Here is a 57,671-nt window from a genome sequence, read left to right as displayed (position 1 = left end):
GATCATCGGGACCCCGGTGCGCGCCGCGGCCTCCGCCGTGGCCAGGTCCCCGTGCCCGTCCTGGGAACAGAGGCCGACCACCCCGACCGGGGCCATCATGAGCGGCGAGGGCAGGCGGATCCCGCACAGTTCGACGCTGGTGTCGCGCTCCTTGGCGCCCACGAACATGCGGGGGTACAGGCCCCACCTCCGGAACGCGGCGGTGTTGGCGTCCTGGGTGTACTCGTCGCCCGCGCCGCCCGCCACGTAGGACCACACCCACGGTGGGAGCGCCTCGGCCGCCCTGCGCTCCAGTTCGGCGAAGGCCACGGGGTGGGAGGGAACGACACCGGTGAGGCCGTTGAGGTAGATCTCCAGCTGGTAGTCGCCGTAGTGCGAAGCCATGGTCGCCTCCGGAAGGGGGTGGGGTGGGACCCGCATCATTCAGACGGGCACGCGCGCGTGTCAAGTGCCGCGGGGGACGGGAGAGCACCGTGGAATGACGGGTCCCACCCACCCTTAGCTGGGTGTTGGTCTCCCGATGAGCTGGTGCGGGGTAGGGGGCGGGCGTGGAACCGATGCTCGCGAGCGCCGTCGATCATTTCCCCATGGGTGAGAGCCTGCTCTACGAGCCGAAGTGGGACGGCTTCCGGTGCCTGGCCGAGACCGGGCCCGTGCGCATGGACAGCAGGCAGGGGAGGTCGCTGTCACAGCGCTTCCCCGAGATCGTGGAGGCCCTGGACAGCCAGCTCCCCGAGGGCGTCCTGCTGGACGGGGAGATCATCCGGTGGGCGGACGACGGGCGGCTGGACTTCGGGGCCCTGCTGAGGCGGAACGGTGCCTCGGTCCGCCACGCCCGCGCCCTGGCGCGCACCGACCCGTGCCACCTCGTGGTATTCGACCTGCTGAGGGCCGGTGGCCGGGACCTCACGCACCGGGCGCTCTCCCACCGGCGCGGGGAACTGGAACGTCTCATGGAGCTGGTCGAGCAGCCCTCGCCGCTCACGCTCGGCTGGCAGACCGACAACCCCGAGGTCGCCATGCAGTGGTGGGACGAGATGCCCGCCGTGGGAGTGGAGGGCGTGATGATCAAGGACGCGCGCCGCTCCTACCGTCCGGGCCGCAGGGACTGGCGCAAGTGGAAGCACCGCGTCACCACCGAGGCGATCGTGGGCGGGATCGTCGGGCACGCGCGGGCCCCCCGCGCGCTCATCCTGGGCCGCGTGGACTCCGCGACCGGCGAGCTGCGGGTGGCGGGGCGGACCTCGGACCTCTCCCCGGACGAGTCCGAGGAGGTCGCGGGGCACGTGGTCAAGACCGACGACCACCCCTGGCCCCGGCTCCTCGCCGCGACATGGGGCGGGGACGCCTCCCGCCAGACCTACACACGGGTCGTACCGGACCTGGTGGTGGAGGTGTGCCCGGACTCGGCCGAGGTGTCCGGCCGGTGGCGGCACGTCGTCCAGTTCCTCCGCGCGCGCACCGACCTGGTGCCCGAGGACGTGCCCCGGGACCTGGACACGGAGTAGTCAGCCGGCGTCCGCGACCGCGTCGGCCAGTTCGTCCCTGGTCATGCGTGAACGACCGGGGATGTCGAGCTTCCTGGCCTGCTCCATGAGCTCGCCCTTGGTGGGCCGGTGGTCTTCGGAGGAGCGCGGCGCCGGAGCGCGGCCGCGGCGTCCGGACTTCGCGGCCCGCTTCTCGCGCCTCTGCTTCAACGACGCGCGGAGAGCGTCGTCGAGCGCGACGACCTTGCCCTCGCCCTTCTCCTCGGGCTCCCTGCCCTCGTAGCTGACGGTGCCGCCCCGCGCCTTCGTGGCGATCAGGTCCTCCAGCCGCCGCTCGTACTCGTCGGAGTACTGTGAGGGCTCCCAGTCGGCGGTCATCGCGTCGATCAGCTGGGAGGCGAGCCTGAGCTCTCCCTGGTCGACCTCGCCCGTCGGAGGGCGCATGACGTCCTCGGGGTCGCGGATCTCGTCCGGCCAGTAGAGGGTGCTTGCCGTCAGGACGCCCTGCTGCGGAGCGATCAGGGCCAGGTGCTGCCGGTTGCGCATGACCAGCGTTCCGAGACCCGCCCGGCCGGACTCCTCCAGCGCGGCCAGGAGCAACCGGTACGGCTTCGACGAACTCTTGTCCGGTCCCAGGTAGTAGGTGGACGAGAACCACAGCGGATCGACGTCCTCGGCGGAGATGAACCCGGTGATCTCCAGCGTCCTGCTCCGCCCGGGCTGGATCTGCTCCAGGTCCGCGGGTTCCAGGAGCACGTAGGAGTCGGAGTCGTCGACCTCGGCTCCCTTGACGATGTCCTCGTTGGCCACGCGTTCGCCGGTGTCCTCGTTGACCCGCTGGTAACGCACGCGCGCGTTGGTGCCGCGCACGAACTGGTGGACGGTCGGTCCGTGCCTCTCGCGTGCGGAGTACATGCGCACGCCGACCGACACCAGTCCGAAGCTGATCGTTCCGGTCCACACGGTTCCAGGCACTGCTCACACCCCCTCCCTCCAGTGTGGTAGCGGGGCGGCAAACACCGGACAGGTGTGTGTCAGGACTCTTCCCCGTTCCGCGTGGGAGCGCGTCGTTGTGCCTGTCCAGACTGACTGTTACCGTTGGTAGCACTTCATGGTCGCCCCTCCGTCCCCCGGAGGATCCAACAAAGGACGCAATCGCATGAGTGAGGCCACCGCTCCCGCCTTCAGCCTGGAACTGAGCGAGGACGTTCGCGACGTCCGGGACTGGGCCCACGGGTTCGCCGCCGACGTCATCCGCCCCGCCGCCGCCGAGTGGGACGAGCGGGAGGAGACCCCCTGGCCGATCATCCAGGAGGCCGCCAAGATCGGCCTGTACTCGCTGGACTTCTTCGCCAACCAGTGGTTGGAGCCCACCGGACTCGGTATCCCCGTCGCCTTCGAGGAGCTGTACTGGGGTGACCCGGGTATCGCCCTGGCGATCACCGGAACCGGTCTGGCCGCCGTCTCCGTCGCCTCCAACGGCACCCAGGAACAGCTCTTCGAATGGGTGCCGCAGATGTTCGGTAGCGCCGACGACGTCAAACTCGGCGCCTTCTGTTCCTCCGAGCCCGACGCGGGTTCGGACGTCTCCGCCATCCGCACCCGCGCGGTCTACGACCAGGCCAAGGACGAGTGGGTGATCAACGGCGTCAAGACCTGGGCCACCAACGGCGGCATCGCCCACGTCCACGTCGTCGTGGCCTCCGTGGAACCCGAGCTGGGCTCGCGCGGGCAGGCGTCCTTCGTCATCCCGCCGAACACCCCCGGCCTGTCCCAGGGCCAGAAGTTCGCCAAGCACGGCATCCGCGCCTCACACACCGCCGAGGTCGTCCTGGACGACGTGCGCGTCCCCGGCTCCTGCCTCCTGGGCGGCAAGGAGAAACTGGACGAGCGGATCGCCCGCGCCAGGGAGGGCAGGCGCTCCAAGGGCCAGGCCGCCATGAAGACCTTCGAGGCCTCCCGTCCGAGCGTCGGTGTCATGGCGGTGGGCTGCGCGCGGGCGGCGTACGAGTACGCGCGGGACTACTCCGTCCAGCGCGAGCAGTTCGGCAGGCCGATCGGGGACAACCAGGGCGTGGCCTTCCTCCTGGCCGACATGGCCACCCGGATCGACGCCGCCCGGTTGCTGGTGTGGCGAGCCGCCTGGATGGCGCGCAACGGCAAGGACTTCACCAACGCCGAGGGCTCCATGAGCAAGCTCTACGCCTCCGAGACCGCCACCTACGTCACCCAGAACTCCCTGCGCATCCTCGGCGGCAACGGCTACACCCGGGACTACCCCGTGGAACGCTGGCACCGCGACGCCTCCATCTTCACCATCTTCGAGGGCGCCAGCGAGATCCAGAAACTCATCATCGGCCGCACCATCACCGGCCTGCCGATCCGTTAGGAACGGCGGCGGCCGGACGTCCCGGGCCGGCGGGCCTGGCGGGCGCGGGGTGAGGACACCCCGCGCCCGCGCACCGCCTACTCGGGGAAGTGGCAGGCCACCGGGTGCCCCGCCCCCCGGTCCACCAGCTCCGGCACCTCCTCGGCGCACAGGTCCCGTGCCTTCCAACAGCGGGTGCGGAACCGGCAGCCGCTGGGCGGGTCCACCGGGCTCGGCACGTCGCCCGTGAGGACGATCCGCTCCCGTACCCGCTCCGTACGCGGGTCGGCCCAGGGCGCCGCCGACAGCAGGGCGATCGTGTACGGGTGCGAGGCCCGGTCGTAGACGTCCTCACGGGTGCCGGTCTCCACCACCCCGCCCAGGTACATCACCGCCACCCGGTCCGAGATGTGCCGCACCACCGACAGGTCGTGCGCGATGAACACGTACGACAACCCCAGCCGCTCCTGGAGCTCCGCCAGCAGGTTCACCACTCCGGCCTGCACCGAGACGTCCAGCGCGGAGACGGGCTCGTCGAGCACCAGGAGGCTGGGTTCCAGCGCCAGGGCCCGGGCGATTCCCACCCTCTGCCGCTGGCCTCCGGAGAACTCGTGCGGGTAGCGGTTCCCGTGCTCGGGGCTCAGACCCACCATCCGCAGGAGCTCGGCCACCCGCTCGGGGCCGCCGTCACTCCAGCGGCGGTGCACCTTCAACGGTTCCGCGATGATGTCGTTCACCGGGAGTCGGGGGTTGAGCGAGGCGTAGGGGTCCTGGAAGACCATGCCCACCTCGCGCCTGACCCGCTGCATCCTCGCCGGGGACATCGTGGTGAGCTCCTCCCCCCGGAAGCGCACCGACCCCGCGGTGGGCGCGACCAGTTGGAGGATGGCCCGGCCCGTGGTGGACTTCCCGCAGCCGGACTCCCCGACCACGCCGAGGGTCTCCCGCTCGGCCAGTCGCAGACTGACCCCGTTGACCGCGTGGACCTGGCCGATCACGCGGCGCAGGAACCCGGAGCCGTGCACGGGGAAGCGCACCTCCAGATCCCGGACCTCGAGCAGTGGGGCGTCGGGGGCGCCCAGGGCGCCGCGTTCCCCTGCGACGGTCGTCATCGTTCCGTCCCCCCGTCACGGAAGAAGGCCGTCGGGTCCGCCACGTCCACCAGCCGGTCACCGTGGTGACAGGAGGCCAGGTGCCCGCTGTCGGGCCCGTCCACCCTGACCAGCGCGGGCTCGGCCGACCGGCACGTGGCGTCGGCCAGCGGACAGCGCGGGGAGAACGGACAGCCCGGGGGCAGGCGGATCAGGGACGGCGGGGTGCCGCGGATCGGCCGGAGGCGTTCGCCGCGCACCGAGGTCATGGACGGTGTCGAGCCCAGCAGCCCCGCCGTGTACGGCATCCGGGTCCGGTAGAACACCTCGTCGGTGTCCCCGATCTCCACCGGTCGGCCCGCGTACATGACCAGGACCCGGTGGGCCAGACCCGCCACCACCCCCAGGTCGTGCGTGATCAGCAGGATCGCGGCGTTGACGGTGTCCTTGACCTCCAGCAGCTTCTCCAGGATCTGGGCCTGGACGGTGACGTCCAGCGCCGTGGTCGGTTCGTCGGCGATGATCACGTCGGGGTCGTTGATGATCGCCATGGCGATCATGACCCGCTGGCGCATGCCCCCGGAGAACTCGTGCGGGTAACTGCGCAGACGTTGCGCGGCCTGGGGGATGCCCACCAGGTCGAGCATCTCCCGGGCGCGTTCGAGCGCCTGCCTGGGCGGTACCAGCGCGTGCGCCAGGACCGCCTCGGCCAGCTGGTCCCCGACGGTGTGCACCGGGTTGAGCGCGGTCATGGGGTCCTGGAAGACCATCGAGATCCGTCGGCCGCGCAGGGAGCGCAGCTCCTTCCGGCGCATCGCCAGCAGGTCCCGTCCCCGGTAGAGCACACGGCCGGTGACGCGCGCGCTTCGGGGGAGCAGGCCCAGCAGCGCCATGGAGGAGACCGACTTCCCCGAGCCGGACTCCCCGACGATGGACAGGACCTCGCGCTCGCACAGCGTGTACGAGACGTCGCGCACGGCCCTGACCACGCCGTCGTCGGTGGGGAACTCCACGCTGAGGTTCTCCACCCGCAGCACCTCGTGTTCGGTGGGCTCGCGCGCGTCGGCCAGGGTGCGCGCGGTGTGGACCTCACCGGCGGCGTCGGTGAGCGGGGCGTCGAGAGCCGGGTCCGCGGCGGCGCCCGGCGGTGGCATGGGGGGTGTCCGGGTCATCAGTCACGCACCCTGTTCTGTCGTGGGTCGAAGGCGTCGCGCAGGCCGTCTCCGATGAAGTTGACGGAGAGCGCGATGAGGATGATGAAGAGGCCGGGCCAGTAGAACAGCCAGGGGCGGGTGCCCATCGCGCTCCGGTAGTCGGTGATCAGACGGCCCAGGGAGGTGTCCGGCGGTTGCACGCCCATGCCCAGGAAGGACAGGGCGGACTCCAGCAGGACCGCCGCCGCGATCGCGAGCGTCACGCTGACGATGATCACGCCCACCGTGTTCGGCAGGATGTGCTTGAAGATGATGCGGCCCGAGGAGGTGCCCACCGAGCGGGCCGCCTCCACGAACTCCTTCTCCCGCAGGGACAGCACCGAACCGCGCACCAGGCGGGCGGTCTGGGTCCAGGTCACCAGCCCCAGGACGACGCCCAGATAGAGGATCCCCGCCTGACCGGCGATCTTCGCGGCCGCGGCGGCGATGGCCAGGAGCGGGATCGCGATGAGGACGTCGGTGACCCGCATCAGCACCGTCTCGGTCCAGCCCCGGAAGTAGCCCGCGCAGGCGCCGACGACCGTCCCCACGACGGTGGCCACGACCCCGACGAGGAAGGCCACGGTGAGGGAGACCTGGGTGCCGCGCATGGTGAGCGCGAAGTAGTCCTTGCCGACGTTGTCCTGCCCGAAGGGGTGTTCACCCAGGGACAGGCCCGCCCCGCCGAGGAACCCCGGCACGAGGCTGAGCGTGGGGTCGCCCCCGTCGGTGAGGGGGCCGGTCGCTGAGGGGGACTTGTCCCACCAGCCCGGGACGGGACCGAACCCGATCGAGCTGAAGGACAGCAGGACCACCCCGGCCAGCAGCACCATGCCGAGCAGGGCGGCGCGGTGACGGAGGAAGCGGGAGCGGACCAGCTGCCACTGGGTGCGGGCCGCGATGTCCAGGCCCTGGGCGGCGTCGGAGTCCGGGTGTCCGGGCCCCGGCGGACCGTCCTCGGGGTGCGGTGGCGGAGCGTCGTGGTGCGTCGTCATCGAGTGTCTCCCTCGGTCATGACAGCCGGATCCGGGGGTCGAGATAGGCGTAGGTGATGTCGGCGACCATGTTGAACAGGACGATCGCGCCGCCCGCCACCACGAAGAACGCCATGACGGGTGCCGGGTCGGCCTCGTTGAGCCCGGTGAGCAGCAGGTGCCCCATCGCGCGCCAGCCGAAGACCGTCTCCGTGACCACCGCCCCGCCGATCACGGTCCCGAAGTCGTAGGCGGCCAGGGTCGTGATGGGGATGAGCCCGTTGCGGAAGGCGTGCCGGGTCATCACCGTGCGTTCGGGCAGGCCCTTGGCCCGCGCCGTGCGCACGTAGTCCTGGTTCATCACCTCCAGCATGCTGGCGCGGCTGTAGCGGGTGTAGGTCGCCAGGGAGACCAGGATCAGGGCCAGGGTGGGCAGGGCCAGGTGGCCCGCCGAGTCCAGTGACAGCTCCCAGAACGTTCCCTGGTAGTTGGGGGTGCGGGCGCCCACCGTGGAGATCGGGCGGCCCTGCATGGAGGCGCTGTAGGAGGCGAAGGAGCGCAGCATCCGGTCGACGAAGATGACGCCGCCGGTGAACAGGCCCGTCCACAGCGCCGTCGCGACGGCCTCGCGCCGGTACAGCACACCGCCGATCCCGTGGCCGAGCGCCACGCACACGACCACGGTGGCCAGGGCCAGGCCGCCGATGACGGCCAGGTCGGGGTCGGCCAGGACCGGCGACAGCGCGAAGTACAGGAACGTGCCCAACGCCGCCGACGCCAACGCGGCGTACATCGGCCGGTTCGGACGCGGCCCCGAGATCAGCACGCTGAAGCCGACGGCGGCGCCGAAGGCGCTGACCGCGACCACCACCGGGCCCAGCCCGGGGTCGGTGAACCACCGGGTCACCGAGACGAACGTGAGGATCCCCGCCGTGGCGGCCGAGGCTCCGGCGAAGGCGATGATCCGTGTACGGCGGTCGCCCACGACCAAGGAGCTCCAGGCCAGCCCGGCGAGCAGGGACACCACGGCGATGACCGGGGGAGGGATGACCGGTTGCGCCAGCCAGTCGTTGAACTCGATGGCTCCGTACTGCTTGAGCAGCACCCCGACCCAGAAGATGGGCAGGGAGAAGGCGACGAAGGCGCCGAAGGTCACCGAGTGGTCGAACCCGCTGTACTGGCGCAGCGCGGACACGACACCGATGGCGATGCCGATGATGATGGCGAGGAGGGTGGCGGCCACCACCAGCTGCATCGTGGCCGAGACGGCGTCGGTGAGCAGGACGTTGACGTCCTGGCCCTGCCGGTTCACTCCGAAGTCACCGGTGAGGGCGCCAACGAGCCAGAGGAAGTAACGGGAGTAGACGGGGAGGTCGAGGCGCATCCGCTCGATCCGCTCCGCCATGGCGGCCTCGCGGGCGTTCTCCGGTAGTTCCCGGAGGTCGGCGAGCGGGTCACCGGTGTTGGTCGCGAGGACGAACATCACGAAGGTCGCGGCGAAGAGCACGAAGACCGAGACGACGAGTCTTCGCGCGATGAAGACGAGCACGGGTGCTGACTCCTGGAGGCTGGGGGACGTTCGCGCGCGGGTGGCGGGTCGGCCCTTCCGGCCAGGGGCCGGGGCCGTGCCGTCCGGGTGGGTCCGGACGGCACGGGTGTCCGCGCGCGTTGGGGTGCGGTGCGGCCTACTGGACCGACCAGTCCCACACGTTCCAGACGATGTCGGTCTGCGCCGGGTTGGGGACGACGTTCTCCACGTTGTCGCTCCACGCGGCGGTGCCGGGGTGGCTGAACAGCGGGATCGTCACCAGGTCGTCCCAGAGGATCGTCTCGATCTCGTTGATGATCTCCAGCTGGGCGTCCGGGTCGGCCTCCTGGAGGACGTCGGCCAGCAGACCGTCCAGTTCGTCGTTGGCGTAGCAGCCGTTGTTGTTGCCCTTGGCCTCGCCGGTGCACTCGTCGGGGGAGCGGAAGGTGGAGTTCCAGCTGCTCACCTCGGCGGAGCCGGACCAGGCGTACATGGCCACGTCATAGGTGTTCTGCGACAGCCCGCCGTCGGTGTCGAAGAAGGTGTCCTCGCCGTTGATCTGGACGTCGAACCCGGCCTGGTCACAGGAGTCCTTGATCAGCTCCGCGGTCTGCTGGCGGCGGGGGTTGCCACCGATGAAGCCGAGCCGCACCTCCTGGCCGACCATGTCGAGCTCTTCGAGCAGTTCCCGCGAGCGGTCGAGGTCCACCTCGCCCCACTGGTCGCCGCCGCTGGCCGCGACGGCCTCCGCGTAGCCCGGGTCGAAGGGGGCGATGTTGCGCACGTCCATGGTCTCGGCCTCGGGCTGGACCGGCTTGATGAGGTTGTCCACGATCAACTGGCGGGGCACGCACTGCGCGAAGGCCTCGCGCAGGTCGTACTCCTCGAAGGGGCTGGAGTCGAAGTTGAAGTCGAGGTGCTCGTAGATGTACTCGTCGTAGACCTGGACCTCGACGCCCTCCAGGGCCTCGACCTGGTTGATCAGGTCGACCGTGGGCTGGGGCCGCATGATGTTGATCTCGCGGTTCTCCAGGGCCTGGGTCTGCTCGTCGGAGGCGATCCAGCGCACGACGATGTTGGAGGTGGCCGGAGCCGCACCCCACCAGCTCTCGTTCGGTTCCAGGGTCAGCGACTGCCCGGCCTCGTAACCGGCGAGCTGGTAGGGGCCGGAGGAGGGGGTGAGGGAGGAGTCCGGCAGGGCGCCGCTGACGGTCCAGCCCTCGTTGAAGAACTCGACTGACCCGGCGAGGGCGTCGTGATCCTCGTCGCGGATGGCCTCCACGAGCTCCTCGACGGTGAGCCCGCCCTGTTCCGCGACCACGTGGGCGGGCATGAGCGTGTTGTTGCCGTTGCCCGGGCCGTTGCTGGACCAGTCGGAGAAGGGGACCTCGTACTCCAGCGCGAAGTCCTTGTCACCGATCTCGCAGTCGGGCATCACCGTGTCCTCGACACCCGCCGTGCCGTTGGAGGAGAACTCGAAGCGTCCGCTCTGCTGCGCCCACCAGAGCAGCGCGTCGGAGCAGTCGATGACCTCCCCGTCGGACCACACGGCATCCGGGTGGATCGAGTACTCGACGACCTGCGGATCCTCGGAGACCTGTTCGTAGGTCCCGAAGTCGGTGTTGGCGGTGACCGCGCCGCCCTCACCGAAGTACCAGAAGCCGCTGGTCAGCTGGTGGTTGACGATCGCGTTCTTGCTGGAGTTGGCCCCGGCCGTGGTGTTGTTGAAGCTGTCGTACTCCTGGTCCCACGCCAGGGTGATCGTGGAGGAGTCGGAGGAGGCGGCGCCGCCTCCTCCGTCCGACGTCGAGCACGCGGAGAGCGCGAGCGCTCCCGCCGCGACCACGGCCGTGGCCTTGGTGATGTTCCCGGTGATTCTCACGCAGTGGTTCCTCTGCCGTTGGGGGATGAATCCAGGATCGAAGTAGAACGGATTCTGGGCAGCGCGTGGGCGCGTGGCAATAGTCCGCGACCGGCTGTTATCCAGCTGAGGCGCATTTGGCCCCAAAGCTAGCCAAAAATGGAACTTAAGGGAGGAAATCGGGCTGAGATTGATCCCCTGACCCGCTGATCATCCCTGCCATATCCAGGGCTCCGACCTGCCATGTCATGGAAAAGGCCCATGGCCATCTCATCCCATGAAGGGACTCGACGCTCCGGTGGGCGGCGTCCTCCATTCCCTCGTGTTCCGAGGTGCGTGTGTGGTCAGCGTGGGAAAGGGTGCGAAGAAAAGGGGCCTCCGTGTTTCCTGTGCATTGGCCCCGGGGTGCCCTTTCACGGAGTGCGAGACCCGTTTCCCCTCCGGGCCGCCCTCACGTCCTCACCACGGGACCCCGGGCGGCTCCGCGCCCGCCGGGGCGGGACGTTCCGCCCACGCCACCCCCGTTACCCTGTGGCCCATGACACCAGGCAACGGCGCCCCCACCCTCACCATCCCGGCGGCCTTCAACGGCCCCGACGGCTCCGGCAACGGCGGCTACAGCGCGGGCCTGCTCGCCGCGCGACTGACCGCTCCGGGCGGCCCGGCCGTCCAGGTCACGCTGCGCAACCCGCCGCCGCTGGACCGCCCGTTGACGGTGGAGGGCTCCCCGGAGGAGGGCCTGCGCCTGGTCGACCCCGTGGCAGAGGACCGAGCCCGCCTGGTGGCCGAGGCCGTGACCGCCGACCCCCTCGACCCCGGACTGATCCCCGGCGGACCGGTCGGCATCGCCGAGGCCGAGGAGGCCCGGAAGCGGTACGGCGGGTGGGAGTCGCACCCCTTCCCCCGCTGCTACAGCTGCGGCCCCGAACGCGCCGAGGGTGACGGCCTGCGCCTGTTCGCGGGACGGGTCCGCCCGGGGGAGGGGCCCGACGGGGTCGGCAACACCGTCGCCTGCACCTGGGAGGTCCGCCCGGAGGTGGACGGCGGCGACGGCACGGCCGCCCTCGCCCAGGTCTGGGCGGCGCTGGACTGCCCCGGCGGCTGGTCCAGCGACGTCTCCGGCCGCCCCATCGTCCTCGGCCGGTTCACCGTCCAGGTCCTGGCGCTCCCGCCGGTCGGCTCCACCCAGGTCGTCATGGGCCACCTGGAGTCCGTCGACGGCCGCAAAGTCCACACCGGCAGCACCCTCCACGACGGAGAGGGCCGCCTGTTCGCCCTGGCCCGCGCGACCTGGATCGCGATCCGGACCTGAGGGGCGCGCCGGGACCGCCGAGCTCCGCCCTCCAGTACGGTGAACCCTTGTGGCCTTCGAAAACTCACAGCAGACCGCGCCCGACGACGACACCCCCGCGCCGGCGCCCCGGCGGGGACGGAGCGGGCGCGGCCGCGACCCCGAGCGGCGGCGGGCCATCCTGGACGCCGCCGACCGGGTGATCCAGCGCGACGGTCCCGACGCCTCCATGCTCGCCATCGCCACCGAGGCGGGGATCAGCAAACCCATCCTCTACCGGCACTTCGGTGACAAGGGCGGCCTCTACCAGGCGCTGGCCCGGCGCCACGTGGACCCGCTCATCGAGGCCATCCGCTCCGAGCTGTACCAGCACACCGACTTCGACGTGCGCGCACGGGCCACGGTCGGCGCCTACCTGTCGATGATCTCGCAGAACCTCAACCTCTACCGGTTCCTGATGGACCGGGCCACCTCGGAGGACGTGCGTACCCGCAGCGACCTCGGGCTGATGGTGCGCCGCCTGGGCGAGGAGCTCGCGGACCTGCTGATCACCGAGGGACGGATCAGCGGCCGTCTGAGGGCCCAGATCGCCGCGCACGCCGTCGTGGGCATGGTCCAGGCGGCGGGGGAGTGGTGGCTCGAACACCCCGAGGTGAGCGAGCGGGAGATCATCGACGACCTCACCGACGCCGTGGTCGGCGCCATCCGGGGCAGCGGCGGCTGACCCCCGGGGGGATCGCCGCCTCGGACTTGACCTGGAGTGCGGTCCAGGTCGCATGCTTACGGGATGACGGACTACCACACCCCCGGCGAGGTGGCCGAGCGCTTCGGGGTCACGCTCGACACCCTGCGGTACTACGAGAGGGCGGGCCTGCTCCGGAGGGTGGACCGCGCCCCCAACGGCCACCGCCGCTACCGCACCGACGACGTCGAACTCCTGGACATGCTCCGCTGCCTGCGCGAGACCGACATGCCCATCGCCCAGCTGCGCGACTTCGCCGAGCTGGTCCGCGACGGCGACCACACGGTCCCCGACCGCCTCGAGGTGTTGCAGGGCCACCAGCGGCTCCTCGACACCCGTGTCGCGGAGCTGCGGGCACGCCAGATCACCATCCAGCACAAGATCGACCACTACCTGGGCGTACTCTCCGACGGCGCCCCGGAGGCGGCCTCCCCGGAGAACGCCTGACCCGGCCCGGTTGCCCCCGCTGATCACAGAACCGACAAAGCTCGTATATGCCCGCATAACTCCGCTTTCGCGGTTTCCTGACGCTTCGGGCGGATACCTTCCCTAGGAAGGCGCTCGGCGGGGCCGAGCGCACCGGAGATCCGCGAACCACGGGGAGGGGCTCAGTTGCCCGAGAGCACGACGGCGTTGGAAGCGGACTCCGGTGCCTACCACCAGATCCACTTCGCCTGGGCCGAACCCACCCTCCTCGGCCGCGTCGGACCGGGGCCGTCGGCCACCTCCCTCCCCGACCGGGACCAGCCCGTACTGCGCTCCTGGCGCGACCGCCTCATCCCCGCCCTCACCGCCGACTACCGGTCGGCGCTGCCCGGCACCGACCCGGCCGCCTACCCGGAGACCCTCTGGGCCCACCACTACCCCGACGGACAGAGCGCCCTCGTGTACCGGTGGCCCGGCGACGTCCGCGAGGCCCACGCCTGGGCGATCGTCGGGCCCACCCGCGGTCTGGACTTCCCCCGGGTCCTCGCCCTGCACGAGAACCCCAACACCCGGCCCGCCGCGAGCAGGCCCCCCAAACCGGGCTGGGCCGCGATGCGGACCCTGCCCGCCCCCGAGCCCTGGGAACTCACCGCCGCACCCGGCGCCCTGCGCACCCGCGACCGGCGCGCCGCCGAGACCCGGATCGAGGGCGAGCCCATCCTCGTCGGGGCCGTGGCCCACGCGCTCGCGCACCCCGACCGCCCCCTCCGCCTGACCCTCGACCCGGACCGCGCCGACCTGTGGCAGGCCACCCAGCTGCGCTTCCTGTGGGGCATGCACCGCGTGCTGCACGACGTTCTCACCCCGCGTGCCGCCCTGCCCGCGGCCGGATGGAGCTGGTCCTTCTCCACCTACGAGCCGGTCCCGGACCCGGAGGACGGCCCCCACCTGGCCTTCGCCCCACCCGCCGCAGCGGGATCGCCCTTCCTCTCACCGGTCCCGGAGGAGCACCTCAGAATCGCGGAGGGCCTGGTCACCGTCCTGAGGGAGGAGGGCGGCGACGCCTTGGCCGATCACCTCAGGGAGCGGGGCGTACCGGAGGCCGCCACCTTCGGTGAGCGCCGCGACCTCCTCCGCGACTGGCTGGATCCCGCCCCTCGCCCCGCGCCGCAGGAGGAGCCCGACCAGCCCGCCACGGCGGGGATCCCCGAGGGCGGACCGGTCGCGGAGCAGATCAGCGCCCCGCCCCCCGCTCCCTCGCCGCCGACCTGGATCGACCCCACCCCCGCCCCGCTGGCGGACGAACCGGTGCCCGATCCCACCCCCGCCCCGTTGGCGGACGAACCGGTGCCCGATCCCGAGGACGACCTGGAGGAGGCCCCCGACCCCTTCGCCGACGACGACTCCCAGGACACCGCCGAGCAGGAGACCTGGGCCGGAGGCAGGCGGGGGCCCACCTTCCTGGGGGTGGCACGGCGCCAACCCGCCCCGGAACCGGAGCACGACCCCCTCTCGATCTTCGGGCGGCCCGCACGCCCCGCGTCCTCGGAGGACACGAGCACCGAACCCGAGCCATCCGGGTTCCGGGACGAGCCCCCACGGGCCCCGGTGGCCGACGAGGGGCCCCGCGAGATCTGGACCATCTCCGCCTCCGCCGACCGTCCCGAGCCAAAGACCCCGGAGGACGCCCCGCCCCTCGCCGTCCGCCCCCTCGAAGAGGAGCCCGTCGACTACGCGGCCGAGACCGAGCCCGAGACCGACGAGAACTTCGACGACCCCGACGACAACTGGCCCACCCAGTACGCCGACCTGCCCCTCGCGCGCCTGGAGCGGTGGCACTCCAAACGCGGGCCCGAGGGCGCCCATGTCGACGTCGTCGACGCCCGCGCCGCCGTGCGGGCCGAACGCGCCGAACTCCAACGGGTCCGCGACGAGCGCGACCGCTACCACACCGAGGTCCAGGACCTCCGCCGGGAGATCGCCCGCCTGGACCAGTCCTGGATCGACGCGGAACCCTTCTCCGAGACCCCGGAACGGACCCGGCGCTGGCCGCTGGTCCTGCTCGTCTCGGCCCTCGCCGTGACCGCCCTCGTGATCGGCCTGGAGGTCGGCTCCGGCACCCAGCTGGGAGTCCTCGACCTCCTGGGCCGCGTCACCCCGTGGGGCTGACGGCCCGTGTGACGGGCAGCACCCACCGGACACGCCCTAACCTGGAAGGATGACCGACACTTCCCCGGCCCCCACGGCGGTCCCGCAACCGCTGTGGGACGCGATCCGCGACCTGGACCTGCCCAAGCGACACCTCAGGGACCTCACCGCCCACCCCGAGGAGGCCGGTGAGATCCTCCTCGAAGCGGTGGACGTCCTGCGCGGACGGGACGAACGCGCGGCGCGCGCACTCGCCCAGGCGCTGCGTGAGCACGCGCCGAAGGCCGGGCACCGCCAGTTCGCGACCAACCAGATCGTCACGATGCTCCGTGCCGAGGGCCGGACCGACGAGGCCGACGCCCTGCTCGACGAACTCATGGACTCCGGTCCGGACCGCGGCGTCGCCGTGCTCCTGGCCGAGGACCTGGCGTCGCGAGGCGACTACGCCAAGGCCCTGCACTGCTACAACGTCGTCTGCCGGGGCATGCTCGCCCAGCCCCCGGAGACCGTGGCCGAGCTCAACCGGCTCGGCCTGATGCCGCTGCTCGGTCGCGCCCGGATGCGCGAGGCGCTCGGCATGGCCCCGGACGCCCACGACCTGGCCACCCGCTCCACCGACGCCTACCTGCCGCCGCTGGACGCCCGCACCGACCTCGGGGGCGCGCCGAACCGGTCCGTCGACACCACCCCGCGGCCCGGCCGCAACGATCCCTGTTCCTGCGGTTCGGGCCGCAAGTTCAAGAAGTGCTGCGATTCGCCACTGGCCCGCTGAATCTGTGCGAACCGGACACCGCTTTCGGGAGTCACATCCCGCGTCGGTGCGCGCTCGGCGCACCGGGAGAAGAGGTGGCGGTTCGTGTTCGGAATCCTGCGGCCCTGTCGGCACACGTTGTCCGAGGACCTGGCTCGGGAGTGGATGTCCCACATGTGCGGACTGTGTCTCGCCCTGAGGGACGACCACGGCCAGGCCTCCAGGGTCGCCACCAACTACGACGGCCTGGTCGTGTCGGTCCTGACCGCCGCCCAGTCCCGTGACCAGGCAGGAACCCGTGCGGCCGGCCGCTGCCTCCTGCGCGGCATGCGCGGTGCCGACGTGGCCGACGGGTCCGGCGCCCACCTGGCCGCGGCGGTCTCCCTGATGCTCGCGTCGGCCAAGATCAGCGACCACATCGAGGACGGCGACGGAGCCTACGCCCGCCCCGGGGTGCGCGCCGTGGCCGGTCGCGTGGCCACCCGATGGCGGAACGGAGCCCAGCGCACCGGAAGCGGACTCGGCTTCGAGGGCACCGCCCTGGCCACGGTGGTCGACCGCCAGCGCGAGGCCGAGCTCTCCGCCACCGAGGGCACCGACGTCCTCACCGTCACCCGTCCGACCGAGGAGGCCACCGGAGAGGCCTTCGCGCACACCGCCGCCCTGGCGGGGATCCCGGGGAACGCCGCCCCGCTCCAGGAGGCGGGACGCCTCTTCGGCCGGGTGGCGCACCTGCTGGACGCGGTCGAGGACCGCGAGGAGGACCTCGCCAACGGTTCATGGAACCCGCTCACCGCCACCGGGACCCCGGTCGGCCGCGCGCGGGAACTCTGCGACGACGCCGTCCTCGGTGTGGACCTGGCCCTGAGGGAAGCCGAGTTCACCGACGACCGCCTGGTCCGCGTGCTCCTCGTCCAGGAACTCAACCGCGCCGTCGCCCGTACCTTCGCCCACGGCGGCCACCCCGGCCACGGTCAGCACCCCGGCCAGGGCCCGCACCCGGGCCACGGTCCGCACCCGGGTCATGTCGGGCATCCGGGTCACCCGGGCCACGGTGCGCACCCGGGCCACGGCGGACACAGCGGCCATCCCGGTCATGGCGGCCACGTCGACTACCCCGGCGACGGCGGCCAGCCCCACGACCCCGGCCACGGGGACCACTCCGGTCACGGCGGGAAGGGCTCGAAGCGCTCCGGCAAGGGCGGCTGCTGCGGCGCCTGCTCCTGCGACACCCCCGGGTTCCGGGAACCGCAGCGCGGCCGGGGCCTCCTCGCAGGCTGCGCCGCGGCGCTGTTCATGTGCTGCACCTGCCAGTTCTGCTGCCGCGACCCCCACCCCGGCCCGTGGTCGGGCGAACCCCGGGACTCCTGGTGCGAGGCCTGCGCCTGCGTGTCCGACACCTGCGGCACCTGCTGCCAGGCGTGCAACTGCTGTAGTAACTGTTCCTGCTGTGAGGGGTGCGACTGCAACTGCGGCTGACCCGGTCCCGGGACGGCTTCACGGAACCCGTCCCGGTGTCCGTCAGTGGTCGCAGCTCCGGCACCGCCGGGTGGCCGCGCGCTTGGTGTTGCCCCCGGTGGCGCGGAGCGGCGAGGCCTCACTGATCCGCTGCCACAGCCCCGGGTCCGGGTAGTTGATCCAGCCCCACAACGGGGCCCTGACGTCCGAGCCGGACTGGTGGGAGCAGCCCAGCCGGTGGGCCACTCCCCGAAGGGAGATGAGGATGGCGTCGCCGGACGGGTACGGTCTCACGGTCGAGAACGGCGTCCCGGTCCCACAGCTACCGATGTAGTCCCGTGGCAGCGCACAGGCGCAGCCCTCCCCGACAGGGAGCTCACAGAAATCGCAGCGCTTCATTCTCTTACAGTGCACCCACGTGGTGACGATCAGGCAACTTTCGGTGCCCAACCCGCCACCAGTTCCAAGAACCTGTCTCAGAGCCAACTGACAGCCGACACTCGCCCCGGCATCGTGGCCTCGCCTGATCGTTCGATGAGGAGGGCCGAAACCGCCTCCCCTCGCGAGGACCAACCAACGGAAACCGGTCTCAAACAGAAGGCGCCCGCAGAGATTTCCCATCGAGGCGATCCGAGGTGTCGGTGCTTGGGTAGCCACGGCGCATGACCACGACACAGACCGAGCAGAGCACGGAACCCGTCACGACCCGGATCGTCGACTACTACGACGGTCGCAAACGGGCCTGGGTGAAGGAAGCCGTGCGCCTGTTGCACGCGGACGCCACCCGCTCGGCGGACACGCACGTGTTCCGCTTCCCCCTCCCCACAGAGTGGGGCATCGACCTCTACGTCAAGGACGAGTCGGTGCACCCCTCCGGAAGTCTGAAGCACCGCATGGCGCGGGCGCTCTACCTGCACGCCCTGTGCACCGGCTGGATCGAGGCCGACACGCACGTGTTCGAGGCCTCCAGCGGGTCCACGGCGGTCTCCGAGGCCTACTTCGCCCAGCTTCTAGGGCTGAAGTTCACGGCCGTGGTGCCCAAGAACACCAGCGTGGAGAAGGTGGAGCTCATCAAGGCCTACGGGGGCGAGGTGAAGAACCCCGGACCCGACGGCGACATCGAGAAGGAAGCCGCACGGCTGGCCAAGGAGACCCCGAAGGGGCACTTCATGGACCAGTTCACCTACGCGGAGCGCGCCTACGACTACCGGGACGACCACAACGTCGCGGCGACCGTCTTCCAGCAGATCTCCGAGGAGCGCCACCCCGACCCCAAGTGGTTCGTCGTGGGAGCGGGCACCGGCGGCACCGGTGCGACCATCGGCCGACACATCCGCTTCAGTCGTCGCGATGCCCGCGTGTGCGTCGTGGACCCGCAGAACTCAGCGTTCTTCCCCAACTGGGTGGCCAACCAGGGCCACCCCAAGAGCCAGTGGCCGGAGGACCCCTCGACGTGGATCAAGGGGAGCCCATCGCACATTGAGGGGATCGGGCGCCCGACGGTCGAACCCTCGTTCCTGCCCGCCGTCGTCGACCGGATGATCTCGGTCCCCGACGCCGCCTCGATCGCCGCCATGCGCCTGCTTCTGTCACGCCTGCGCCACCGAGCCGGCCCCTCCACCGGAACCAATCTGTGGGGAGCCCTGCGGATCGTCGCCGAGATGCTCTCCGACGGTGAGCAGGGCAGCGTGGTCATGCTCATGTGCGACCAGGGCGAGCGGTACATGAAGAGCTACTACGACGACAAATGGGTCGAGCAGACCCTCAAGCTGGATCTCGTGCCCTACACGAAGGCGCTGGAGGACTTCCTCGCGACCGGTCGCTGGAACGAGCCGGTGGTCGCCGCCGTGCCCGCCGCGAGGGACGCCTGAGCGGGGTCACACCGGCCGTGGGCGGGCCCTCGCGAGTTGCGAGACCCGCCCGCGGCCAACGGGATCGGTACAGGAGGACATCCGAGGAGAAGGGCGAACCCTGCTCCGCTCAGGCCGGTCAGACCGTTCTGTTGACGAGCGAGGTGAGGAACCCCTGGGTCTCGGGATCGGTCGAGTACAGGAGGGTGCCGCGCATGCCCCGGGTCAACAGGACCTTGTAGGTGTTGCGGATCAGCGCCTCGGCCTCGTTGTCGGTCGTCTTCTTCCCCATCGCCGGGTCCCTGTTGGCGCTACGGTCGATGACCAGGCGTCCGTCACGGAACAGCAGGTCCGGTCCCAAGATCACCCCCGACCAGTCGTACTCGAACCCCTGAGCCGTGTACACGCATCCCACCTGGTCGAACCCGCCCTCTTCGGTCGCCCAGAGCGCGCTCGGGGGTACACCCGGCAGCCAGCGCTCCAAACGGCTGTTCCAGGGGCGTTCCCAGGTTCCGATACGGACGTCGTTCTCCAGCGGTCGATCCTTCTCGGCCTTGCTCCAGGTCCAGCAGTAGCCGGCGCTCAAACGCGCTGTGTACCCCTGCTCCAGAGCCGGTCGCAGGAGCTGCTCCATCTCTGCCGGTGAAGCGGCTGTGCCCAGGGAGAAGTCGTCGTCCCCGGACCACGGGACGGGGCCGCCCGGGGCCAGCCCCAGAAGGCGGAGAACCCATTCCTCGTACAGCTCGCTGCCGCCGCAGCGGAACTGGCCGGCCAGGTCGACCTGGTGGACCTCGAGCCCCATGTCCGCAGCGTGCTCTCGGATGGTCTCCACGGTGCCCATCTCCCCCGGGCGGACGACCTGGTGCTCGTCGAGGAGGAAGACGGGGACCCTGGCCGCCGCTAGGAGTTCGTCCACCTGAGGCCTACCCGTACGCAGTGTGGCCTTGGTGTACCGGTTGGCTGAGGTCTCGCGGATGCGGTGCGATTCGTCGCAGATCAATACCTCGAACTGGTTCTTCGAGGCCTCCATGAAGCTGTTGAAGTACTTGAACAGCTCCTTCACCCGCGGGCTGCGCTTGCCCGCGACCTTGCGCATGGTCGTGGTGAAGGCCTTGGAACCGGTCGCGTGCAGCGTGCTGACGCCTTTGCGGGAGAGCTCGCCGAGGAGGGACAGAGCGATGACGCTCTTACCGCTTCCGGGGCCGCCGCTGATGATGACGGCGGTCTTGCGATCCTCCGCGTGCGCGCGATCCACCGCGTGCATGACCATCTGGAAGGCGGTGCGCTGCTCATCGAGCAGGGTGAACTGGGTTCTCTCCTTCACCTCGACCGCCGCGACCTTCATCAACTGCTTGCTGGGTCGGGTCTTCCCACTCAGGAGGTGGTCGGCGGAGTCGGCACCTGCCAGTGGGGCGAGCCTTCCACGGAGGAAGTCGAGGAACTCCCCGCGACGCTGGGCCGTGAAGAGTCGACTGTTGCCGTCTTGCGGAAGATCGAAGAGATCGCGTACGGCGGGGTCGTAGGCGTTGTGCAGATAGGCCGCGCCCCGGAGCTGCTTCTCGGGGTCGGTGACGGACGAGACGAAGTCGCCGATGTAGTCGCAGTAGCCGCGGACTTGGAGAACCGGGTGGAGTTTGGGGCCGCCCGGCTGGTGGGGGACCAGCACCATTTTGGGGTCCTCCTCCCATGACTCGGCCTCGCTCCACTGCTTGAGCTCGACCACCACGTAACTGTGGTCGTTCGTCTCGGGATGGTGACCCGCGAGCACCACGTCCACGCGCTTGCCGGACAGGGGCAGGCGGTATTCCATGAGCATCTCGACCTCACCAAGCCCAGCGTCCACCAGGTCGCTCGCGAGCACAGGCAGACTCCGGTTCCACGAACGGACCTCGGAGGGGCTCGCGGAGCGCCCAGTGGTGAAACGGAGATGCTCGGAGATGAGCTCACCGAGCTGCTCCTCGAGCTCGGAGACACGCGACACGGACGAGGCAGATCGGCGGAAGGCCGTCAAGAACACTCCAGGGCAGCACGAAGGGGTATCTCGTGCGGGTGGAGGCGTGTCCTACGGGGCAGGAAGCCTGTCGGGCCGCGAGACGTACCGGGCCAGGCTAGCGATACGCGGCGGCTGGCGCCGTCCTTCACCCACACGGGTCGCAGGATGGGTGCGAGTGACCAGTAGTGTCACACCCATTTCCTAGCATAAGAGGGATTGGAAGTATTTACACGCATTCGTGGTGAGATGCCTGACTGCGGAATGATCAGGAGCTGGAACCTTGAACGAGAGCGATGTCGCTCGGGTCTACGTCTACGTTGCGAACGCTGCGGAGAAGAACCTCGAGACCGGTATCGAGCAGTCGGTCTGGGGCTGGAAGCCCAACCGGAGAGGCGTCGTGAGGAACCACGACCTCCTCGCATCCCTCAAAGAGGGGGACTACCTGTACCTGGGCTTTGGTGGTTCGGGGCACATCAAGGCGGACGTAGCACAGGAGAAGACGATCTCCCGGATCGAGGTCGCTCGCCTGACAGGAGGGCTGTATGAGCACTCGAGCCCGGTCTGGGCGGACGACGTCTACCCCTACAGGGTGCCTTTGGAGTTCGTCGACACTTGGGAAGACGTGACCAGGGACGACATCGGCCCGGAGGGCATTGAGGCCCTGCGCAGATCGGCCTGCGGCGAAGGCGGGGCCTTCTCACCCGAAAGCCGGGAGTCCGTCCAGGAGAAGCTTTTCCAGAAGGTGCTCGAAGACTACGAGGACGGGCTCACGGACACGGAGGACCCCGCCGACAGCACCAACTGGGACCTACCCTCCGACCTCGACCGCCGCGCCTATGTCCTCGCACGCGCCGAGCAGAAGAAACTGCGGAGGAAGAAGCTCAACGGCAGATCCGAGGTGTACTGCGATCTGTGTCAACTGCTGTTGCCCGTACGTCTGGTACACACCGCGCATATCCGCAGGCGCAGCCAAAGCCCTCACGAAGTGCGCCTTGACCCCCACAACCTGATGTTCGCCTGTGTCCTTGGTTGCGACGCCCTCTTCGAACACGGCTACGTGTACGTGGATGTCGACGGTTGCGTCCAGGCATCCGAAAAAGCAAAGGACGGGGCGCTCGTCTCGGCGGTGGAACGCCTTGGCAAGAGTTGCTCCGCCTTCACGAAGAACAACGCCGAGTACTTCGCCTGGCACCGTGGAAACATCGCCAATGTGAATGAGAGATGATGCCGGAAACACCCCCCAGCCCCCTCAGGTACGTCCACGCCGGTCGTGTCGGTGACACGGCCAAGGAGCTGCTGCAGCCGGACTTCGTCGATCGCTGTGTCCTCGCCTACCAGTCGGCGGGGTTCGGAGAGCCGGGCGACTCCGAGGTGCGAAGCTGGCGAAACAGTTGGCCGCCGCTCCTCGAATTCCTGGTCCGTGCGGGCCTCGAGGACCTGCACATCTACCTGGAGTTCGCGACCCTGGACACCGAAAGCCGGATGGACGCTCTGCTGGTCGGTCAACGAGGCCCGGATGATCTGATCGCCACCGTTGTGGAGTTGAAGCAGTGGACCGAGGCGAACCCGGTCGCCAGGAACCTGGTTCGCCTCCCGGGGGGCGACCGTCTGTGGACCCATCCGCTCGCTCAGACAGCCGGGTACATGGCCTTCCTGGAACGGTGGTTCGAATCCGATGTCGCTCGACTCGAGGTTCGCGGAGTCGTCTTCCTCCACAACGCGACCCGTGCCCAGGCCGCCACGGTCCAGGAGAGCGGGGGGCTCCCCGCTGAGTACCGAGTGCCAGTGGTCAGCGGCGAGGAGGTGCGTTCTTCTTCGGAGGACATGGAGCTGAGTGAACTCTTTCGGTGCGCAGACGTTCAGGGGCTCGACCAACATGCCCTCATGACTTTCACGGGTGCCAGGTGGCGGGGGAGCGAGGCTCTTCTGGACAGCGTGGCCGCGGCAGTGCGTGGAGAACCCTCGTTCAAACTCGTCGGGGACCAACAGACCGCGCTTCTGGACGTCAGGGCGCGCGTGCGGACGGCCCTGGACAGCGGAAAGCGCACCCTCATCGTCGTCAAGGGCGGGCCCGGTAGCGGCAAGACAGCACTGGCGATGCGGCTGCTCGGGGACTACGTGAACAAGCCGAACGTCCGTGCTCGCTACGGGACTCCTTCCGGCGCACTGACCCGCAACCTGCGCGAGACTCTGGGGGTCCCTGGCTCGGATCCCCTGTTCCAGCTACCCAAGAACAAGGTTAGGGACTCGCGGCTACTGATCATCGACGAGGTCCACCGCTACCATCGCAGCAGCGGCGGCCTGGGGACCTACGTGCTGAGGAATCTCTCGGAAGTTCCGGTCGTGGTGGTCTTCCTCGACGAGCGCCAGCGGGTCCGCCCCAACGAGGGTGTGACCGAGCAGGAAATCCACGAGTTCGCCCAGACTGCTTCACCGCCGATCAACGTCGTCACGCACAGCCTCAACGGAAGTTTCCGCTGCAACGGCTCCCGCGAGTTCAACTCCTGGGTCGACGACCTCCTCTACGACGAACCCAGGCCCTGGGCAGGCACTGACTACGACCTGGCCGTCAGCTCCAACCCGTCGGAAATGGAGCGGTGGCTCGACACGTGCCTGGATCAGGACCGGACCGCTCGGATCAGCGCCGGATTCTGCTGGGGCTGGGACGAGGTGCGTTTGGGCGAGGAGTTGCCCGGCGTCAAGATCGAGTGGGAGGGCGGGCCCCACGGTGAACCCCAGAAATGGGAACGTCCGTGGAACCTCCGCAAGGAGCAGACCATCGCGGCCGACGGTGAGTTCGTTGGTCCGGAGAGCTGGCTGTGGGCCACCGGCCCCGGGGGCGAACGCCAGGTCGGCTGCGTCTACACCGCGCAGGGACTCGAGTACCACGACGCCGGCGTCATCTTCGGCCCTGACCTTGTACGACGCGGTGACCAGTGGGAGGCTCACCCCGAAGAGAGCCGGGATCGAGCTGTCCGAGGTGTGAACGCTGACGAGTACCTCGAACTGGCCAGGAACACCTACCGCGTTCTCATGACCCGTGGCATGAGATCGTGCCGCCTCTACTCCACCGATCCTGAGACCCAGGCGTTCCTGTCCTCACTCGCGCCCAGAGACCTCAGATGAACCAGGGTGGCGGACGAGAGTGTCCGCCACCCACCCCGCTGTGAGAATCGGGTCAGTTCACGACTCTCTGCGTTCATATGAATAGCAGAGGTTTCGTCACCAGGGTGATTACGCACAGGTCGGTTTTTCTCACTGAAGCCGGTGCTGCTACCAGTTCCCTTTCCTCTTCCACCTGGATTCGAGCTCTTTGAAATGTGGTGGGACTGCCAGTCTGGTAGTGGCGCGCGGCGGCCAGGATTCATCCCCTACGAAGGGGGAGAGGCAGTAGCGGACGGCGGATGCATGGCGCCACAGGTCAGGGCAAGTGGCGGCTCCGACGAGACGCAAGTATTCTATCTTTGTGGATTCATGAATGTTCCGGGTCATCCTGAAGGTGTCCGCGACGTGATGAAGTCCCAGCTCTCGGACGTCCTTGAGAGAGCTGGGACTTGCACCTCTGCTCTTTCGGGGGTAGCAGATGCTCGAGAAACTTCTAGGGGTTGGTGGAGAGTCGCTGTCCTCGCTGAACCGGGACAGGAACTCTGACACGATGCTGCACCAGACGTGTGCCTCTGTGACGCTTTTCAGGGTGACTTCCGAGCCAACGATGGAGATGGCATCGCTTGTCACCTTGCTAACGAACTTCTCCTGGGTTTCTCTCGTTTGCGCGCTACATCGGAGGCTGGCTTCCGCTAGCTTGACGAATGTAGCATGCAGAGCCTCATCGACCAGGAGGGTCTCCAACCAGGTGGCCCCCTTTCTCTTGTTGAGGGCAAGTGTGGAGATCTCGCTCTGAGTGGGAACGTTTCGGGCTGGACGCGTCCGAGTGCCTACATCTCGTGCGTCCTTGTGGAATCCTCCGAAGACTTCGTGGAGGCTTTCACGTAGTGATTCGTATTCACCAGAATCCGAGCATCGTGCCGCTCGTATGAGTAAGTTCTTCTGGTGGCCTGCCCCACGGCAGTGACAATGGCAGTTAGCCTGCTCGGCGTTCTCGCATGAGGAGTTGTGCGGAGGAGGGGAGGTGGTTTCTGGCATCTGGCCCCAACGTGATTGCGTGCTCGGTGATCTCCGGACCTCGCCGCGAAGATTCCTGATTCGATTCCGGCGTGCTGCGGTTAATGATGGGAACGGCGTCACCCGGCGGTGGGCACGGACTCACCTGTTGGGCTTCCGCTTCGTGTGTCTGGTTTCACTCTTCCCCCTTGTTCATCAGCGTGCACAGGAATGACCGATAGCGGCCACGCAGGGGAACCAGCCAGGCTTCTGGAGCGAAAACGTGACTCTCGGGTTACCACTGAGGTCAAAGGCACCTCAGGTTCCGCTCCCAGGAACTGCGTGGACCGGCCTGTGTCGACTTCTCCCTGGGGCCGAGCTGTGGATGGGCAGGACTCCAAGGACAACCCCTGCTGTCTCACGGGAGTCCTATGCTGGGCGGGCAGTCGCGCGTCGCAGAACCGGACAGGGAGCGGATCGGATGTCGAACCGGTGGTGGGGGAAGCCCTCGGAGTTCCCCTGGGAGCAGGCCGCGCTGGAGCACATCCGGGAACGGTTCCCGACCACCGGCAACTACCGTGCCTGGGCCGGATTCACCTTCACCGCGCGCAACGAGCGCATCCGCGAGTGCGACCTGTTCGCAGTCACGCCCACCGGTGCCTACCTCATCGAGATCAAGAGCCACCCCGGGCACGCCACCAACCAGGGCAGTGAGTGGACCTTCGTCGACCGTGACCGGCGTCGTCGGACCATCAGCAACCCCCTGCACCTGAACGACCTCAAGGCCAAGGAACTGAAGAACCGCCTGCAGTGGGCGGTGAACAAGCTCGGTCTGCGCAACGTGCGGATCCCCTTCATCGAGGCGGGGGTGTTCCTCTCCGACCCCGACCTGCGATGTGAGTTCGACGAGGTCCAGGCCGCTCACGTCTACGGCCGCGACGGACTCGAGAAGCAGACCGGCCTGCCCGGGGTGTCGGACGGGCTGATCAACACCCCCCACAGCAAGGTCGACCCGGGTTTCCTCAAACACGTGACCCGCCTGATGGAGACCATCGGCATCACGCCCATGGACCGCGCCCTCAAACTGGGGGAGTACACCCTGGAGAAGCGGTCCTTCGACAGCGGACCCACCTGGACCGACTTCAAGGCCAAGCACGAGCGCCTCGGCGGACTCAGCCGCGTGCGCCTTTACCACTACGGTGAGGACGCGAGCGAGGACGAACGCCGCTCCGTTGAGCGCGCGGCCAAACGCGAGTACATGTCCCTGGAGGGGATCTCGCACGAGGGCATCGTCAAAGCCGAGTATTACGGGCTCATCGAGGAGGGCGGCACTGACCTCGGTCCGGCGATCGCCTTCCGGCACCACAAGTCCTGGCAGCGCCTGGACCACTTCATGGCCGAACACGGCGAGGGCTTGGACGTCGACACCCGCATGGTGATGGTCCGCCAACTCGCGGAAGCGGTCAACCACGCCCACCGCAACCGGCTCTACCACCGGGCGCTGGCGGCCCGCAGCGTGTGGGTGGAGATGGACGGCAGCTACCCCCGCCTGTACATCGCCGACTGGCAGGTGGCCTCCAGGGAGAGCCTGCGCCTACGCGGTAACCGCACCTCGCACGCCGCATCCAGCACTGGAGCCACCGAGCACCTGGACGCTGCCCTGGGAAGTCGAGCCCTCGCCGCGCACGTGGAGAAGGCCGCGGCCGCGTATCTGGCCCCCGAGTTCCCCGACTACGCGGGACGGGCGGCCGCCCAGGACCTGTTCGGCCTGGGAGCCCTGACCTACCTGATCTTCACCGGGCGGCCTCCTGCCAGAGACCGTGCCGAGCTCAGTCAAACCATTCAGCAGCACGAGTGCCTCACCCCGGCGGCGGTCAGCGACGACATCGTCCCGCAGCTGGACACCCTGGTGCGGGAGTCGACGCAGCGCTCCCCGAACGACCGGCTGGCCACCGTGCAGGCGTTCCTGCGCGGACTCGACGAGGTCGAGGAACGCCTGACCCTGCCCGAGGTCACCACCGACCCGCTCGAAGCCCGGACGGGGGACGAGGTCACCCCGGGATGGGAGGTGCGCGAGATCCTGGGTAAGGGGGCCACCTCCCGGGCGCTGCTGATGCGCAACCAGGCGGCCGGGCGCGAGATCGTCTACAAGGTGGCGCTGAACACCGGATCCGCGGCGGCCGCTCTGCGCAGTGAGGCCGAGACCCTGCGCGAGGTGGGCGCTCATCCGCGGATCGTGGACATGGCCGCCACCGAGAAGGGGGCCGACCCCGGCCTGGAGGAGATCGGGGAACGCACCGTCCTGGTCCTGGAGCGCGCCGGACAGAAGACCCTCTCCGACTTTCTGGGTGAGGAGGGTGCGCTCACCAGCGGTGAGCTCCACACCTTCGGCCAGCACCTGTTCGAGGCGCTGGAGCACCTGGAGGAGAGGGCCGTCCTGCACCGGGACATCAAACCCGCCAACCTGGGGGTGGCGCAGACCCGCAAGAAGGCGCGCGCCCTGGTGCTGTTCGACTTCTCGCTCTCCAAGGCCCCGCTGACCCACACCTCGGCCGGAACCCGAGGCTACCTCGACCCCTTCCTCGGTGAGAGCCGCCCCTACGATGACTACGCCGAGCGCTACGCGGCGGCGGTGACCCTGCACGAGATGGCCACCGGTGAACTGCCGCTCTGGGACGAGGACGGCGTCTCTCCGGAGTTCCTCGGCGAGGACGTCGAGGTCCCCCGCCTCACGGAGGAGGCCTTCCCCAAACAGAGCCGTGCCGCGCTGGTGGACTTCTTCCACCGTGCCCTGCACCGGGACCTCGGCAAGCGCTTCGCCTCCCTCGCGGACATGCGCACGGCGTGGCAGGCCTCCTTCCATGCCGCGCCCCCCGCTGAAGCGGCGCAGGACACGGAGGAGACCCGTCGGCGCAACATGGAGAGCGCCACGGTGGAGACCCCTCTCCACCTCGCGGGCCTTACCCCCCTCGCGGTGGACACCGCCCAGCGGATTCTGCGCTGCGAGACCGTCGGTCAGCTACTGCGCACCCCGGTCCGGGACATCACCCACATGCGGGGCAGCACTCGAGGGATCCGCAACGAACTCAGCAGTGCCACGGCCTACTGGCGCAAGAGTCTGGACGTGGCTGAGTACGCCGTCCCGGCCAAGGCCAAGTTGCCCAGCGGCGCCGATGAGGAGACCAAGCGCAACGCCCTGCTCGACCAGGTGATTCGTCAGCTGCTGCCCAACACGACCGAGGCCAACCGCTGGTGGGTCCGGGTGGTACGTGAGCTGCTGGGTACGCCCGAGGGCAAGAAGGGTCTCCTGGACTGGTGGCCCACCCGGCGCGAGATCGCCGACCGGCTCTCCCTGCCCCAGGAACGGGTCGAGGAGGCGCTGCAGGAGGCCTTCGCACACTGGGCGAAGAACGCCTCTCTGATGGGTTCGGTCCGCGACGACGTCACGGACATCCTGGACCGCAACAACCGGCTCCGCGAAGTGCGCCAGATCGCCTCCGAACTGCTGTCCATGCGTGGTTCCACCCTGGAGACGGAGGAGCGCTCGGTGTACGCGCTCGCCGCGGTGCGGGCGGTGGTGGAGTACGAGGAACAGCGGACCGAACAGCGCTTCGTGGCGCGGCGCTACCCGCGCCGGGTGATCGTCGCTCGGGTCATCGACAACGACCCCCTGGTACCGGTCGAGGGTGACCTGTTCGACTACGCCGAATCCCTCGGTGAGCGCGCTGACGAACTCGTGGCTCTCGGCGGCTCCGACGCCCTACCTGGTCCCGGTACGGTGCGGGAGGCCCTGCGCGGAACGGAGTCGCCGGAGGGCATGAAGCCTCTCCCCGACACCGCGTTGGTGCAGCTCGCCGCGGCAGCGTCGGAACGCGCGGCGGCGACCCCGCGACTGGAGCTGTACCCGGTCGACCTCGACCTCGAGCGGGCCCTGCGCATCACCCAGGCCATCGGCTACCTGGGCAAACCCGGGATCACCCCGGAGCAGATCAGCGACCGGGTGCGTTCGCGCTTCCCCGCACTGCCCGCGCCGAGCCGAAAGCAGCTGCACGCGCTGCTCAAGCACCGCCACCCCAAACTCCGTGAAGAGCGGGTCGGCGACACCGTCTGCTGGTATCTGGAGCCGGAGTTCACCACCTACCAGCCCTCGACCCACACCGGACACCACCACGAGCTGGACCAGGTGGGTACCGCGTCCCTGCAGGCCTGGCAGCGACTGGAGCAGGCGGTCCAGCGGGGCGGCTACCGGGCGCTCAAGACCTGGCTGCCCGACACCGAGCGCTCAGCTCGGATGCTCACGCGTATGCCGGGCACCGTTCCCCTCGACGTCTCGACCGAGTTCGTCCGCGTGGTCGACGAGGTCATGGAGGCCAAGGGCAGGGGCCTGACCTGGGAGCACTTGGCCAAGGCCGACAACAGTGAGCCCCGGCCCAGGCCCTTCGAGACCCTGCTCCAGGAGGTGTTCCAGCGCCTGGGAGAGAGGGTGCGCACTGCCAGTGCGGAATCACCCGCCGGTAGTGGTGTGGTGGTGCTGTACCGGGCGACACCCCTGGCCCGGTACGAGGCGGGCCGGTCCCTCCTGGGCCGCCTGATCCAGGAGGCTCGCGAGGCCGACCGTGCACCGTACGGCCTGTGGCTGCTGTGCCCCATGCGGGGTCCGCAGACCCCGGCCACGCTGGACGGCCAGCCCGCCGGCATCATCGCTGACTCCGAGCAGGTTCTGCTGCCGAGGGGCTTCACCGCCCCGGAGGCCGTGCTGGTCGGGTAGCCATTGCTCAAAAACTGTGATGCGGTACGTGAAGTTGCTCCGGGGCCACCTTCAAAGGTGACGTGGACCCGGAGCCGCCTGCGCCATGGTTTGATTCTGGGAGTCGCTGATTCCCCTGTGGTATGGCTTCCATATCTTGTCCTGAAGCTCGATCACATCGAGGACTACTTTCTGATGGCCGATCATGAATTCGCGAGTGCCGATGTGGAAATCGATGTTCTCGACGGGCAGATCGGGTGAGATGAGGGTGTCGATGACCTGGTCTAGAGAACTGGGTGCATCGAGACCGGTCATGTATCGAAACGACGTCACATGAATGTCGTCAAAGGGAACTGGCCGAAGACAGAGCTGTTGGGGTGTGGCCACAGCCCATGTCCAGTCGATATCGGAGAACTTGGGCCAGCCGTGGGGCAGTTGAACTGTTGCTTCACCCGAGGTCAGCTCGGTGCGGAGCCTGTTGGCCTGGGCCGATGCCGATTTCACCCAGTCTTCGATCTTGATGACTTCAGGCAAGGAGATTGCGTCGATGGGCCACTTGATCTCCAGGCACACACCGCGTCGTTGTTGCGGATCCACGGCTACCACATCAAGATCCCCAGCAATACGGTTGTCTTGGCGCCGAGCCCGTATGCGCTCGGACACAAGAACCCCAGGAATCTCTCCAAGCCAGTCCTTCCATTTCTCTGCCCGGCGTCCTTGGCGTTGGCCAATAGGACCATAACGATTTGGATTATAGGCTGAACTGCGCAGGATGATCGCGTCAACGGCCCGAGGTGTGATCAGTGGCGGGCACACGATGACATTCCCCTGTACCTCGGCCAGAGGTGATGCTCGGCAGGAACGACCTTTTTTGAAGGTAAGCTGATCGATGGTGGCTTCGACATGTTCTGACGGGACCGTGGGTAGCTGGTCGGCGACCATCTCTGACAACTTATCTCGATGAATATGGGCAAGTGTTGTTTCGGTGCGCTTAAGTATGTGTGCTGTCGACTCACAAAGTGAGGCAAGACCCATGATGACCGACAGTACGGCGGTAGCGTGGCCGACGGTAAGACCTTCATCGAGTCGGAACGTGTCGGGAAGAGTGCCCTCCGGTAGAGCCTGCCGGTGAATGTCAATGGCCGATTGTGCGCGCTGGGCTGCAGCGTGGAGAACCTCCGGTGGGGGGAGTTCCCGGGATGGTCGTGACCGGCCCCTGATCCACTCGCGCTCGGTTGAGGAGAGCTCCGGAAGACTAGTGGGGTGGGCGGCCTGTTCCAGGTGCATGTCAGCGGCTTCGATTGCTGGATCCCAACGGAAGCGAACACGGAAGGCGTTGCCTCGGCGACGCACCTCGTAGCCTCCGGCTCGCACGGTTCCCTCGAGGTTATCCAGACGGGCCGATGCCAGGGCAGCGATGCAGATTTCCATGGCGTTTTCACTGTCACAGGCCCCTTCCCCCAACGGAAGCTCGTGATGCCACGTGATGATTTGGGCAAGTACGGTTTCCCAGGGAACTTCCGTGTCAATCCCACGAGCAAACTCCATGGCGCGAAGACGGGTTGCGCATTGCAGCAGGACCAGTAGCCGCTCTGGCCCGGATTTCCAACCAGCGAGTTCGCGTTCGGCCTTTCGGCGGCTGCTAATGAAGCTCAGGAGTGCGTCATCTGGTCTCATTTGTCCACCTATGAATCCCTGGTGCTTTTTATGCCATCGAGTTATCCGCAACTCAACGGCTACTCAAGAGCCGTTCACGTCGCCAAGATGGGCGGTGAGTTGCTCGCGTAGGTGCTCGGCTCTTGGGTCATGGAAGTCCCCAATGGACTCCAGAGCCTCGCGCCGGTACCTTTGGGCCCCCGTTTCTTCGCCGTTCTGGGTGATTACTGTGGCCAAGCGATCCAGGCAGACCGCCAGGTTCCAGTGGGCGCCGTTGCGGCGGTAGCCGTTGGCGGCCTGGTGGTAGAAGCGGGCCGCCTCGTCCAGACGGCCGAGGGACTGGTAGATCCCGCCTACACCCTCGAAGGACTCGGACTCGCGGACGTGCTCACCCATCGATCGGTGCAGGCTGGCCGCCTCATGGAAATGGCGGAGCGCTTCCTCCGGGCGGTCGAGCATCGAGTAGGCGCGGCCGAGCTCCAGGTGAGCGAAACCCTCGTAGGTGGTGAGGTCGAGATCGTGGGCGATCTCCAGAGTTCTCTGCGTCAGCGACAGGGCAAGATCGGCCTGCCCCGCTTCCCGCCTGGCTGTGCTCAGGGCGGTGAGACAGGCGAACTCGCTGGCGCGGTCCCGGGTCTCCCGATGGATCGCAAGAGCGTGGTCGGCCAGCGCCACCGATTCCTCCCATCGCCCCAGTTCCAGGAGGCAGCGGACCAGGTTCCCCATGGCGATCCCCTCCCACAGGCGGTTTCCGAGACCTCGGGCCGCAGCGAGGGAACGCTCGAAGTTCTCGCGCGCCTGAACGAGCCTGCGGCCGCGTTGCTGGGCCAGGGCGAGGGCGTTCAGGGACATGAGGACCCCGTGTTCGTCACCCAGTTCCCGCCTCAGTTCCAGGGCACGTGTGTGGTGCTCGATACCTGCCTCGAACCGGTTGGCCTGGAGGTGGGCTATACCGAGGTTCTCCCAGAGGTCGGATTCGGCCCGAGGGTGGTGTTCTGTGCGTAGGGCCCTCAAGCCGTGGTCGAGCATCCTGATCCAGGGTTCGCCGTAGACGGGGAAATGCCCCAGCACGTGGGGGAACCGCCAGGTGAGGTCGGTGAAGTCGTGCTCGGCAGCCGTCTGTGCCGCGGCTCTCAGGTTCGGTTCCTCCTGCTCGAACCAGCGGAGCGCGTCCGAGTTGTCGGAGAGAACCGGCCCCGAGGACGGAGCAGTGAGGACCTGGTCCGGCTCCGGGCGGCGCAGGTTAGAGTCCACGGTGAGAGCCGCGGAGTAGGCCGTGCGCAGATACCAGGTCAGGAGGCGTTTCAGGGCTGCTGTTCGGTCTTGGGCGGTTTCCTCGTCGCGTACCTGGTCCATCGCGTAGGAGCGAATCAGGTCGTGGAACCGGTAGCGGTCCGTGCCGGTCTGCTCGAGCAGGTGGGCACCGACGACCGTGTCCAGTGAGCGTCGGGCCCTGCGCACCGGAAGGTCGGCGAGCGCGGCTACGGCGTTGGTGCCGAAGTCCCTTCCGGGGTGCAGGCCGAGGAGCCGGAACAGGCGTGCCGCGTCCTGGGGCAGGACCCGGTAGGACCAGGCGAAGACGGAACGGACGGTGTCCGCCTCCTCCTCGTCATCGGTGGCCAACGCGTCCCACAGCCCGGATTCGTCGCGCAGGTCCTGGATGAGGTCGGCCAGGGGCATGTGCGGACGGCTGGCCGCGCGTTCGGCCGCGATGCGCAGGGCCAACGGAAGTTGTCCGCACAGGCGTGCGAGTTCGGCGATCTCGCTCGGGTCATCCTTGGGGCGGTGCTGCACGGTCACGTACTCGAGGAGTTCCACCGCCTGATCCGTGTCCAGGGTGCGTACGGTGAGTCGCCGTGCCCCGTCCCTGGCGACCAGCCCGGACAGCCGGTCCCTGCTGGTGATGACCACCGCGCTGTCGGCGGAGCCGGGCAGGAGCGGTCGCACCTGGGCGGCGTTGGCCGCGTTGTCCAGCAGGATCAGCACCCGCTTCTCCGCCAGGTACGAGCGGTAGAGGGCGGACCGACTGTCGGTGTCGGGTGGGAGTGAGTCTGCGGCGACGCCAAAGGCCCGGAGGAACCGCTCCAACACCTGGTCCGCTGGCAGGGGCAGCCCTGGACCGTACCCCTGGAGGTCGACGTAGAGCTGTCCGTCGGGAAAGCGGCCGCGGACCCGGTGTGCCCAGCGCAGTGCCAGGGCGGTCTTCCCCACCCCAGCGGTGCCGACGATGACGTGCATCGCCGCCTCTGCTCGCCCGCCGGACTCCTGACCGGTACCGGGCATGTGGTTGCTGAGTAGCTCGAGCTCACCGGTGCGGTTCACGAATCCGCGCACGTCCGCGGGGAGCTGTCGCGGTACCGGGGCACCGGAGCTCTCCTGGCCGTCCCCGTGGAAGTGCACTCCACCACGGACGTCCCGAGCCTGGATCGCTCGTCCGGAGACACCCGACATCCGTGACTGATGGCCGCTGGTCGAACCCTCCTCGGGTTCCTCGCCCGGAAGAGGCGTGTGCTCATCGAGCACGGGGCGTTCCCACTTCGGCCACCTCGCGGACGAAGTAGTCCTCCACGGGTTCGGCCCGCTCGTGCAGGGCGGCGATTTCGGACCGGCACTGTTCGAGGAGAGCGTGGTCGGTATAGCGAACCGCTCCCTCGGCCTCTCCGTGAGCGTCGTAGAGGATCCGGTAGGTCACCTCCTCACCGAGAATGACGATCTCCGGGACGGGGCCTTCCTGTTCGAAGGCGGAGAGCGCCTCCGGGGTGACGACACGGATGTCCTCGCCGCACTGGGCTCGAATCCTTGCGGAGTGCAACTCCCACAGCAGGTAGGTCGACAAGGGCTGCTCGACGACCCGGACCCGCCGGACCCGGCACCCGGCCTGGGCCAGGCCTTCGAACATCTTGCGCAGGGCGGGACGATCAGCCTCCATCAGCCGAAGGGACTCCTCCCGGCGGCCCTGGAGGAAGGCCATCCAGCTCTCGCTCTCCGGCTCGTGGAACTCCTGCTGCCGTTCGAGTTTCCAGACGTCGGCGCTGCGGAGTGATCGGAAGCGGTCTCCGAAGTCATCGCCGTACTCGGAGAGACTCAGGTGGTCGCCGGGGAAGGAGCTGACGGAGTCAAGCATCTGCGATGTCCGATTTCGCTGAGACGAGTGTGGAACGGGGGATGATGACCAGCCGTTCGTCTTCTGCGATAGCCACACCCTCAGGGAGGCGTGGAGCATAGGAATCAGTGAGATCGCGACCTATGACCGCGATGTCCCCGTTGTCGAGCTCCCAGATGTCCGGGCATTTGTCGATGTTGTTGGAATTGCCGAGTTCGGCCGGTGAGGCTCCAAGCCTGCGCTTCATTTCCGCTGATGAGTCCGCTTCCCAAGGGTCTGCCATGGGTTCCCCTCTCGCGCGCTCCGGCATGGGGGTGAGCGCGCTGCAAGCAAAATAACATGCCTCGGTCGTGGGCCGAGAGTGGATTTGGTGAGGGAGATCCATGGTCGGTTTCGCCGTGGTGGCATGGCCTGAGGCTCTTGCCAGACAGTCGGTCGACTCCGGGGAAGTAGCAGCTCATGGCGAGATGCGGGACTGGAGCGTGGACGGTTGATGTCCGGTTCCCTTGGGTGGCCTAGGCCGGACGAGGTGGGAGATCCCTGAAAGTCTCCGTAGGTCCTTGAGTGCTTCTGCGGAGTGGTCACCAGCGTGGATCTGAAGTCTTTCTGTCCGCAGTTCAGGAGACTGATCGGTTGCGATGCTGTCAGGGCCGGAGTAAGCGACAAGAATCCCGATGTGGGGGGTTTGCGCGATCAGTCAAATATGGGCTGAAGAAGCAGCAGGGCGCAGCGGGGGTCAAACGCCCGTGCGTGCGTCCGGTGCTGGATCGCGCTTCGAGCTGCCCCCTGGGATTCGGAGGACCCGCGGTCAGTCGCGTTGGAGCGCGGTCCCCTCGACGTCGCGTAGGGAGTAGCGCTCCGGCTCTTCGCCGGTGTGGCGGAGGGTGGCGATCTCCGCGCGGCATCTCGCGGCGATGTCGCGGACAGTAAACCGATCGCCCTCCAGGAATGCACCCTGCTCGTCGTACCGGCTCGCCGACGACGCCACCCTGTCGCCAAGCCCGAAGACCTAAGGAACCTGACCACTGTGTTTCCACCTCCTCAGTGGTGCCGGGGAGATCCGGATGACAGCAGAGACGGCTGGTGGACGCCTGCCTTGCTTGGGGCGTTCGCATTTGGCGCGAGAGCCTTCAGCATCATGCCGACTGGTCACCACTGAGAGGTGGAGTAGTGCTGCCGGGGACCGGTGGCCGTCGCTCTCAGAGACAGCGTGGCGGCCGACAGAAAACTGTGCCCGGCGGCCACCACGTCACACTGGGATTAGCTCTGGGAGGTGCGGGCCGATGTCAGGAAGGCTGACCACTCGGCTACGGGGAAGGGGACGTGGCCCTCGGCGGGGTGTTTCGAATCGCGGACAGCCGCTCCGCAAGGCAGGTCAGCTACCTCTACGCAGTTGGGTTCTTGCCCGCTGTAGCTGCTTTTGCGGAAAACCAGCTCGTTGCTCATCGGTCACTCTCTAGGGACGTGAGCACGTCGGTAATGAACCGGGCGCTCTGGGTAGTGCTCAGTGCAGTGCCCTGGATATCGCCAAACGTGGCACTGTAGCGCGCAACATCCTTGGGCTGCTCGAAGAATACTGAATCCGTCACGGTACCGACATGGACGATCGGCAGCGCCAGGTGTTCGGGGAACTCCAGGATGCTGAACGGGGCAACCAAAGCAGCGTGAGAGCCTGCGGTGAACGGCAGTACCTGAACGTCCACGTTGGGCATCTTCGCCATGTCGAGAAGGTGCCCCAGCTGCTGGGACATGATCGACGCGTCACCCACCATCCGCCGCAGAGCTGCCTCATCCATGACGACTCGAAAGTGGACCGGGTTGATACGAGACAGGATCTCACGCCGAGTCATCCGAGCGTCTACACGGTGGGCAATGTCCTTCGCATCGGTGTAGCGCCCACCCTGGAACAGGGCTTCGGCGTACTCCGGTGTCTGAAGCAGCCCAGGGATGACCAACCCCTCGAAGCTACGGATGACCGAAGCCTCCGCCTCGAAATCCGGTAGAGCCTGCTCCCCAAAGACCTCCCGATACTTTGACCACCAGCCCCTCTCCTTGGCATCGCGCGCCAGAGCGTGCATAGCTAGGCGCTTTGAGGGGTCGCTGATCTCGTAAAGATCCATGAGCTTGTCCAGGTCACCAGTGGTGATGCGACGAGTCTCAGTGGTCTCGATCTTGCTGATCTTGGACGCGGTCCACCCCAAGGCCTTGCCCGCCTGGGCAACCGTCAGCTTGGAGCGTTCGCGACCCTGCTTGAGCTCGGATACGAGCAGACGGAGCCTGAGGGTGGGGCTGTAAGGGATGCGCATGGGACGAGCCTAGCCGAAAAACTCGACATTTTCCCGAATCGCTTGACTCTCGACAATGTCGAGTTGCAAGATGAGTGTGTAGCCAGTGACCGGCGTCTCACACACAGTGGCAGGACCTCGGGTGCTCAGGCTACGTCGTGCCCCTTTCCCTCCGTAGGGAAAACGTGAAGGTCATCGGCCTTGCGGGCACTCCCTCGCCCCACTCACTGCTTCCGCCTGCGTAAGGAGTCTGTTCGTCATGCCCGTACTCGCCCCCGTACCCCCGATGGCCCAGGTGACCATCGCCCTCCACGAACTCGTGCCCCACGCCTACCGGCACTACTTCAACGGCCGACCCGACCGCCCCCACTACCGCACCCGCCGCTACGACTTCGGCGCCTCCCCGCTCTTCCTCCCACTGGTCCGGGCCTTCCTGAACACCTGCGCCGCCGAGCAGAGCACCGACTACCGCTACCTCTTCACCCTCATCGGCTCCGAACTCGCCAACAACGCCCTCAAGCACTCCCGCTCCGGACTGCCCGGACGCTCCTACCGGCTCCTGTGCGAACGCCACCGGGACGGACTGCGCGTCATCTGCCGCGACGACGGGGTCACCACTGACCGCATGATCAGCGTCCACGAACGCCACCACCTCACCGTTGACCCCGGCGGCCTGGACCCCACCAGCGACTCCGGGCGAGGACTGGCCATGATCAACGCCCTGGCCACCCACTGGGGCGACAACGGCCGACCCGGCCACCGCGAAGTCTGGGGCTTCCTCGCCTACGACCTGCGAGACAGCCTCTGGCCCCACCTGACCCACGAGCCATAGCCCTCAACAGCAACGCACGAAAAAAGGGCCCAGGAAAGCGCGCCAACGCTTCCCGGGCCCCCAACACAACCCCGAAATCCAGACCTAGCAAAGTCAGAAAGCAGGATCAGTGACGCATCCTATCCCCGCACCCCGACCCTCCAGCGACGCTCTCCCCCGAAACCCACTCTCCGGCCCGGCCTGCACCACCTGCGAACACCACTCCTGCCGCAGCCGCCGCGCCCAGCACCTGCCCCGCCTCGGCGGGCACCTGGCCGAGTACCGCACCGAGCACGACCTCGCCGCCACTCTCCAGGCCCGCAACCCGCACCTGATCATCTGGTACGGAGAGCGCACCGGCTCCTACTGGATCGCCAGCCCCACCGGCCTCACCGAGGTCCCCGACGTCCAGATTCTCAACCGGCTTCTGCCGCACCTCGTCGAACTCTGGTAACCCTGTCGATCGAAGACGGTGGTGGACCTCCATGCCTAGATGTCCACCACCGTCACACAGTGGGGATCACGATCGAGGATGCCGGTGTGACCAAGGTGCTCCACGCGTGACAATGGAGAGGTACCCCGTCCCTCTCGTTGTGGTTGGAGCCCCCCGTGGTCGATCAGGCGGTGCTGTTGAAGGACCTGCAAAAGCAGGTGAAGTTGTTGGAGGACGACCTACGCGAACGCGGTCAGGACCCGACAGCAATCAAGGGAACCGACTCCACGGGAGAGCCTGAGACCTTCGATGCCTCCCTCAAGCGCGAGTACCAGCGTGCGCGGGATGCCGAGCGTACGGCTGTCACCGAGGCGGAGTGGCGCGAGGGTCAGATCACCCAGGCCGCAGTGGCGTGGGTGCTGTCCACGGTCTTCCTCCGCTTCTGCGAGGACAACAGACTTCTTGAACAGCCGTTCATCGCAGGTCCGAAGGATGCGCGTGACCGGTACGGCGTCGCCCAGGAGCTGAAGGAGGCATGGGTTCTCCAAGGACGGAGCGAGAACCCCGATGCTACCGAGCGAACTGACCGTGACTGGCTGGAGCATGCCTTCGAACAGATGAGCGTCTCCTCGGTCATGGCGGGGCTCTTCGACAAGCGGCACAACCCCATGTGGACCATCACCCCGTCCCACTCGGCGGCCAAGCAGATTATCGACTTCTGGCGTGCCGTGGGCGAAGACGGCCACTTGGTCCATGACTTCACCGACTCCGAGTGGAACACCCGTTTCCTGGGCGACCTCTACCAGGATCTGTCCGAAGCCACTCGGAAGAAGTACGCGCTGCTCCAGACGCCGGAGTTCGTCGAGGAGTTCATCCTCGACTACACTCTGGAACCAGCGATCGAGGAGTTCGGCCTCGACGGTAACCGCATCTACCAGAAGGACAACAAGGGCTTTCGCCTGATTGACCCGACCTGTGGGTCAGGGCACTTCTTGTTGGGAGCTTTTCACCGCCTGCTTGGCAAGTGGCGCGAGGCCGAGCCGGGTACCTCGGACTGGGACCTGATCAGCCGGAGCCTGCGCAGCGTCCACGGCGTAGATAAGAATCCTTACGCGGTGGCCATCGCGCGCTTCCGCCTCCTCATCGCAGCGATGCAGGAGGGTGGGGTTACTGCCCTGAGTGCAGGTAACCCCGAGTGGCCCATCGTTGTTGCGGCTGGCGACTCCCTTCTCCATGGTCGTGGTGCTCCACAGCGTCAGGAGGATCTCTTCGGCTCTGGGAGCGAAGTTCACCGTTACTCCTCGGAAGACATCTTCGAGTACGAGCTCGAGTTCGATCTGCTGGGCGTCGCCAGCTATCACGCAGTGGTTGGGAACCCTCCCTACATCACGGTGAAGGACAAGCAGGAGAACCAGAACTACCGGAATCGTTATTCTACGTGCTCAGGAGCGTACGCTCTTTCAGTTCCGTTCGCTGAGCGCTTTTTCAATCTCGCCAGGCGTGCGGGGGGTGACAAAATTGGTGCTGGTTTCGTTGGTCAGATCACTTCTAACTCCTTCATGAAGCGCGAGTTCGGGAAGAAGCTCATCGAGGAATTTTTCCGTAACGAAGTTCGACTGACTCACGTAATCGACACTTCGGGTGCATACATTCCTGCTCACGGCACGCCAACGGTGATTCTTGTTGGAAGGAATGTTCTTCCTGCGCACACTGGAACCGTGCGTGCAGTTATGGGTGTTCGAGGAGAGCCAGGGCAGCCTGTGATTCCTTCGCAAGGGCTAGTATGGTCTGCAATTGTTGAGCAACTTCGATTGGAGGGAAGATCTGACTCCGAATGGGTGAGCGTAGACGATTTGTCTTGGGGAGACTTTAAGGATTACCCGTGGAGCCTTTCTGGTGGTGGTGCGGGGAAGCTTCTGTTGGATTTGAAGTCGAATCCTGGCCTGCTGCTGGGGCGGATTGATGTGGTTGGACGGAGCACTCACACTGGCCTAGATGAAGCTTTCTATGGGCCGGATTCCGGTTTTGCGTCTAGGGGGCTTCTTCGGGCTAGCGTCCCAGTTGCCTTGGGTGATGGCGTCCGGGACTACATGATGAATTGCCCGGTTCGGGCAATTTTTCCGTATAATGATTCTGGGCTGCCTCGCGATATCTCGCGAAAAGAGTATGAGTTCCTCTGGAGGAACAAGGAGGCTTTGAGGAGGCGAGTTGATTTTGGGAAGACTCCAGAGTCTAGGGGTTTGCGGTGGTTTGATCACAGTATGTTCTTCCCTGGAAGGTATGTATTTCCGCTCTCAATTGCTTTTGCTTTTGTGTCGACGCATAACCATTTTGTGCTGGATCGTGGAGGGAAGGTCTTCAATCGTTCGGCGCCGGCGATCAAGCTACCGGAAGGGGCAACCGAAGACCAGCACCTGGAGTTGCTGGGGGTTCTGAACTCCTCGACTTCGTGTTTCTGGCTTAAGCAGGTGAGTCAGGGAAAAGGAAATCGGGGAGGGGAAAGGTCAACTGGGCGTTGGGAATGGGAGGAGTACTTTGAATTCTCTGGTACTAAGATCAAGGAGTTCCCACTTCCAGGTAGGCTTCCTTTGGGGCGCTCAAAGGAGATTGATTCCCTCGCGCAGAAACTGTCCTCTCTCGAACCCTTGGCCTTGGTCGAATCGAGTACCCCTACAGCTGAGGCCCTTGGGGCAGCTCACGCCGATTACATCGCCACTCGCAAACGGATGATTTCCCTCCAGGAAGAACTTGACTGGGACGTTTACTTCCGCTACGGCCTCACTAGCGAGGACCAGCTTCTCGAGTTGACCATCCCGGATACCTTCGATGTCCCCTCCACTTCCCTTGGGGAACGAGCCTTCGAGATCGTGCTAGCGCGCAAGTTGGCTGATGAGGAGGCTTTTGGAGCTTGGTTCGACCGTCATCGCTCCACTCCTATCGCTGAGATCCCAGAGCACTGGCCGGACGCCTACAAGAAGGTCGTCGCCAAGCGCATCGAGCTGATCGAGTCGGACAAGAACATCAACCTGCTCGAGCGCCCCGAGTACAAGCGCCGGTGGGAATCTGAACCCTGGGAGAAGAAGCAGAAGGCCGCGCTCAAGTCCTGGCTTCTGGACAAGTGCGAGGACCGGCGTCTCTGGTTCAACACCGACGACTACGGAGACGAGCGTTCCCATCCGCTTTCGCTTCGCGCCTTGGCCAACCGGGTCCGGGACCTGTTCCCCGAGGTAGCTGAAGTCGCTGCGCTCTACGACCCCACGAAGGATTTCGGTGAGGTCATCGAGGAGATCGTCAAGACCGAGCACGTTCCCTACCTCGCCGCATTGCGCTACAAGGACACCGGTCTGCGCAAGCGTGCCGACTGGGAGCGGGTGTGGGACCTCCAGCGTGAGGAGGACAAACTCAACGCCGATCTCGCTGAGGGGGAGAAGGAACACCGCCTCGACATCCCCGCCCCGCCCAAGTACACGTCCGCTGACTTCCGTCGAAACGAGTACTGGTCCAACCGCGGAAAGCTCGACGTGCCCAAGGAGCGGTTCGTCTCCTACCCGGGCGCGGAAACGGACAGCGACTCGACCCTCCTCCTCGGCTGGGCTGGTTGGGACCACGCCCAGCAGGCGGACGCCCTCGGAACCCTCGCCCATGAGCGCCTCGATGAACTCGGCTGGGGCAAGGAAGAGGACTACCGCGACAAGATGATTCCGCTCCTCGCGGGCATGCTCGAGCTGCTTCCCTGGGTCCAGCAGTGGCACACCGAAGCCGACGAGTACGGCGAGACCCCTGCCGACCACCTCAGGGCGGACCTCGCCGAACTGCGTGACACCACCGGCATCACCGAGTCGGAGATGAGGGCCTGGCGTCCGCAAACCGCCCGAGGGCGCAAGAAGGCCTGACCCCCAGCGCCCTCCGCTTCAACAATGCGGAGTCACCCCCACTTCACGGCTGGAGACCGCCCGCTGGTCTCCGGCCCGGAACCCACAGCACCCCCTCAACTTGCGTCCATCCCTTGGACGCGGCGTGCTCACGCCGCCGCTCCTCTGGGTAAGCAGTGGGTTGAAACCGTATGACAACCCGAATCCCACCCCGTTCGTCACATCAGTGCCCCAACCCTCCTTCCAACACAGCAAGACGAACCTCCCCCAGTACCTCGCCCTTCACCGCTCCACCGCACAGGGTGTTCCTGTCCTCACCCGGACTTAGGCTGGAACCCCGGCCCAGAATCGGGAACCGTGCGCCCCACCGGACACTCCAGCGCCCGGAGTGTTCGCACTGGCCGCGCCCACGGTTCCCACCCCCCGAGCAGAACGCAGAAAGGCGCGCCCCGGCGATGACGACCCCTTCCCCTGGTTCGAGCGGCACCGGCCGAGTGATCAGCGACCTGATCGACATCCCCCTCGCCGTCCAGGACGGCGACCTGGTCGTCAAGCTCACCGAGAGCACCTCAACCCGCCAGGCCCAGGCCCTCGCCGAGTACGTGGTCACCCCCCAGCTGGCCGAGAGCTTCGACCAGGCCCTGGAAACCATCCGCTCCTCGGTCACCGACGGCAAGTCCCAGGCCGCCTACCTGCACGGTTCCTTCGGTGCCGGTAAGAGCCACTTCCTCGCGGTGCTCTCCGCGATCCTGGACCACCACCCGGACGCCCGGAGCAAGCCCGGCCTGGCCGACCTGCTCGCCAAGCACGACAGCTGGCTGTCAGGGAAGAAGTTCATCGAGGTCAAGGCGCACCTGGTGGAGAAGGACGTCTCCATCGAGGCCAACATCCTCGGCGGGTACGTGCGCCAGGTGCGTCACGAGTACCCGGACGCTCCGGTCCCGGCGGTTTACCGCGCGGACGGACTGCTGGAGGACGCTCGTGAGCAGCGCGCCCGTATGGGGGACGAGGCGTTCATCGACCTGCTGCCGTCCCGGGGCGATTCCGCCGAGGGAGAGTCCGACGACGTCTGGGGAGAACTCGCCGGTCCCTCCACCTGGAGCACCGAGACCCTCGACGCCGCCTTCGCCGTCCACCCCGACACCGAGGTCGCCACCGAACAGGGCCTGCGCCAGGAACTCATCAGTGCCCTGATCAGCGGCCCCTTCAAGCGCTACACCAGCGCGGTGGGGGACTCCAGCGGCGCCTACGTCAGCATCGACGAGGGCCTGTCGGTCATCAGCCGCCACGCCAAGAAGCACCTGGGCTGCGACGCCGTCGTCCTGCTCTTGGACGAGCTGATCCTGCGCTTCACCGCCTTCATCGGTGACGAGGGTCGGATCAGCAGCGAGGTGCAGAAGATCGCCAAGCTGGTCGAGTCCTCGCACAGCCACCGGCCCGCGCCCATCATCAGCTTCGTGCCCCGCCAGCGGGACCTGCGTGAACTCGTCGGCCTCGGGGGCGGAACCGAGGGCATCTCCCAGACCATCAGCTACTGGGACGGCCGTTTCGGCCACATCAAGCTCGCCGACGCCAACCTCACCGAGATCGCCCGGCACCGCCTCATCAAGCCCCGCAGCGACGAGGCCGCCGCCGAGATCGACGCGGCCTTCGAGCGGATGCGCGGCAGCCGGGCCGAGGTACGCGACACCCTCCTCGACAGCGCGGGCGGAGCCGACACCAGCACCTGGGAGGACTTCCGCAGCCTCTACCCGTTCAGCCCCGCCGCGCTGCACGTCCTGGTGGAGATGTCCTACGCACTCCAGCGCCAGCGCAGCGCCATCAAGCTCCTCCTGGAACTGCTGGTCAAGTACCGCACCACTCTGCCCGTGGGCCAGATGGTGCCGATCGGCGCCGTCTTCGACGTGCTCATCGAGGGCGAGGCCAAGCCCTTCAAGGACCACCTCAGCGCCGAGTACGCCAAGATCAGCAACTTCTACCTCAACAAGGTCCAGCCCTGGCTGTTGGAGAAGCACGAGGTCACCAAGGCAGAGGTGGCCGGTCTGGACGTGCGCTCCCCGTTCCGCCGGGACGACTTGCTGGTCAAGACCCTCCTGCTGAGCGCGCTCACTCCCAACGTGCCCGCGCTCAAGGACCTCACCGTGGGTCGGGCGATGGCGCTCAACCAGGGCATCGTCAAGGCCCGCCGCCCCGGGCAGGACGTCAAGGCGGCCACCACTTTCTTCCAGGACATGGCCGCCCAGTTCGGTGAGGTGCGGGTCGGCGCGCAGAGCGACAACCCCACGCTGTCCCTGAACCTGCTGCGGGTGGACACCGAGTCCCTGATGCGCAGCGCCTACTCCGCCGCCAACGACCACGCCCTGCGTCGGTTGTTCCAGCGCCTACTGTGGGAGCAGTTCGGGCTGGAGCCGGGGGCCGAGCGCGCCGGGGTGGTCTGGCGCGGCACCCAGCGCGCCGTCGAGCTGGTCTTCGGCAACGTGCGCTCCACCGACGACCTCGGCCGGGAGGAGTTCCGGCCGGTCGCCACGAACGCCGTCCGGGTGGTCATCGACTACCCGTTCGACGACGGCGACCACAGCCCCTCCGAGGACCGCTACCGCGTGCAGGCCCTGCGGGAGGAGTTCGGCGAGACCGTCCCGGGTCTGGTCTGGCTGCCGACGTTCCTGTCGCCAGGCAAGCTGGAGGACGCTCGCCGGATCCTCATGATGGAGTACCTCCTCGAACCCAACGTGATCGAGGAGAAGGCACCCGACTGGAGTAGCGACGACCGCCGTGAGGCCCGCGCCCAGCTCGACAACCAGCGCAACCAGCTCACCACGCAGATCGGCAACCTGCTGCGCGGCGCCTATGGCCTGGTGGAGGTGGAGCGGGACAGCAGCGACTATGGCGCCCCCGCCGACCCGCACATCGAGCCGATGCCCCAGGGCCTGAACATCCCCCTGGAGGCAGGCAGCCAGTTCCCGGCCGCCCTCGAGCGGATCACCACCAAGCTCCTGGACCACCTCTACCCCGAGCACCCCGACCTGGCCAGCCCCACCAGGAAGTCCGCGCTCCGGCGCGGCGACCTCAGCATCGTGCTCAAGGCGGTGGAAGAGGCCAAGGCCGACAAGCTCAACCGGTACGAGAACGCCCCCAAGAGCGACCTGCCCACCCTGCGGCACATCGCCGGTCCGCTGCGCATCGCCACCGTCGGCGAGGTCTTCGTGCTCCGGGACGACTGGCAGCGCGAGATCGACCGGTTCGTCAAGCTCAACATGCCCACCAGCACCGACGTGCGCGTCGGCGACCTCAAGAAGTGGATCCGTGCCCGCGAGGACGGGCAGGGGCTCCCCGAGGACATCGTCGACCTGCTGGTCCTCGTCTACGCCGTACAGAGCGACCGGGCCTGGATCCGGGCGGGCAAGCGCTACACCGGCGCGGACATCGGCCAGCTCGCCGACGACATCGTGCTCCGCCGCCAGGAACTGCCCTCCGAGGAGGACTTCCAGCAGGCCAACGAGCGCGCCCAGCGGATCTTCGGGCTCCCCGCCCAGCCGCTGCTCAACAGCCGGTCCGTGCAGCGCATGGCCGAACAGCTCAAGGAACAGGCACACCGGCTCCAAGCGGGCAGCGAACACCTGGTCCGTGAACTCACCAGGCACACCCAGGTGCTCGGACTGAACGAAGAGGCCCCGCGTCTGCGCACCGCACGCGCTGCGGACGAGCTCCTCGGCCGACTCAGCGGGTTGGCGGACGACACCGAACTGGTCAGGGCGCTCGGCCAGGCCGACCTGCCCGAGCAGAGCGGCGTCTACCACCTCAGCATCACGGGGGCGGGCAACCTCGCCCAGGCCCTGGCCGCCGCCCGGTGGGACCTGCTGGAGTCGCTGGAGACCATCATCCATGCGGGTGGCACACACTCCAGCCGGGCCGAGCAGATCCTGGGCGCGCTTCGGGAGGCCGCGCGGCACAACGAGAGCACCCAGAAACTGGCCACCGCTCTCAGCTCCGCCAACAGCGCCGCCAGCGCGCTGAACAATCTCATCATCCGTGAGGCATCCGGAGGACGGGGGACTCCGCCGCACACAAAGCGGGGTGGCGGCACCTGGCCGGAGCACACCGGGGTGCGCGTCGAACACGAACCCACCCTGCCGCAGCCCCCCGCCACTCCCGCCGGGGCCTGGGCCACAGTCGACCCCGGGGTTGGCGTGGACGCGGCCGTCGCCGAGCTGCGCACCCGACTCGGTATCCCCGAGGACCGCAAGATCCAGATCACCATTCGGGAGGCCGAGTGAACAGCGCCACCACCCGGGCCGTTGCGTCCCGACCCGCCGCCCCGGCCCTGGGACGGGTGAGTGCGGAGAGTCTGGCCGGTGCGCTGGAGCGCGCGCTGGACGCCGAGGCCCGGCGGGTCGCCAAGGGTCACCCGCGTTCTGGTGCCACTGCTCTGGCCCTGTCCGCCGCCCCGCACTGGGACGGCCCCGGCACCCTCACCGTGCAGATCGAGACGGGTCAGGGAACGAACGAGCAGCGGACCGTACGGGTGGTGGGCGCCGACAGCGTCCTGACCCTCGTGCACGCGCTGAGCGGTAGCAACGAGGACGTCGACCACGTGGTCGTCCTCACTCCGCTCGACCCCGCCGACCTTGGTGAGGCGCTGCTGGGCCGCTTCCTCGGCGAGGAGGTGGTCCGCCTCGACGACTGGGAGCTGCTGCGCGGCGAACTCAAGGTCACCCGGATCGACCCACGGCTGTACTCGGGCCGGCTGAGCTGGCTGGCCGACACCCTGCGCGAGATCAGGGCCACCCACCAGCTCAAACTGGGCACCGGTGTGCTCAAGCTCGAACAGGCACTGTCCATCGCCGTCTCCGCGCGCTTCGGCCGCAAACCCGGCGAACAGGTGGACAGCGCGGCGCTCCTGGAATGGACCCGCAACCCCGCCTCCGTGGCCGCCTTCACCCGTCTGCACGAGGACGAACGGGAGGACCTGCGCCGCGAGGTCGAGGAGAACCTCGGAGCCGTCCCGCGGGTGCTGTTCACACTCCTGGACCGCGGCCACGCGCTCGACGCAGTCCCCATCGGGCTCACCCTGTCCGAACTCGACGAGGCAGCCCAGGAGGACCGCCCAGACGGGGACCGGGACGCGGCCCGCGCGGCCCAGCACGCCCTGATCCGTGCCCAGGAAAGGTACTTCGGCGCCAACCAGCCCCGGGCCGGGGAACTGAGGGAGTTCGGCAACGCCTGCACCGCGTCCCTGGTGCGGTTGCTCGACGGTGCGGAGGAGGACCACGCCGACGAGACCGTCCGCCGTACCGAGGAACTCCTCTTCCAGCTCGACGCCGCACCGGTGGCCCAGGCCAGCCGACTGCTCGACGCCGGGCTGCACACCCGCCTAGCCGACCTGGGGCGGCAGATCACCCTCGCCCTGGGCGAGGACGGACGAGGAGGGCCCCTGCCGCAGGACCTGCGGGAGGTGGAACAGGCACTGGGGCGGCTGCGCGACCACCGCCGCCACGGCTCCCGGGACAAGCAGGAGCAGGCACGCGCCGCCACGAACGCGGTGCGGCTGCTGCGCCGCATGGCGCTCGGCTCTGCGGATCAGCCGTTGGGGGCCACCACACCCAGCACCGCGCGCGGATGGATCCAGGTCCACGTGCAGGAGACCGGATGGGTGGACCGCGCGGCCTCGGCGATCTGGCACCACCACGGTGACGTGCCCGTCTTCGTCCAGGCCCTGGGCACCCTCTACACGCGGGTTCGCGACTGGCGTGCACGCGTCGACGCGGCGTTCGCCACCGCCGTCAACCGCTGGAACAGCGGGCACGCGCCCACCGACACCCAACTGCGGGCCGAGAACCTCCTCTGCCGAGTGGCCCTGCCGCTTGCACAGGACCAGGCACCGCTCGTCATCGTGCTCGACGGAATGAGCATGGAGGTCGCCGTCCAGTTGGCGGAGGACGTCAACGGAGGCGGACGCCTCGCCGAGGTCGGCCGCATCTCGAAGGGGACCCAGGCCGGTGTGCGCGAGGGCGCCCTGGCCACCGTCCCCTCCATCACCAACTGCTCGCGGGCCTCCCTGCTCACCGGCGAACTCGCCACGGGGAAACAGGACCGCGAACGCTCCGGCTTCACCGCCCTGTGGAAGCGCACGGCCTTCGGCCAGCGCAGAGCGGTGCTCTACTACCAGCGCGACCTGGAGGTCGGCGCCGGGCTCCACCTTCCCGCACAGGTACAGGAGGACATCGACGACACCGAGACCGTGGTCGGAGTCGTCCTCAACACCATCGACGACGCCCTCTCCCGTGGCCGGGAAGCGGACCAGGCCACCTGGTCCACGAAGCAGGTCGGCAAGCTCGGTTCGCTCCTGGACGCCGCCGCTCGTGCCGGCCGCCCCGTCGTGCTCACCTCCGACCACGGTCACGTGTGGGACCGGGGACAGGCCGTCAAGACCGTGTCGGGGGAGTCCGCCCGCTACCGCGTCGGAGAACCCGGTGACGGCGAGATCCTCGCGACCGGAGACCGTGTCCTGTTCGGCGATGGCACCCTCGTCGTCCCCCACCGGGAGGACATCCGCTACACCGACCGCAAGGACGGCTACCACGGCGGCTTCTCCGCAGCCGAGATGGTCATCCCCGTGCTGGTGTTCGTGCCCGTGGAGACGGCACGCCGAGGCTCGGGGGAGAGCGGTCACGCCACCGCCCCGCACGGCTGGCAGCGACTGGGCCCGGCCGAGGTCGAGCCGGTCTGGTGGTCCCAGCCGTTGGAGAGCACCCCTGCGGCCGACAGCGGGCACCACTCGCGGTTCGACGACTTCTCCGGGTTCGTCACCCGGGACCCCCAGAAGGAGAAGAGCGGCACCACCCCGAAGCGACGGCAGGGCAAGAAGCAGGCCCAGCCCGAGCAGACCCCCGCCCTCTTCGGAGAGCAGACCCTGGGAGCGCAGGTGACCGACACCTCCGCGTTCAAGGCCAGCCTCAGCAGAGTCGGCCGGGCACCGGCCGCAGAGGAGATCGCCGCGCTCGTCGACGCCCTCGCCGCCGTGGGCGGAGGCAACCCGCGCCTGCCCGTCGGCGCGGCCTCCCGTGCGGCCAACGGGCCCCAGAGCCACCCACGAGCCGTGCGCTTCCTCAAGATGGTCGGCAAGGTCCTCAACGTCGAGGCCTACCCCGTCCTCACCCTGACCGACGGCGACCGTAGCGTCGAACTCAACACCGCCCTGCTCCAGCAGCAGTTCCTCCGAGGGGGCCGAGCGTGAACCCCGTCAGCGCCGCACGCCGTGAGGAGGTCGTCGGCGCCCTGCGCCGCGGCACCGTCCCGCACGGCGGCCTCGACCTGTTCGCCGTCGGCCTCGACCGCTACGAGAACGCCCTCGACAAGGAACTCGGCAACGTCAGCACCGGCGGGGCCGACTTCAAGGCCGTGCGCGGTGAGTACGGCTCCGGCAAGACGTTCTTCGTCCGTTGGCTGGGTGAGCGGGCCAAGCGTGCCAACTTCGCGGTCACCGAGATTCAGATCTCCGAGACCGAGACACCGCTGCACCGGCTGGAGACTGTCTACCGGCGCCTGACCGAACGGCTCACCACCTCCACCCAGCCCCCCAGCGCGCTGCGCGAGATCGTGGACAACTGGGTGTACTCCCTGGAGGAGGACGTCCTCGCCGACGGCACGGTGGAGGAAACCGACGAGGAGGCGCTCAACCAGGCCGTGACGGCTCTCCTCGAGCGTCGACTCACCGAGGTCGCCGCCACCAACCCCGGGTTCGCCGCAGCCCTCCGGGGCTACCACCGTGCCCAGGCCGAAGGGCAACCGGCCATCGCCGAGGCGCTCATCGCCTGGTTGGGCGGGCAGCCCAACGTCGCAGCCGCGGCCAAGCGCTATGCCGGGATCAAGGGCGACCTCGACCACTTCGGCGCGCTGGCAGCGCTCAAGGGGCTGCTGGTGTTGCTGCGCGACTGCGGACACCCGGGACTGGTGGTCGTCCTGGACGAGCTGGAGACCCTTCAGAGGGCTCGCACCGACACTCGGGAGAAGGGGCTCAACGCGCTGCGACAGCTGCTGGACGAGATCGCCAACAAGCAGTTTCCCGGGCTGTACCTGGTCATCACCGGTACCCCAGCGTTCTTCGACGGCCCGCAGGGCGTGCAGCGGCTGGCGCCACTGGCCCAGCGTCTGCACACGGACTTCCTCCCCGATCCCCGGCACGACAACCTGTACGCCTCCCAGATCCGCCTCGGTGGTTTCGACCTGGACAAGCTCCACGAACTGGGATTGTCCGTGCGGGAGCTGTACGCAGACGGGGCCGACGCACCCCAGCGCGTCCGGAGCCGGGTCGACGACAGTTACCTACTCGGTTTCGCCGAGGCGGTCGCGGGCGAGCTGGGTGGCAAGGTCGGCATCGCGCCCAGGCTTTACCTGCGCAAACTCGTGGACGTGATGGACCGGATCGACCAGAACGAGGACTTCGACCCGCGTCTGCACTACAACCTCACCGTGGGTGGCAGTGAACTGACCGAGGTGGAACGCGGAGCCCACGTGCAGCGGGCCAGCAGCGCGGACGAGGTGGAGCTCGACCTGTGAATGCCTCCTCTGCAGCAGGGGAGGGCGGCAGGGTGGGTGGTTCGGCTCCCGCAGGTGCGGAGCCGAGCACCCTGGACCTGCTGCACCCCACGCTCGCCCATCACGTCGTCAACACCCTGGGGTGGCCCGGGCTGCGCCCCCTGCAGCGCGAGGCCCTGGCCCCGCTCATCGACGGGGACGACGCGATCCTGCTCGCGCCCACGGCTGGAGGTAAGACCGAGGCGGCCCTGTTCCCCCTGCTCACCACCATGGCCGGACGAACGGGGGAGGGGCTGTCTTTGCTGTACGTGTGCCCCATCAAGGCGCTGCTCAACAACCTGCTGCCCCGGGCCCAGGCTTATGCAGGGTGGATGGGCCGTACCGCCGAGCTGTGGCACGGTGACATCTCCTCGGCAGGGAGGCAGCGCATCCTGCGTAACCGGCCCGACATCCTGCTCACCACCCCCGAGTCCCTCGAGTCGATGCTGGTCAGTACAAAGGTCGACCACCGGGCGTTCTTCAAGAACCTGCACGGCATCGTGGTGGACGAGGTGCACGCCTTCGCGGGGGACGACCGGGGTTGGCATCTGCTCGCTGTCCTGGAACGTCTGTCCCGGGTGGCCGGGCGGCCCGTGCAACGAGTGGGGCTCTCCGCGACCGTCGGCAATCCCGAGGAGCTGCTGGCCTGGTTGCAGGGGTCCCTGTCCGGTGAGCGACCTGGGCGGGTGATCGCCCCCGGAGTGAGTCTGCCCCAGGCAGGACACGTTCCCGAAGAGCCGCCACCGGGCGAGGTCGAACTCGACTATGTGGGCTCGCTGCGCAACGCGGCCAAGGTCATCGCCTCGCTGCACCAGGGTGAGAAGCGCCTGGTGTTTTGCGACTCCCGCAAGTACGTGGAGGAACTCGGGCACACCCTGCGCGAGTTCGGGGTGACCACCTTCCTGTCACACGCCTCCCTGGCCCTGGACGAACGCCGCCGCGCCGAGGCGGCCTTCTCCGAGGCCCGCGACTGCGTCATCGTGGCCACATCCACCCTGGAACTGGGCATCGATGTGGGTGACCTGGACCGGGTCATCCAGATCAACGCACCAGGGACCGTCGCCTCCTTCCTGCAGCGCATCGGCCGCACCGGGCGCAGGCGGGGGAGCGCCCGCAACTGTCTGTTCCTCGCGGTGGACAAGCCCGGCTTGTTGGACGCTGCCGCGCTCCTGCATCTGTGGGGCAAGCACTGGGTCGAACCGGTGGTCCCAACCCCAGAACCCCGGCACATCGTCGCCCAGCAACTGCTCGCCCTGTGCCTGCAGGAACCCGAGGTTGCCCGAGAGCTCTGGCCCGAGTGGTGGGGTGACCTGGAACCGTTCCACCAAGGGGAGCCCATCGCAGCGCACCTGGTTCGCGAGGGCTTCATCGATCTCGACGGCGGACTGATGATGGTCGGCCCCGAAGCGGAGAAGCGCTTCGGGCACCGCCACTTCATGGAACTGACCAGCGTCTTCACCGCGCCACCCCAGTTCACCGCCCTGCACGGTCGCACCGAGATCGGCCGTGTGGACCCGTCGCTGTTGGCCGCGGACGAGAAGGAGGCCGGTCCTCGCCGCCTACTCCTGGCGGGTCGTACCTGGGTCGTCACCTGGGTGGACTGGCGTCGGCAACGCTGCCAGGTCGAACCGGTCGAAGGCGGGGGTGGCAAGGCCAAGTGGGACTCGGGCGGTCACCTGGGCTCCTTCTTCGCCCTGACCCGAGCCGTTCGGGAGGTGCTGCTCGGAGCCGACCCCAAGGTGCGGCTCACCCAGCGCGCGGTCAAAGCTCTGGCGGAGACCCGTGAGGAGCATCTGGACATGGTTCACCCTGCGGGCTCGGTCATCGTCCGTGCCTCCAACGGCGACCTGCGTTGGTGGACCTGGGCGGGGGCACGGGCCAACCTGACTCTGGCAGCCACTCTCGGTTCTGCCGCTGATCCCAAGCAGCAACCCACTGACGCGTGCCTACGCCTCAACCCTGAGTTGGACCCGCGTTTCTGGGCCGCCGCCAAACAGTCGGCCCGGGAACGCATCACCCTTCCCCAGGTGTCGACGCGCGCCTTGGACGGACTGAAGTTCAACGCTGCCCTCCCCGAACACCTGGCCGAGCGCACCTTGTCCGCAAGGCTGGCGGACGTCGAGGGCGCGAGAGCGCTACTGAAGGAACCCACCCGCTTCGTGCAGACTTGAATGAAATGGTCTATTCGCTGCCGGGGTTCTCGACACGTTCGCCTTCTATCGTGTGAATCCGCCCCGGGCCGGGGTGCGTGATTGACCGGATACCCGGTTTGTCGTAGGAGACCCATATGGGTTCTCGGAACGGGGTAAAGCCGTCGGGCAGATTCGTGTCGAGAACGAAGATCTGGAAGGTCTCTTCTCGCTGTGCGGCCATGCCCTGGATGTGCCGGTAAATGTTCGTGCTCAGCTCCTGACGTGGACCCAGCGACTTCTGCGGGCTGTCCAGGATCAGGAAACCGGGAAAGGGGTATCGAGGGCTGGTCAACGCCTCCGCCTGCAGAGCCAGCCAATACCCCACGATGAAAGGGACCCGGTTGCCTCCGCTGATGCTCACGGTGTCGAACCTCTTGCCGTCGATGTAGGGAAGGAAGTCCTTGGAGTAGATAAAGGCCTCTCGTACGTTGGGCGCCGCGAAATTCCTTTGTACCAGCCTGTTGTAGAAGTCCGTCAGATCATCGAACAGAGTCCTGGACGTCGAGTCGAGGTGCTCCCGGTACAGACGGAGTCTCCCTAGCGCATTAGCCAGCTCATCATCGGCTGTCTCACAGTCGGTGACGAAACTCCTCGCGTGGTCGGCTGTGGAGATCAAAGCGCTGATCCGCTCGACTTCGGCTTCGGCGCCCGCTACCTGCTCTGCCACGCGGGCGAGTTCCTCCGAACCGGGGAACCCCAGCCGCGATGTGAGGAGTTCCAGTTCGGTCTCCAACTCCCGGATCTCCTGCAAGAGCTCGCCACGGTATCCCCGAAGAGTCTCATTCTCCTGTTGCCCCTGGACCAGAAGTAGTCGGATCTCCTCACGCTGGTCGACCAGTTGGAGCTCCTGGGCGGTGGCTTCTCCTGGAACCGCGAGTGGGAGCCGATTTGGATCGCTGTCCTGCTCTCGGGCGCCTCGCTGGGATCGGTGGGTCTCTTCTTCTGGCACCGCTTGAAGGCACAGTCGGCAGGTGCCTGGCTCGGAGCGATGCTCGTCCAACGCCTGAAGACACCGTGGGCACTGACTGAACTCGATGGGGGCGAGGAGGGTGTTCGCGGTCCGGACACGGTCCAGTCTGGCCAGCGCGGCCGCCAGTCCCTCAGAGCGCCCACGGCGTTGCCGCTGTGTCTCCTCCAGACCTTCCAGTTCTTCATCAGCCCTGGCCATGGTGTTCCTTGTGGTGGTGAGCAGACCACGTAGCGCCACGATTCGGTCGTCATGGGCGCCGAGGGAGGACCGCATCCTCTCAACGGCCCGGAGAAGTTGTTGCTGACGTCGCTCGGCCTCTGACAGCTCACTCACAAGGTCGTCTCGGGAAGGTAGAGCGGTGCGCTGCATCAGTGCCTCCACCCCTTGGAGGTGAGCCTTGGCCTGACGTTGCTTCCCTCTGACCTCGTCCACCTCCACTTCGAGGGTGGTGAGGTGTTCGTCGACCAGACCGAAGAGTAGCTCGAAGACGCGCTTGCGCCGAGGCGTCACCGAGGCGACGTCGTGTCGGGCGATGCTGTGGTCGATCTCGAACTGGGGTACGTGCATGTACTCCCACACATGCTCGAAAGTCACCCTTCTGCGGCGGCCGTTCACGGTGACCTCGATATCCGATGGAACACCCAGCCACTCCAGTAAGGCGGTACCGATGCCGACCTCATCGTCGCTCGGATCGATGGGATACTCGCCGAGCATCTCCTGGGATTCCAGGTCGATGACCTCAACGCTTCCAGGCGTGCGCACTTGGCGGCCCAGCCTGAGCCGCTGCTCGCCAGCCACGATGTCCACGAACACCCGCTGTACTTTCTGTTCCACCACGGGTGTTTTCTGAGCTTTCAACCCCAGACCGAACCTGATCAGTTCGATGATTGTGCTCTTGCCTGCACCAGGGGCCCCGATGAGGAGGTTCAGCCCTTTGTGGAAAGTCCTTCGGTCGGGCTCTCCCTTCTCGATGCGAAGTTCGAGCGCTTCGACCCGGAACAAGATGCTCACGTGATCAGGTCTCCGAAATCGTGTTCTTCGTTTAGGGACAGTCGTTCCTGGATCAACTCGGCGATGCGGTTGCCGCTGAGACTGTGAGCGGCTTCGGCCACGGCTCGGCAGCGGTCGGAAACCGCGGACCACGCGGGTGTGTTCGCCGCCGAGCGTGCGACCTCGGTGCCGTGGACGCTCGGCTGCAAGGTCATCCGGGCACGGCCGTCGGCGCCTCTGATCAGCAGCGCGCGCCCGAGAAGTGCGCCGACCACGGTGTAGTAGCGCTCGTCCCAGGGTCCGTATCGGTGTCTGCGCATCGGAGCCTCCACGGAACGAGCATCGGCGTCCTCTGAATGAAGGCGTGGGTCGTGTGGGTCGAGATCATCCAGGACCTGTGCGGCGAACAGGGGGTAACGCACCAGGAAGTCGAGCTTGGCCAACTGCCCCAGGCCATCGACATGTCCAGGACCTCTGGGAACTGCGGCTACGGAACCGATGAGAAGGAGTACCCGCAGCTCGTGGTAGCCGCGGTCCCGAAGGAAGTACGCTCGGTATCGAGGCGGAGCGGGTTGGCTCATTCACCCTCCCCTTGGGGGCGGTCAGCGTCGGGGGAGTCGCTGTGGGAAGAGGTGAGCAGGATGCGGTCGGCGTCGAATCGGTACGGTGTGAACCAAACGCGGCACTGATCGGAGGCGTCGGCGAGAGCGCCGGTGAGGAGCGGGCGAGTCAATCGAAAGGGAAGCGGCGAAAAGCTCTCGAGTGGAAGCCGGGTGGCGCCGTGCCACAGCCGCATGCCGAACTCGGCCTGCTCCACGCCCTCGGCGCGTAGGCCGACATGGAGATCGTCGACCTGGTCTTCCAGATCGTCCGCGAACTCCTGTAGTTGAGCGTGGTTTCCCGGGGAGTCATCGACCTCCTCCGCGCAGGTCTTGCGCCACCTGACCATCCGGTCCTCGGCTCGTTGGATGGCGTTGGCCTCCAGTCCGCCAACCTCCATTTTCACTGTGACCTTGTGCTTGTAGGGCAGTGGTGGAGCGAGGTAGATCCCGGGTTTTTCCAGTGCTCGCTTGATCACCATGAGAGCTTGCCCCGTGGTCACGGTGCGCTTTTCGACGGCCTCCTTGCCGGGAGTGAGTGTTTGGGCGCTCAATGAGCGGATCAGCCTGGTCAGCCCCGCATCCTCTGTGGGTAGCTGATCCTCCATGCTCTGCTCGACGTAACCGGTGAGCGCATGCCAGACCGCCCCGGCGTGGATCGGCGGATGCCCGAGTCGCTTGAGTACAGGGGAGACGAACCGCGATGGTCCGCTGTGGACGATGTCCCTTCGGCCAGGGAGGTTCGTCTCCAGAGTCAGGGATGTGAGAAAGCGTGCCGAGGATTCGAGTAGTTCGGAACCAGGTCTGCACTGGTGCACATGCTTTGATCTGCCCTGGGATTCCTCTTCGCTCAGACCGGCGTCCTTGTGGTGCATCATCAGGTACCGAGCCAAGGTGTGATGCAGGTCGGATCGCGCCTCCGAGGATACGGGGTTCCGAGGACTGGCGTCAGCTTCGTCGTCGAGTTGGCACAGGTCACGGAGGGATCGAGTTTCCGGGAGGCTCCGGATGGCATTGTTGGTTACCAAGCGGCACCTGGGCATCTGTGAGAGCCGGCGATGATTCCGATACAGGTGAGGGATGCCGCCATCGCTCATGAGCGACGACCAGGTCCACGCCCCCTGGTCAGCGTCGAGGTGTTTGGCGGAGACCAACTGGCATTGGTCACCCTCGACGAGGGCCCAGTCCTCATGGCGTTCGCTTACCAAGGCTCGGTGCGGAGACTGCTCGCCACGGTGCTGTTCGGCGAGGTCCAGGCTCACAAGGACGAGAAGGTCACGGGCCGCGACGCGCGACTGCCAACGGTAACGGTTGAGAGTTCTGGAACCCGAATCATCATCGGGGGGTACGGCAAGGAGGGAGGTCTCGCTCAGAGGTATTCACCCTTTCCCGAGTTCTTCGTCATGTTTCTATCATCCTGGCGCACGGAAAAATCTCTCGTTTTCAAAAATTCTGCTGAGTAATCGTGGAACCGTAGATCTGAAGGGCTCTCTCCAGGTATGTTCGTGGCCTTGGCCAGGGATGACCCTGCGTGGTGAATTTTTGCCGAAACCATGTTCGATTCGACTCCTTCGGATTTTGGCCACATGTGGCCGACCGGAAAGCGAGTGCATTCTCATCCGGGGCATGTCTCACAAGCATGTTGAGGAGTGCATCGGCAAAGGGTGACTTGGGTGCATATGCCGGATAATCGGCTCGTAGGGGAGTCCCTCGTCTGTGCGTGAGGACCGCTTCGTCGCTCCCAGGGGGTCCTTGGTGGCGCTTCTCATCAGGGAAGCATTGTGGTCCTCTGGCCTGTGTGAACCGCCACGGCGATGGCTTCCACTTGAGAGAGCAGCGCCTCCGGTTCGGTGTCCAGGTCCAGGACGTGCTGGTGCACGGTGACCCCCGGGTCGCCATGCAGGCGGTGCCGGGTCGAGGCCACACCGGAGCCTGCCGCGTAGACCAGGTGGCCCTCGGTGAGGTTGAGACGGGTGCAGTAGGCCAGCACCTGGTACAGGTCCCCTGGGTGGCCGCTTGAGCTCTTGGCCCGCTTGTACTTGGCATCCACCACCCCGGTGGGCTCGTCAACTCCAGAGGGCTCGTAGAGGAGATCGGGGCGGAGCCGCGCTGTCTGCCCGTGGTCCAGGTGGAAGCGCCCGTCCTGGAGCAGGCACCGGCCTCCTTTGGCTCGCAGG

40 protein-coding genes (2 of these 40 only partly in view) are annotated in these 57,671 nt (G+C 67.3%); 20 read left to right on the top strand and 20 right to left on the bottom strand.

What is annotated here, in order from left to right:
* Positions 1–384 carry the 5' portion of an alpha-hydroxy-acid oxidizing protein gene (locus AC0VYL_RS17315; protein ID WP_475480847.1) on the bottom strand. It extends 777 nt beyond the left edge of the window, so only the first 384 of its 1,161 coding nucleotides appear in the window; its start codon is at positions 382–384; its stop codon lies off the left edge, out of view.
* A 173-nt stretch (positions 385–557) separates the two neighbouring features.
* Here AC0VYL_RS17315 and AC0VYL_RS17310 point away from each other — a divergent pair, with 173 nt between their 5' ends.
* Positions 558–1,508, top strand: coding sequence for an ATP-dependent DNA ligase (locus AC0VYL_RS17310; protein ID WP_475483530.1), 951 nt, complete (start codon positions 558–560; stop codon positions 1,506–1,508).
* Here AC0VYL_RS17310 and ku read toward each other — a convergent pair whose 3' ends face one another.
* Entirely contained in the window at positions 1,509–2,462 is a 954-nt protein-coding gene (ku, locus tag AC0VYL_RS17305; protein WP_475480846.1) for a non-homologous end joining protein Ku, read from the bottom strand. It lies immediately after the preceding gene.
* Positions 2,463–2,646: 184 nt separating this feature from the next.
* Between ku and AC0VYL_RS17300 the strand changes: the two genes are divergently transcribed.
* The gene (locus AC0VYL_RS17300; protein ID WP_475480845.1) at positions 2,647–3,876 is read left to right on the top strand and encodes an acyl-CoA dehydrogenase family protein; all 1,230 of its coding nucleotides are present in this window, start codon (positions 2,647–2,649) and stop codon (positions 3,874–3,876) included.
* A 77-nt stretch (positions 3,877–3,953) separates the two neighbouring features.
* Here the strand turns inward: AC0VYL_RS17300 and AC0VYL_RS17295 are convergent, their stop codons facing one another.
* From AC0VYL_RS17295 to AC0VYL_RS17275, 5 genes are all read right to left on the bottom strand, one after another.
* Positions 3,954–4,967 carry an ABC transporter ATP-binding protein gene (locus AC0VYL_RS17295; RefSeq protein ID WP_475454059.1) on the bottom strand — a complete coding sequence of 338 codons (1,014 nt, stop codon included), beginning with the start codon at positions 4,965–4,967 and terminating at the stop codon, positions 3,954–3,956.
* Entirely contained in the window at positions 4,964–6,118 is a 1,155-nt protein-coding gene (locus AC0VYL_RS17290) for an ABC transporter ATP-binding protein (RefSeq protein ID WP_475480844.1), read from the bottom strand. The genes AC0VYL_RS17295 and AC0VYL_RS17290 overlap by 4 nt, the downstream gene beginning before the upstream one ends.
* Positions 6,118–7,134, bottom strand: coding sequence for an ABC transporter permease (locus tag AC0VYL_RS17285; protein WP_475480843.1), 1,017 nt, complete (start codon positions 7,132–7,134; stop codon positions 6,118–6,120). The genes AC0VYL_RS17290 and AC0VYL_RS17285 overlap by 1 nt, the downstream gene beginning before the upstream one ends.
* Positions 7,135–7,150: 16 nt before the next feature.
* The gene (locus tag AC0VYL_RS17280; protein WP_475480842.1) at positions 7,151–8,662 is read right to left on the bottom strand and encodes an ABC transporter permease; all 1,512 of its coding nucleotides are present in this window, start codon (positions 8,660–8,662) and stop codon (positions 7,151–7,153) included.
* Positions 8,663–8,798: 136 nt separating this feature from the next.
* Positions 8,799–10,523, bottom strand: coding sequence for an ABC transporter family substrate-binding protein (locus tag AC0VYL_RS17275; RefSeq protein ID WP_475454051.1), 1,725 nt, complete (start codon positions 10,521–10,523; stop codon positions 8,799–8,801).
* 517 nt (positions 10,524–11,040) lie between these two features.
* On the opposite strand from AC0VYL_RS17275, the gene AC0VYL_RS17270 reads away from it, so the two are divergent.
* The 6 genes from AC0VYL_RS17270 to AC0VYL_RS17245 all read left to right on the top strand — a co-directional run bounded on the left by AC0VYL_RS17270 (position 11,041) and on the right by AC0VYL_RS17245 (position 17,339).
* Positions 11,041–11,814 (top strand): hypothetical protein, encoded by a 774-nt coding sequence (locus AC0VYL_RS17270; protein ID WP_475480841.1) that lies wholly within the window; start codon positions 11,041–11,043, stop codon positions 11,812–11,814.
* Between the two features lie 49 nt (positions 11,815–11,863).
* Positions 11,864–12,517, top strand: a complete 654-nt coding sequence (locus tag AC0VYL_RS17265) for a TetR/AcrR family transcriptional regulator (RefSeq protein WP_475454047.1) — start codon at positions 11,864–11,866, stop codon at positions 12,515–12,517.
* Positions 12,518–12,580: 63 nt separating this feature from the next.
* Complete coding sequence (locus AC0VYL_RS17260; RefSeq protein WP_475454045.1) at positions 12,581–12,982, top strand: MerR family transcriptional regulator; 402 nt, start codon at positions 12,581–12,583, stop codon at positions 12,980–12,982.
* A gap of 165 nt (positions 12,983–13,147) precedes the next feature.
* A complete protein-coding gene (locus tag AC0VYL_RS17255) occupies positions 13,148–15,130 on the top strand; it encodes a hypothetical protein (RefSeq protein ID WP_475480840.1) in 1,983 nt (660 codons plus the stop codon).
* Between the two features lie 49 nt (positions 15,131–15,179).
* A complete protein-coding gene (locus AC0VYL_RS17250; RefSeq protein ID WP_475454041.1) occupies positions 15,180–15,881 on the top strand; it encodes an SEC-C metal-binding domain-containing protein in 702 nt (233 codons plus the stop codon).
* 84 nt (positions 15,882–15,965) lie between these two features.
* The gene (locus AC0VYL_RS17245; RefSeq protein ID WP_475480839.1) at positions 15,966–17,339 is read left to right on the top strand and encodes a DUF5685 family protein; all 1,374 of its coding nucleotides are present in this window, start codon (positions 15,966–15,968) and stop codon (positions 17,337–17,339) included.
* A gap of 42 nt (positions 17,340–17,381) precedes the next feature.
* Here AC0VYL_RS17245 and AC0VYL_RS17240 read toward each other — a convergent pair whose 3' ends face one another.
* Positions 17,382–17,612, bottom strand: coding sequence for a hypothetical protein (locus AC0VYL_RS17240; RefSeq protein WP_475480838.1), 231 nt, complete (start codon positions 17,610–17,612; stop codon positions 17,382–17,384).
* A gap of 368 nt (positions 17,613–17,980) precedes the next feature.
* On the opposite strand from AC0VYL_RS17240, the gene AC0VYL_RS17235 reads away from it, so the two are divergent.
* The gene (locus AC0VYL_RS17235) at positions 17,981–19,189 is read left to right on the top strand and encodes a PLP-dependent cysteine synthase family protein (RefSeq protein ID WP_475480837.1); all 1,209 of its coding nucleotides are present in this window, start codon (positions 17,981–17,983) and stop codon (positions 19,187–19,189) included.
* A gap of 118 nt (positions 19,190–19,307) precedes the next feature.
* Here the strand turns inward: AC0VYL_RS17235 and AC0VYL_RS17230 are convergent, their stop codons facing one another.
* Positions 19,308–21,029: a DNA/RNA helicase domain-containing protein gene (locus AC0VYL_RS17230; protein WP_475480836.1), complete on the bottom strand. Its 1,722-nt coding sequence runs from the start codon at positions 21,027–21,029 to the stop codon at positions 19,308–19,310.
* A gap of 412 nt (positions 21,030–21,441) precedes the next feature.
* Between AC0VYL_RS17230 and AC0VYL_RS17225 the strand changes: the two genes are divergently transcribed.
* Together AC0VYL_RS17225 and AC0VYL_RS17220 are read left to right on the top strand one after the other, a co-directional pair.
* Positions 21,442–22,386 carry a hypothetical protein gene (locus AC0VYL_RS17225; RefSeq protein WP_475480835.1) on the top strand — a complete coding sequence of 315 codons (945 nt, stop codon included), beginning with the start codon at positions 21,442–21,444 and terminating at the stop codon, positions 22,384–22,386.
* The gene (locus AC0VYL_RS17220) at positions 22,386–24,287 is read left to right on the top strand and encodes a DNA/RNA helicase domain-containing protein (protein WP_475480834.1); all 1,902 of its coding nucleotides are present in this window, start codon (positions 22,386–22,388) and stop codon (positions 24,285–24,287) included. The genes AC0VYL_RS17225 and AC0VYL_RS17220 overlap by 1 nt, the downstream gene beginning before the upstream one ends.
* Positions 24,288–24,434: 147 nt before the next feature.
* Here AC0VYL_RS17220 and AC0VYL_RS17215 read toward each other — a convergent pair whose 3' ends face one another.
* Entirely contained in the window at positions 24,435–25,010 is a 576-nt protein-coding gene (locus tag AC0VYL_RS17215; RefSeq protein WP_475480833.1) for a hypothetical protein, read from the bottom strand.
* A gap of 733 nt (positions 25,011–25,743) precedes the next feature.
* Here AC0VYL_RS17215 and pglW point away from each other — a divergent pair.
* Positions 25,744–30,030, top strand: coding sequence for a BREX system serine/threonine kinase PglW (gene pglW / locus AC0VYL_RS17210; protein ID WP_475480832.1), 4,287 nt, complete (start codon positions 25,744–25,746; stop codon positions 30,028–30,030).
* Between the two features lie 51 nt (positions 30,031–30,081).
* Here the strand turns inward: pglW and AC0VYL_RS17205 are convergent, their stop codons facing one another.
* The 6 genes from AC0VYL_RS17205 to AC0VYL_RS17180 all read right to left on the bottom strand — a co-directional run bounded on the left by AC0VYL_RS17205 (position 30,082) and on the right by AC0VYL_RS17180 (position 37,074).
* On the bottom strand, positions 30,082–31,686 hold the full coding sequence (locus AC0VYL_RS17205) for a hypothetical protein (RefSeq protein WP_475480831.1): 1,605 nt from the start codon (positions 31,684–31,686) through the stop codon (positions 30,082–30,084).
* Positions 31,687–31,749: 63 nt separating this feature from the next.
* Positions 31,750–34,188, bottom strand: a complete 2,439-nt coding sequence (locus AC0VYL_RS17200) for an ATP-binding protein (RefSeq protein ID WP_475480830.1) — start codon at positions 34,186–34,188, stop codon at positions 31,750–31,752.
* Entirely contained in the window at positions 34,178–34,789 is a 612-nt protein-coding gene (locus AC0VYL_RS17195; protein ID WP_475480829.1) for a DUF6879 family protein, read from the bottom strand. The genes AC0VYL_RS17200 and AC0VYL_RS17195 overlap by 11 nt, the downstream gene beginning before the upstream one ends.
* The gene (locus AC0VYL_RS17190) at positions 34,782–35,051 is read right to left on the bottom strand and encodes a hypothetical protein (RefSeq protein WP_110049001.1); all 270 of its coding nucleotides are present in this window, start codon (positions 35,049–35,051) and stop codon (positions 34,782–34,784) included. Before AC0VYL_RS17190 ends, AC0VYL_RS17195 begins: the two co-directional genes overlap by 8 nt.
* Before the next feature lie 977 nt (positions 35,052–36,028).
* The gene (locus AC0VYL_RS17185; RefSeq protein WP_475480828.1) at positions 36,029–36,214 is read right to left on the bottom strand and encodes a DUF397 domain-containing protein; all 186 of its coding nucleotides are present in this window, start codon (positions 36,212–36,214) and stop codon (positions 36,029–36,031) included.
* On the bottom strand, positions 36,211–37,074 hold the full coding sequence (locus AC0VYL_RS17180) for a helix-turn-helix domain-containing protein (protein WP_475460780.1): 864 nt from the start codon (positions 37,072–37,074) through the stop codon (positions 36,211–36,213). Before AC0VYL_RS17180 ends, AC0VYL_RS17185 begins: the two co-directional genes overlap by 4 nt.
* 238 nt (positions 37,075–37,312) lie before the next feature.
* Here AC0VYL_RS17180 and AC0VYL_RS17175 point away from each other — a divergent pair, with 238 nt between their 5' ends.
* The 7 genes from AC0VYL_RS17175 to AC0VYL_RS17145 all read left to right on the top strand — a co-directional run bounded on the left by AC0VYL_RS17175 (position 37,313) and on the right by AC0VYL_RS17145 (position 52,914).
* A complete protein-coding gene (locus AC0VYL_RS17175; RefSeq protein ID WP_475480827.1) occupies positions 37,313–37,885 on the top strand; it encodes an ATP-binding protein in 573 nt (190 codons plus the stop codon).
* A 109-nt stretch (positions 37,886–37,994) separates the two neighbouring features.
* Positions 37,995–38,318: a hypothetical protein gene (locus AC0VYL_RS17170; RefSeq protein ID WP_475480826.1), complete on the top strand. Its 324-nt coding sequence runs from the start codon at positions 37,995–37,997 to the stop codon at positions 38,316–38,318.
* A 155-nt stretch (positions 38,319–38,473) separates the two neighbouring features.
* Positions 38,474–42,190 (top strand): BREX-2 system adenine-specific DNA-methyltransferase PglX, encoded by a 3,717-nt coding sequence (gene pglX, locus AC0VYL_RS17165; RefSeq protein WP_475480825.1) that lies wholly within the window; start codon positions 38,474–38,476, stop codon positions 42,188–42,190.
* Between the two features lie 434 nt (positions 42,191–42,624).
* Positions 42,625–46,443 carry a BREX-2 system ATPase PglY family protein gene (locus AC0VYL_RS17160; RefSeq protein WP_475480824.1) on the top strand — a complete coding sequence of 1,273 codons (3,819 nt, stop codon included), beginning with the start codon at positions 42,625–42,627 and terminating at the stop codon, positions 46,441–46,443.
* Entirely contained in the window at positions 46,440–49,403 is a 2,964-nt protein-coding gene (pglZ, locus tag AC0VYL_RS17155) for a BREX-2 system phosphatase PglZ (protein ID WP_475480823.1), read from the top strand. Before AC0VYL_RS17160 ends, pglZ begins: the two co-directional genes overlap by 4 nt.
* On the top strand, positions 49,400–50,725 hold the full coding sequence (gene brxD, locus AC0VYL_RS17150) for a BREX system ATP-binding protein BrxD (protein WP_475480822.1): 1,326 nt from the start codon (positions 49,400–49,402) through the stop codon (positions 50,723–50,725). The genes pglZ and brxD overlap by 4 nt, the downstream gene beginning before the upstream one ends.
* 32 nt (positions 50,726–50,757) lie before the next feature.
* The gene (locus AC0VYL_RS17145) at positions 50,758–52,914 is read left to right on the top strand and encodes a DEAD/DEAH box helicase (RefSeq protein ID WP_475480821.1); all 2,157 of its coding nucleotides are present in this window, start codon (positions 50,758–50,760) and stop codon (positions 52,912–52,914) included.
* 10 nt (positions 52,915–52,924) lie between these two features.
* Here AC0VYL_RS17145 and AC0VYL_RS17140 read toward each other — a convergent pair whose 3' ends face one another.
* The 3 genes from AC0VYL_RS17140 to AC0VYL_RS17130 form a co-directional block, all read right to left on the bottom strand.
* Positions 52,925–54,916, bottom strand: a complete 1,992-nt coding sequence (locus AC0VYL_RS17140; protein ID WP_475480820.1) for an ATP-binding protein — start codon at positions 54,914–54,916, stop codon at positions 52,925–52,927.
* Positions 54,913–55,338 (bottom strand): hypothetical protein, encoded by a 426-nt coding sequence (locus AC0VYL_RS17135; RefSeq protein ID WP_475480819.1) that lies wholly within the window; start codon positions 55,336–55,338, stop codon positions 54,913–54,915. The genes AC0VYL_RS17140 and AC0VYL_RS17135 overlap by 4 nt, the downstream gene beginning before the upstream one ends.
* 134 nt (positions 55,339–55,472) lie before the next feature.
* A complete protein-coding gene (locus tag AC0VYL_RS17130) occupies positions 55,473–56,372 on the bottom strand; it encodes a hypothetical protein (RefSeq protein ID WP_475480818.1) in 900 nt (299 codons plus the stop codon).
* Positions 56,373–56,654: 282 nt separating this feature from the next.
* On the opposite strand from AC0VYL_RS17130, the gene AC0VYL_RS17125 reads away from it, so the two are divergent.
* Complete coding sequence (locus AC0VYL_RS17125; RefSeq protein ID WP_475480817.1) at positions 56,655–56,957, top strand: hypothetical protein; 303 nt, start codon at positions 56,655–56,657, stop codon at positions 56,955–56,957.
* A gap of 305 nt (positions 56,958–57,262) precedes the next feature.
* On the opposite strand, the gene AC0VYL_RS17120 is transcribed toward AC0VYL_RS17125, so the two are convergent.
* Positions 57,263–57,671: the end of an McrC family protein gene (locus tag AC0VYL_RS17120; protein WP_475480816.1), read on the bottom strand. The gene runs 818 nt beyond the window's last position; the window shows 409 of its 1,227 coding nt (coding positions 819–1,227); the start codon falls outside the window, past its right edge; the stop codon is at positions 57,263–57,265.

It is taken from the genome of Nocardiopsis sp. iso_238 (genome assembly GCF_056173325.1).
The sequence above is the reverse complement of the archived record's forward strand: the minus strand, read 5'-3'. Positions and strand labels throughout refer to the sequence as shown.

Bases quoted from the DNA above. Each gene is read 5' to 3' on its own strand.
- AC0VYL_RS17310 (WP_475483530.1), top strand. From the start codon at position 558: ATGCTCGCGAGCGCCGTCGATCATTTCCCCATGGGTGAGAGCCTGCTC.
- AC0VYL_RS17300 (WP_475480845.1), top strand. From the start codon at position 2,647: ATGAGTGAGGCCACCGCTCCCGCCTTCAGCCTGGAACTGAGCGAGGAC.
- AC0VYL_RS17295 (WP_475454059.1), bottom strand. From the start codon at position 4,967: ATGACGACCGTCGCAGGGGAACGCGGCGCCCTGGGCGCCCCCGACGCC.
- AC0VYL_RS17290 (WP_475480844.1), bottom strand. From the start codon at position 6,118: ATGACCCGGACACCCCCCATGCCACCGCCGGGCGCCGCCGCGGACCCG.
- AC0VYL_RS17285 (WP_475480843.1), bottom strand. From the start codon at position 7,134: ATGACGACGCACCACGACGCTCCGCCACCGCACCCCGAGGACGGTCCG.
- AC0VYL_RS17270 (WP_475480841.1), top strand. From the start codon at position 11,041: ATGACACCAGGCAACGGCGCCCCCACCCTCACCATCCCGGCGGCCTTC.
- AC0VYL_RS17260 (WP_475454045.1), top strand. From the start codon at position 12,581: ATGACGGACTACCACACCCCCGGCGAGGTGGCCGAGCGCTTCGGGGTC.
- AC0VYL_RS17250 (WP_475454041.1), top strand. From the start codon at position 15,180: ATGACCGACACTTCCCCGGCCCCCACGGCGGTCCCGCAACCGCTGTGG.
- AC0VYL_RS17235 (WP_475480837.1), top strand. From the start codon at position 17,981: ATGACCACGACACAGACCGAGCAGAGCACGGAACCCGTCACGACCCGG.
- AC0VYL_RS17220 (WP_475480834.1), top strand. From the start codon at position 22,386: ATGCCGGAAACACCCCCCAGCCCCCTCAGGTACGTCCACGCCGGTCGT.
- pglW (WP_475480832.1), top strand. From the start codon at position 25,744: ATGTCGAACCGGTGGTGGGGGAAGCCCTCGGAGTTCCCCTGGGAGCAG.
- AC0VYL_RS17205 (WP_475480831.1), bottom strand. From the start codon at position 31,686: ATGAGACCAGATGACGCACTCCTGAGCTTCATTAGCAGCCGCCGAAAG.
- AC0VYL_RS17195 (WP_475480829.1), bottom strand. From the start codon at position 34,789: ATGCTTGACTCCGTCAGCTCCTTCCCCGGCGACCACCTGAGTCTCTCC.
- AC0VYL_RS17190 (WP_110049001.1), bottom strand. From the start codon at position 35,051: ATGGCAGACCCTTGGGAAGCGGACTCATCAGCGGAAATGAAGCGCAGG.
- AC0VYL_RS17185 (WP_475480828.1), bottom strand. From the start codon at position 36,214: ATGAGCAACGAGCTGGTTTTCCGCAAAAGCAGCTACAGCGGGCAAGAA.
- AC0VYL_RS17180 (WP_475460780.1), bottom strand. From the start codon at position 37,074: ATGCGCATCCCTTACAGCCCCACCCTCAGGCTCCGTCTGCTCGTATCC.
- AC0VYL_RS17175 (WP_475480827.1), top strand. From the start codon at position 37,313: ATGCCCGTACTCGCCCCCGTACCCCCGATGGCCCAGGTGACCATCGCC.
- AC0VYL_RS17160 (WP_475480824.1), top strand. From the start codon at position 42,625: ATGACGACCCCTTCCCCTGGTTCGAGCGGCACCGGCCGAGTGATCAGC.
- AC0VYL_RS17130 (WP_475480818.1), bottom strand. From the start codon at position 56,372: ATGATGCACCACAAGGACGCCGGTCTGAGCGAAGAGGAATCCCAGGGC.